Annotated in this window: 53 protein-coding genes and 2 pseudogenes (1 of these 55 cut by a window edge); 43 read left to right on the top strand and 12 right to left on the bottom strand. The window is 48.3% G+C overall.

All coding sequences use genetic code 11. From position 1 onward, the window contains the following. Window positions 1-275: pseudogene (locus EGV91_RS12660) on the top strand (hypothetical protein); the annotation flags it as partial. Here the strand turns inward: EGV91_RS12660 and EGV91_RS12655 are convergent. Next, the gene (locus EGV91_RS12655) at window positions 264-485 is read right to left on the bottom strand and encodes a transcriptional regulator (RefSeq protein WP_135504286.1); all 222 of its coding nucleotides are present in this window, start codon (window positions 483-485) and stop codon (window positions 264-266) included. The pseudogene EGV91_RS12660 and the gene EGV91_RS12655 overlap by 12 nt on opposite strands. A gap of 129 nt (window positions 486-614) precedes the next feature. On the opposite strand from EGV91_RS12655, the gene EGV91_RS12650 reads away from it, so the two are divergent. From EGV91_RS12650 to EGV91_RS12635, 4 genes are all read left to right on the top strand, one after another. Further along, window positions 615-1,781: an exonuclease SbcCD subunit D gene (locus EGV91_RS12650; RefSeq protein WP_135504285.1), complete on the top strand. Its 1,167-nt coding sequence runs from the start codon at window positions 615-617 to the stop codon at window positions 1,779-1,781. Continuing rightward, the gene (locus EGV91_RS12645; RefSeq protein ID WP_135504283.1) at window positions 1,778-4,870 is read left to right on the top strand and encodes an AAA family ATPase; all 3,093 of its coding nucleotides are present in this window, start codon (window positions 1,778-1,780) and stop codon (window positions 4,868-4,870) included. The genes EGV91_RS12650 and EGV91_RS12645 overlap by 4 nt, the downstream gene beginning before the upstream one ends. Before the next feature lie 30 nt (window positions 4,871-4,900). After that, window positions 4,901-5,104, top strand: coding sequence for a hypothetical protein (locus tag EGV91_RS12640; protein WP_135504281.1), 204 nt, complete (start codon window positions 4,901-4,903; stop codon window positions 5,102-5,104). A gap of 70 nt (window positions 5,105-5,174) precedes the next feature. Beyond that, window positions 5,175-6,443 (top strand): acetyl-CoA hydrolase/transferase family protein, encoded by a 1,269-nt coding sequence (locus tag EGV91_RS12635; protein ID WP_135504279.1) that lies wholly within the window; start codon window positions 5,175-5,177, stop codon window positions 6,441-6,443. A 78-nt stretch (window positions 6,444-6,521) separates the two neighbouring features. On the opposite strand, the gene EGV91_RS12630 is transcribed toward EGV91_RS12635, so the two are convergent. Together EGV91_RS12630 and trhA are read right to left on the bottom strand one after the other, a co-directional pair. Next, window positions 6,522-7,301, bottom strand: a complete 780-nt coding sequence (locus tag EGV91_RS12630) for a 2-keto-4-pentenoate hydratase (RefSeq protein WP_135504277.1) — start codon at window positions 7,299-7,301, stop codon at window positions 6,522-6,524. Between the two features lie 122 nt (window positions 7,302-7,423). Further along, window positions 7,424-8,071: a PAQR family membrane homeostasis protein TrhA gene (trhA, locus tag EGV91_RS12625; RefSeq protein WP_135504275.1), complete on the bottom strand. Its 648-nt coding sequence runs from the start codon at window positions 8,069-8,071 to the stop codon at window positions 7,424-7,426. Window positions 8,072-8,210: 139 nt separating this feature from the next. Here trhA and EGV91_RS12620 point away from each other — a divergent pair, with 139 nt between their 5' ends. Both EGV91_RS12620 and EGV91_RS12615 read left to right on the top strand, forming a co-directional pair. After that, on the top strand, window positions 8,211-8,786 hold the full coding sequence (locus EGV91_RS12620; protein ID WP_135504273.1) for a DUF1836 domain-containing protein: 576 nt from the start codon (window positions 8,211-8,213) through the stop codon (window positions 8,784-8,786). Beyond that, the gene (locus EGV91_RS12615) at window positions 8,783-9,229 is read left to right on the top strand and encodes a YaiI/YqxD family protein (RefSeq protein WP_135504271.1); all 447 of its coding nucleotides are present in this window, start codon (window positions 8,783-8,785) and stop codon (window positions 9,227-9,229) included. The genes EGV91_RS12620 and EGV91_RS12615 overlap by 4 nt, the downstream gene beginning before the upstream one ends. 44 nt (window positions 9,230-9,273) lie before the next feature. Here EGV91_RS12615 and EGV91_RS12610 read toward each other — a convergent pair whose 3' ends face one another. Further along, the gene (locus EGV91_RS12610) at window positions 9,274-10,380 is read right to left on the bottom strand and encodes an S-layer homology domain-containing protein (RefSeq protein ID WP_135504269.1); all 1,107 of its coding nucleotides are present in this window, start codon (window positions 10,378-10,380) and stop codon (window positions 9,274-9,276) included. Window positions 10,381-10,592: 212 nt separating this feature from the next. Beyond that, the gene (locus EGV91_RS12605) at window positions 10,593-11,453 is read right to left on the bottom strand and encodes a glycerophosphodiester phosphodiesterase family protein (protein WP_135504267.1); all 861 of its coding nucleotides are present in this window, start codon (window positions 11,451-11,453) and stop codon (window positions 10,593-10,595) included. A gap of 170 nt (window positions 11,454-11,623) precedes the next feature. Here EGV91_RS12605 and EGV91_RS12600 point away from each other — a divergent pair, with 170 nt between their 5' ends. The 6 genes from EGV91_RS12600 (at window position 11,624) to EGV91_RS12575 (ending at window position 16,684) form a co-directional block, all read left to right on the top strand. Continuing rightward, window positions 11,624-11,905 carry a hypothetical protein gene (locus EGV91_RS12600; RefSeq protein ID WP_135504265.1) on the top strand — a complete coding sequence of 94 codons (282 nt, stop codon included), beginning with the start codon at window positions 11,624-11,626 and terminating at the stop codon, window positions 11,903-11,905. A gap of 164 nt (window positions 11,906-12,069) precedes the next feature. After that, window positions 12,070-13,170, top strand: coding sequence for an AI-2E family transporter (locus EGV91_RS12595; RefSeq protein WP_135504263.1), 1,101 nt, complete (start codon window positions 12,070-12,072; stop codon window positions 13,168-13,170). Between the two features lie 108 nt (window positions 13,171-13,278). After that, a complete protein-coding gene (locus EGV91_RS12590; protein WP_135504261.1) occupies window positions 13,279-14,064 on the top strand; it encodes a transporter substrate-binding domain-containing protein in 786 nt (261 codons plus the stop codon). 188 nt (window positions 14,065-14,252) lie between these two features. Next, entirely contained in the window at window positions 14,253-14,897 is a 645-nt protein-coding gene (locus EGV91_RS12585) for an amino acid ABC transporter permease (RefSeq protein ID WP_135504260.1), read from the top strand. Next, window positions 14,894-15,622, top strand: coding sequence for an amino acid ABC transporter ATP-binding protein (locus EGV91_RS12580; protein ID WP_135504258.1), 729 nt, complete (start codon window positions 14,894-14,896; stop codon window positions 15,620-15,622). Before EGV91_RS12585 ends, EGV91_RS12580 begins: the two co-directional genes overlap by 4 nt. A gap of 252 nt (window positions 15,623-15,874) precedes the next feature. After that, window positions 15,875-16,684 (top strand): transporter substrate-binding domain-containing protein, encoded by an 810-nt coding sequence (locus EGV91_RS12575; RefSeq protein WP_135504257.1) that lies wholly within the window; start codon window positions 15,875-15,877, stop codon window positions 16,682-16,684. 52 nt (window positions 16,685-16,736) lie between these two features. Here EGV91_RS12575 and EGV91_RS12570 read toward each other — a convergent pair whose 3' ends face one another. Continuing rightward, window positions 16,737-17,177, bottom strand: a complete 441-nt coding sequence (locus EGV91_RS12570) for a peptidylprolyl isomerase (RefSeq protein ID WP_135504255.1) — start codon at window positions 17,175-17,177, stop codon at window positions 16,737-16,739. Between the two features lie 394 nt (window positions 17,178-17,571). Here EGV91_RS12570 and EGV91_RS12565 point away from each other — a divergent pair, with 394 nt between their 5' ends. After that, on the top strand, window positions 17,572-18,561 hold the full coding sequence (locus tag EGV91_RS12565) for an NAD(P)/FAD-dependent oxidoreductase (RefSeq protein ID WP_135504253.1): 990 nt from the start codon (window positions 17,572-17,574) through the stop codon (window positions 18,559-18,561). 32 nt (window positions 18,562-18,593) lie between these two features. Here EGV91_RS12565 and EGV91_RS12560 read toward each other — a convergent pair whose 3' ends face one another. Beyond that, window positions 18,594-20,093 carry a BCCT family transporter gene (locus EGV91_RS12560; protein WP_135504251.1) on the bottom strand — a complete coding sequence of 500 codons (1,500 nt, stop codon included), beginning with the start codon at window positions 20,091-20,093 and terminating at the stop codon, window positions 18,594-18,596. Between the two features lie 387 nt (window positions 20,094-20,480). Here EGV91_RS12560 and EGV91_RS12555 point away from each other — a divergent pair, with 387 nt between their 5' ends. The 9 genes from EGV91_RS12555 to EGV91_RS12520 all read left to right on the top strand — a co-directional run bounded on the left by EGV91_RS12555 (window position 20,481) and on the right by EGV91_RS12520 (window position 27,322). After that, window positions 20,481-21,104: a 3D domain-containing protein gene (locus tag EGV91_RS12555; protein WP_135504250.1), complete on the top strand. Its 624-nt coding sequence runs from the start codon at window positions 20,481-20,483 to the stop codon at window positions 21,102-21,104. 239 nt (window positions 21,105-21,343) lie between these two features. Then, on the top strand, window positions 21,344-22,090 hold the full coding sequence (locus tag EGV91_RS12550; protein WP_135504248.1) for a gluconate 2-dehydrogenase subunit 3 family protein: 747 nt from the start codon (window positions 21,344-21,346) through the stop codon (window positions 22,088-22,090). Window positions 22,091-22,108: 18 nt separating this feature from the next. Then, window positions 22,109-23,818, top strand: a complete 1,710-nt coding sequence (locus EGV91_RS12545; RefSeq protein ID WP_135504246.1) for a GMC family oxidoreductase — start codon at window positions 22,109-22,111, stop codon at window positions 23,816-23,818. A gap of 17 nt (window positions 23,819-23,835) precedes the next feature. Beyond that, window positions 23,836-24,045 carry a twin-arginine translocase TatA/TatE family subunit gene (gene tatA, locus EGV91_RS12540; protein ID WP_135504244.1) on the top strand — a complete coding sequence of 70 codons (210 nt, stop codon included), beginning with the start codon at window positions 23,836-23,838 and terminating at the stop codon, window positions 24,043-24,045. Between the two features lie 10 nt (window positions 24,046-24,055). Continuing rightward, a complete protein-coding gene (gene tatC, locus EGV91_RS12535) occupies window positions 24,056-24,922 on the top strand; it encodes a twin-arginine translocase subunit TatC (protein ID WP_135504242.1) in 867 nt (288 codons plus the stop codon). A 161-nt stretch (window positions 24,923-25,083) separates the two neighbouring features. Next, window positions 25,084-25,557, top strand: a complete 474-nt coding sequence (locus EGV91_RS12530) for a GNAT family N-acetyltransferase (protein WP_135504240.1) — start codon at window positions 25,084-25,086, stop codon at window positions 25,555-25,557. Between the two features lie 97 nt (window positions 25,558-25,654). Next, complete coding sequence (locus tag EGV91_RS12525; protein ID WP_135504238.1) at window positions 25,655-26,071, top strand: NUDIX hydrolase; 417 nt, start codon at window positions 25,655-25,657, stop codon at window positions 26,069-26,071. A 61-nt stretch (window positions 26,072-26,132) separates the two neighbouring features. Then, entirely contained in the window at window positions 26,133-26,300 is a 168-nt protein-coding gene (locus tag EGV91_RS17230; protein WP_175580313.1) for a hypothetical protein, read from the top strand. Between the two features lie 68 nt (window positions 26,301-26,368). After that, window positions 26,369-27,322, top strand: a complete 954-nt coding sequence (locus EGV91_RS12520) for a magnesium transporter CorA family protein (protein WP_135504236.1) — start codon at window positions 26,369-26,371, stop codon at window positions 27,320-27,322. 7 nt (window positions 27,323-27,329) lie between these two features. Here EGV91_RS12520 and EGV91_RS12515 read toward each other — a convergent pair whose 3' ends face one another. Continuing rightward, window positions 27,330-27,638: a hypothetical protein gene (locus tag EGV91_RS12515; RefSeq protein WP_221300997.1), complete on the bottom strand. Its 309-nt coding sequence runs from the start codon at window positions 27,636-27,638 to the stop codon at window positions 27,330-27,332. A gap of 444 nt (window positions 27,639-28,082) precedes the next feature. Between EGV91_RS12515 and abc-f the strand changes: the two genes are divergently transcribed. Further along, window positions 28,083-29,717 (top strand): ribosomal protection-like ABC-F family protein, encoded by a 1,635-nt coding sequence (gene abc-f, locus EGV91_RS12510; protein WP_135504233.1) that lies wholly within the window; start codon window positions 28,083-28,085, stop codon window positions 29,715-29,717. 155 nt (window positions 29,718-29,872) lie between these two features. After that, window positions 29,873-30,565, top strand: coding sequence for an STAS domain-containing protein (locus EGV91_RS12505; protein WP_241666182.1), 693 nt, complete (start codon window positions 29,873-29,875; stop codon window positions 30,563-30,565). A gap of 511 nt (window positions 30,566-31,076) precedes the next feature. On the opposite strand, the gene EGV91_RS12500 is transcribed toward EGV91_RS12505, so the two are convergent. After that, complete coding sequence (locus EGV91_RS12500; protein WP_135504229.1) at window positions 31,077-31,400, bottom strand: winged helix-turn-helix transcriptional regulator; 324 nt, start codon at window positions 31,398-31,400, stop codon at window positions 31,077-31,079. Between the two features lie 145 nt (window positions 31,401-31,545). Here EGV91_RS12500 and EGV91_RS12495 point away from each other — a divergent pair, with 145 nt between their 5' ends. Then, the gene (locus tag EGV91_RS12495) at window positions 31,546-32,376 is read left to right on the top strand and encodes a VOC family protein (protein WP_277751546.1); all 831 of its coding nucleotides are present in this window, start codon (window positions 31,546-31,548) and stop codon (window positions 32,374-32,376) included. A gap of 16 nt (window positions 32,377-32,392) precedes the next feature. On the opposite strand, the gene EGV91_RS12490 is transcribed toward EGV91_RS12495, so the two are convergent. Further along, window positions 32,393-32,677: a hypothetical protein gene (locus EGV91_RS12490; RefSeq protein WP_135504225.1), complete on the bottom strand. Its 285-nt coding sequence runs from the start codon at window positions 32,675-32,677 to the stop codon at window positions 32,393-32,395. Window positions 32,678-32,874: 197 nt separating this feature from the next. On the opposite strand from EGV91_RS12490, the gene EGV91_RS12485 reads away from it, so the two are divergent. Both EGV91_RS12485 and EGV91_RS12480 read left to right on the top strand, forming a co-directional pair. Beyond that, entirely contained in the window at window positions 32,875-33,702 is an 828-nt protein-coding gene (locus tag EGV91_RS12485; RefSeq protein ID WP_135504223.1) for a DUF368 domain-containing protein, read from the top strand. 131 nt (window positions 33,703-33,833) lie between these two features. Beyond that, window positions 33,834-34,961, top strand: coding sequence for a CAP domain-containing protein (locus tag EGV91_RS12480; protein WP_135504221.1), 1,128 nt, complete (start codon window positions 33,834-33,836; stop codon window positions 34,959-34,961). Window positions 34,962-35,007: 46 nt separating this feature from the next. On the opposite strand, the gene EGV91_RS12475 is transcribed toward EGV91_RS12480, so the two are convergent. After that, the gene (locus EGV91_RS12475) at window positions 35,008-35,838 is read right to left on the bottom strand and encodes an undecaprenyl-diphosphate phosphatase (RefSeq protein WP_135504220.1); all 831 of its coding nucleotides are present in this window, start codon (window positions 35,836-35,838) and stop codon (window positions 35,008-35,010) included. Between the two features lie 139 nt (window positions 35,839-35,977). On the opposite strand from EGV91_RS12475, the gene EGV91_RS12470 reads away from it, so the two are divergent. The 7 genes from EGV91_RS12470 to EGV91_RS12440 all read left to right on the top strand — a co-directional run bounded on the left by EGV91_RS12470 (window position 35,978) and on the right by EGV91_RS12440 (window position 44,335). Beyond that, the gene (locus tag EGV91_RS12470; protein WP_135504218.1) at window positions 35,978-37,057 is read left to right on the top strand and encodes an AI-2E family transporter; all 1,080 of its coding nucleotides are present in this window, start codon (window positions 35,978-35,980) and stop codon (window positions 37,055-37,057) included. Between the two features lie 215 nt (window positions 37,058-37,272). Beyond that, entirely contained in the window at window positions 37,273-37,716 is a 444-nt protein-coding gene (locus EGV91_RS12465; protein ID WP_135504216.1) for a MarR family winged helix-turn-helix transcriptional regulator, read from the top strand. A gap of 3 nt (window positions 37,717-37,719) precedes the next feature. Next, a complete protein-coding gene (locus EGV91_RS12460; protein WP_135504214.1) occupies window positions 37,720-40,347 on the top strand; it encodes an MMPL family transporter in 2,628 nt (875 codons plus the stop codon). Between the two features lie 102 nt (window positions 40,348-40,449). Then, on the top strand, window positions 40,450-40,902 hold the full coding sequence (locus EGV91_RS12455) for a hypothetical protein (RefSeq protein WP_135504212.1): 453 nt from the start codon (window positions 40,450-40,452) through the stop codon (window positions 40,900-40,902). Beyond that, a complete protein-coding gene (locus EGV91_RS12450; protein ID WP_135504211.1) occupies window positions 40,902-41,357 on the top strand; it encodes a GNAT family N-acetyltransferase in 456 nt (151 codons plus the stop codon). The genes EGV91_RS12455 and EGV91_RS12450 overlap by 1 nt, the downstream gene beginning before the upstream one ends. Before the next feature lie 167 nt (window positions 41,358-41,524). Further along, window positions 41,525-42,562 carry a F0F1 ATP synthase subunit beta gene (locus EGV91_RS12445; RefSeq protein ID WP_135504209.1) on the top strand — a complete coding sequence of 346 codons (1,038 nt, stop codon included), beginning with the start codon at window positions 41,525-41,527 and terminating at the stop codon, window positions 42,560-42,562. 129 nt (window positions 42,563-42,691) lie between these two features. Next, window positions 42,692-44,335, top strand: a complete 1,644-nt coding sequence (locus EGV91_RS12440; protein ID WP_135504208.1) for a serine hydrolase — start codon at window positions 42,692-42,694, stop codon at window positions 44,333-44,335. A 226-nt stretch (window positions 44,336-44,561) separates the two neighbouring features. Here the strand turns inward: EGV91_RS12440 and EGV91_RS12435 are convergent, their stop codons facing one another. Beyond that, window positions 44,562-44,762 (bottom strand): cold-shock protein, encoded by a 201-nt coding sequence (locus EGV91_RS12435; RefSeq protein WP_006830093.1) that lies wholly within the window; start codon window positions 44,760-44,762, stop codon window positions 44,562-44,564. 239 nt (window positions 44,763-45,001) lie between these two features. Here EGV91_RS12435 and EGV91_RS12430 point away from each other — a divergent pair, with 239 nt between their 5' ends. The 8 genes and pseudogenes from EGV91_RS12430 to EGV91_RS17540 form a co-directional block, all read left to right on the top strand. Further along, window positions 45,002-45,535 (top strand): P-loop NTPase family protein, encoded by a 534-nt coding sequence (locus EGV91_RS12430; protein WP_135504206.1) that lies wholly within the window; start codon window positions 45,002-45,004, stop codon window positions 45,533-45,535. A gap of 71 nt (window positions 45,536-45,606) precedes the next feature. Further along, a complete protein-coding gene (locus EGV91_RS12425) occupies window positions 45,607-46,320 on the top strand; it encodes a hypothetical protein (RefSeq protein WP_135504205.1) in 714 nt (237 codons plus the stop codon). 221 nt (window positions 46,321-46,541) lie between these two features. Next, window positions 46,542-48,032 (top strand): UDP-N-acetylmuramoyl-L-alanyl-D-glutamate--2,6-diaminopimelate ligase, encoded by a 1,491-nt coding sequence (locus tag EGV91_RS12420; RefSeq protein ID WP_135504204.1) that lies wholly within the window; start codon window positions 46,542-46,544, stop codon window positions 48,030-48,032. Between the two features lie 95 nt (window positions 48,033-48,127). After that, entirely contained in the window at window positions 48,128-49,510 is a 1,383-nt protein-coding gene (gene fumC / locus EGV91_RS12415) for a class II fumarate hydratase (protein WP_135504203.1), read from the top strand. 583 nt (window positions 49,511-50,093) lie between these two features. Beyond that, window positions 50,094-50,756 carry a Dph6-related ATP pyrophosphatase gene (locus tag EGV91_RS12410; protein WP_135504201.1) on the top strand — a complete coding sequence of 221 codons (663 nt, stop codon included), beginning with the start codon at window positions 50,094-50,096 and terminating at the stop codon, window positions 50,754-50,756. 5 nt (window positions 50,757-50,761) lie between these two features. Next, window positions 50,762-51,757 (top strand): GNAT family N-acetyltransferase, encoded by a 996-nt coding sequence (locus EGV91_RS12405; protein ID WP_135504199.1) that lies wholly within the window; start codon window positions 50,762-50,764, stop codon window positions 51,755-51,757. 63 nt (window positions 51,758-51,820) lie between these two features. Continuing rightward, entirely contained in the window at window positions 51,821-52,318 is a 498-nt protein-coding gene (locus EGV91_RS12400) for a DUF2243 domain-containing protein (protein WP_135504197.1), read from the top strand. A 94-nt stretch (window positions 52,319-52,412) separates the two neighbouring features. Further along, a pseudogene (locus EGV91_RS17540) lies at window positions 52,413-52,887 on the top strand (cytochrome c oxidase assembly protein); it runs 229 nt beyond the window's last position.

Genomic DNA, 52,887 nt, shown 5'->3' with positions numbered 1-52,887 from the left:
TGGATAAGCCATCCGGAAATTGCGCAATGATGTTCAGCACTTTGCCGGTGATGATCGAGCTGCATGAAATGCTGTGGTATTTAATGGAGGCCAGGGAAATGCCGGGGCGTATTTTAAGGTTTGTAGAGCGTATTTCGCCCGTTGCAGAGCGTATTTCATCATTAATGGAGCGTATTCTCCGAAATCACAGAAAAACCCCCGGCCATCTCAGGGTGGCCGGGGATTACGAGTTGGAAACAGGCGCAATGGCGCGCTGGCATCCATCAGATGATTAAGCGTTCCTTGCGCGTTACCGGAATCAGCGACAAGACGTTGTCTATTTTGAACGTCCGTTTTTCATTCCGCAGGAAGCAATAAGCTTGAAACGATTCACCGCTGACTTTCAACACTTTGATCCGTCGTTTGCTGATGGTTCCGTCGTTGGCCATGTACATGATGTCTGCAAGCTGCTGATGTTTGAATGCCTTTAAAATCTGCGCACGCATTGGATTTCACCCCTTAATAGAACGTTTGTTCTTATTATAGAACATAAATGCGGTGCAAACAAGCAAATTGATTTCGTGTATAATGGAACGAACATATATTCTTTTCGGCACAAAGAGAGGAGCTTGAACATGAAATTTTTCCACACTGCCGACTGGCATCTCGGCAAGCTGGTCCAAGGGGTTTACATGACAGAAGACCAGCGTTTTATCTTGGAGCAATTTATCGCCGCGGTTGAAGAACAGCGGCCGGATTGCGTCATCATCGCAGGTGATTTATACGACCGGGCGGTGCCACCGACTGAAGCGGTCAACCTGCTCGACGAAACGCTTGCGAAAATTGTCCTCGAATTGGACACGCCGGTCTTTGCAGTCGCCGGAAACCACGACAGCCCGGGGCGCCTGAATTTCGGCAGCCGCGTCTTTCGCAAAAATGGCATCCATATCGCGGGCCATGTGGCAAAAGACCATTCGCCGGCCGTGATCGAAGATGAGTTCGGTGAAGTCCATATTCATTTATTGCCATATGCTGATCCGTCCCAAGTGCGCTACGCATTGGAAAATCCGGACATCCGTTCACACAACGATGCGGCGGAAGCGTTGACACAGAACATCGCACAATCGCTTGATCCCACTGCGCGCCACATTGCGGTCGGCCACGCCTTCGTGACGCCGCATGGCGAGGAGCAGGAAAATACCAGCGATTCAGAACGGCCTTTATCGATCGGCGGAGCGGAGCATATCGAAGCCCGCCATTTCGCGGCATTCCACTACACCGCGCTCGGCCATCTGCATCAGGCGCATCATGTGCTGAATGAAACAATCCGCTACGCGGGATCTCCGCTGAAATATTCGATCTCGGAAGAACGCCACCAAAAAGGCTTCCTCGTGGTCGACATCGACGGCGACGGAAATGTCACTACTGAAAAACACTTGCTGCTGCCGAAGCGCGACATGCGCACGGTCGAAGCCTTTATGGAAGATTTGCTGCGCCATGACGTCAACGAAGATTATGTCTTCGTCAAGCTGCTGGATGAAACGCCGATCCTTTACCCGATGGAAAAAATCCGTTCGGTCTACCCGAATGCGATGCATGTCGAACGGAAGCTGGCCGGGGGCGCAGGGTGCCAAAGCGACAGCGGTTCGCGCCGTGAGATGGATCCGCTGAAATTGTTCCATGCTTTTTACGAAGAAGTGAAAGGTGAAACGGCAGCCGAAGCGACGGAAGCGATTTTCAAAGAAGTGCTCGAAGAATTTCTTCACGAAGAAGACGGCGTCAAAGCGGAGGTGAAAAAATGAAGCCCTTAAAATTGAAAATGACCGCATTCGGCCCTTATAAAGGGAGCGAAACGATTGATTTTGCCGATTTGAAGGGCAATCAGCTATTCGTCATTTCCGGCAGTACCGGCTCCGGCAAGACGACGATTTTCGATGCCATCAGTTTCGCGCTTTACGGTTCCGCGAGCGGTTCCGACCGCGCTGAACCGCGCAATTTACGCAGTGATTTCGCTGACGGCAACACCCACACGAGCGTGGAAATGGAGTTTGAGATACACCGGAAAACGTATCGCATCCTGCGCCAGATGAGCCATGTCAAAGCGGGCAATAAAAGCGCAACTGGCGACCGCTATGAATTCTTTGAAATCACTGAGAGCGGGGAAGTTCCATGTGTCGAGCGGCAAATCGTCTCTGAAATCGACCGCAAAGTGGAAGAACTCCTGGGTCTGACGCAAAATCAGTTCAGCCAAATTGTCATGCTGCCGCAAGGGGAATTCAGGAAGCTTTTGACTTCGGAAACGGACAATAAAGAAGAAATCCTGCGCAAAATTTTCAAGACCGAGCCGTATAAGATGATCAGCGAACGATTGAAAAGGAAAAAAGACGCAGCGGCAGAAGCTTATGGCGTCGAAGAGCGGATGCTCAAAAACCATATCAGCGGCATCGCTTCTGTGCTGCCGGTTCGGGAAAGCGACTTGTTCGAGCTGATTCAGCGCGATCACATCAACATCCATCAAGTGCTGGATGCGCTGGACAGCGAAACGGTTTATTACAGCGAAAAAGAACTTCTGGATGAGCAGCGCTACGGAGCGGTGTTTAAGCAGCATGGCGAAAAACATTCCACTTATTACGAAGCGAAAAAGTGGAATGACCGGATTGGCGAGCTGGAAGAGAAAGAACGGCGCTTCGGGCAGCTGAATGGACAGCTCTCTTCTATTGAAGAACAAGAGCGCGCTGTGCAAAAAGCGGAGCGCGCCAGCCTGATCGAAGGGCTGGAAAATCAGTTCAAAGAGCTGCAGCAAAGCGAAAGCGAAAAAAACAGGTTATTCACCGATGCGCAAAAAGCGGAACAGCAGGCAGCGAATGCTTTGGCATCAGCAGAAACGGCATTTGCGCAGGAGCTGGAGCAGGAAGGCACGCGCAATGAAGTGCGGCGCCAGCTCATGCAGCTGGAGAGTTTATTGCCGGCGGTTCAGGAGCTGGCATCCAAGCAAAAGGAACTGGCGGAAATGGAAGGCGCTGCCAAAAAGTCAGCGGTGGATGAGAAATCAGCCGAAGCAGCATGGCTCGCCGAAAGGGAAGCGTGCAAAGAATTGGCAACGGAAATCGCCTTGCTTGAAGCGAAGCTTGAAACTTTCGATGATAAGCAAACTGCGCTTTCTGTACTGAATGAGCAATGCCGTGTATTGATGGAGTTGACGGCGCTCGAAAAAATGCAGCTGCGCCACATCACGGAAAACAATGGGAAACAAGCTGCTTACAATGCGGCTTTGGAAGAATATAAAGCGCTTGAAGCGAGCTGGTTCGGCAATCAGGCACAAGTGCTGGCGGCTGCTCTGCATGACGGAGAAGCCTGTCCGGTATGCGGCAGCACCGAACATCCTGCCAAAGAAAACGGCGGACACCACGAAGAAGTTCCGAAAGCCCGTTTGGACGGAGCGAAGGCGAAGCTGGATGTGGTGGACGGGCAATACCGCGATGCCTTGGCGAAAATGAATGCCACAGAAGAGCAAATGGTTCAAAAACGCACGGCAGTAAAGGAGCTGGGATTGGCAGCTGAACGAGCGCAAGAGCTGCACACCGAACTGGAACAAAAGCGGCGTGAATTGGACAGCGAAGTCAAAAGGCTGCTTTTGGATAAACAGCAGCTGCGGACGCTGAAAGAGCGGCTGGCAGTGAAGACCCAAAAAGTGGATGGCTTGGAAACGGCCAAAACAGTGCTGTCACAGAAGGCGCAGCTGCAGGCTTCCGCTTTTGAAACAGCTCAGGCGGTCTTTGAACAGCGCCTCTTATCGATTCCGGAGGAAGTCCGGACGATGGCGGTATTGAACGAGAAGATCAGACGCATGAAAGATCGGAAAGAACAGCTTGAGCGCATTTGGGAAGATGCGCAAAAAGGCTTGCAGCTTGCGAAAGAACGGATTGCCGCTGCTGCTGTTGCGGTTGTCCATAGAAGCGAAGCGGCAGCAGAGGCTGTTGCCAAAAAAGATAAGGCATTGGAGCAATACCGCGGCGCCCTGCAAAAATCCGAGTTTGAGTCTGAAGAAGCTTATCAACGGGCGAGAATGCCGGAAGCGGCCCGCGGGGAATTGCAGCGTTCGACCCAGCAATTCAGGCAGGCGCTCCATACTGCTAAACAGCAGGCCGAAGAGCTGCGGGAAGAACTTTCAGGCAAGGCTAAATCAGATCTCAGCCTTTTGGAACTTGAAATTGGCCAATTACAAGCGGAATACGAAGCGGCGCTTGGCGAATGGAACCAAACCAAAGACTTGAAAGCGGCAGCGAGCGGATTAACTGCGAAAATCATTCAGGCTTCTGGCCAAGCGGCAGAGCTGGAGCAGCAATTGAACCGCATCACCGACCTGCATGATATGATCCGCGGCCAGAACAGCCTGAAAATCTCATTTGAACGCTATTTGCAGATTGAGTATCTGGAGCAGATCATCCAATCTGCAAACGAGCGTTTGAAAAACCTGTCGAACGGCCAGTTTTACCTGATGCGCAGCGACCGGCAGGAGGCGCGCGGCAAACAAAGCGGCCTTGGCCTGGATGTTTACGATGCGTATACGGGCCAGACTCGGGACGTCAAAACCTTGTCAGGTGGCGAGAAGTTTAACGCATCGTTATGCTTGGCGCTCGGCATGGCAGACGTCATTCAGAGTTTCCAGGGCAATGTCTCGATTGACACGATGTTCATCGATGAAGGATTCGGGTCGCTCGATGAAGAATCTTTGAATAAAGCCATCGACACATTGATCGACCTCCAGAAATCTGGCCGCATCATCGGCGTTATTTCACACGTTCAGGAACTGAAAGCTGCAATCCCGGCGATTTTGGAAGTGCATAAATCGAAAGAAGGCTTCAGCCGGACAAACTTTGTCATCAAATAACAGCATCCATGAATGGAAGGGGCGAGCGATATGAAAAAATGGAGTTTGAAAGCGCGGTTGATTTATTTCGGCGTGATTGCGTTGGTCAGCGCCGCTTTTTTTGCTCTGCAATTTTATGCTTATCAAAACGGCGGGCAAAGCACTTGGGAAGCGATGCTTCTTATTGTATGGGGCATCCTGGCAGCATTCGGCATTGGCGGATTCGTCTACAGCATCGCGAGAAAAGGCCGCTAAAGTTTCATGGGCAACGCTGGGAAGCTGTGGTAAAGTGAAAAGATATCTGTAAAAGCAGGAGTGAAAAGCCATGACAAAAAAATTAACCCACGAAGAACTGATCCGTTTGATCGAACCGGGCGCAGATATCATCGTGCCGATTGCCAACGGCGAACCGGTCCGCCTGCTCGACATTTTGGAGGACCACGCAACCGAATTACAAGGCGTGAAAATCCATCAGATGCTGGCTTTGCGCAGCCGCCGCTATATCAACGGTGAGTTTGAACAATTGAAGCATGTGTCGTATTTCCTGAGCGGCGCTACCCGGAAAGTGTACCAGCAGGCGAAAATGGAGCTGGTGCCGAATAATTTCCACGAAGTTCCGCGCATGCTGCAAAAAGTGACGAAAATGTCGATGATCATGACAGTGGCATCGCCTATGGATGAACACGGCTACTTCACGTTCGGTACGCAGGCAGACTACGTTGCTGAATTTGTCGGCAAAGTGCCGTTTGTTTTGGAAGTCAATGAGCACATGCCGAGAACTTACGGGCGCAACCAGATTCATATCAGCCAAATTGCCGGTTTCATTGAACACAACGAACCGCTGGCTGAAGAAAATACGCCTGCGGTCGGCGACAAAGACTTGCTGATTGCGGCATCAGTTATTGAAGACATCCAGAATGGCGATACGCTGCAGATCGGCATCGGTTCGGTGCCGAATGCGGTCATCAGCATGCTGAAAGACCATCGCCATCTGGGCATCCATACGGAAATGCTGCCCGACGGCATCGTCGATCTCGTTAAATCAGGGGCGGTCGACGGCACGCGGAAATTTACCCATACCGGCAAAATTGTTGCTACTTTCGCATACGGCTCGAAAAAATTATACGATTTCATCGATGACAACCCGGTTGTGGAGTTTTTGCCGGTCAGTGTTGTCAACGATCCGCGGGAAATCGCAAAAGAGAAGAACATCGTTTCCATCAATGCGACAACCGAAGTGGACCTTTTCGGGCAATGTGCCTCGGAAACGGTCGGCGGCAAGTATTATTCGTCAAGCGGCGGCCAAATCGATTTTGCCCGCGGCGTGCGTTTTGCGGAAAATGGCAAAGGCTATATCTGCATGCAGTCGACGGCCAAGAACAATACCATTTCCCGCATCAAGCTTCAGCTGGCGCCAGGCTCAGTCGTGACGACCGGGAAAAATGATGTTGATAATATCGTGACCGAACACGGCATCGCACGCCTGCACGGTGTATCGATTTCCGAACGGGCGAAACGCCTGATCAGCATTGCGCATCCGGATTTTCGCGATGAACTTACATTTGACGCCAAAAAGCAGGGCATCCTTATTTAAAGAAACAACCCCCTTTTCCTCGCTGAGGAAAAGGGGGTTTTAAAGTTGATCTTCAAACGGCCACCACACACTTGCTTATCAAATAACCTCCAAAGCCACTTCGCCGATGCCTTCATAGCTTGCGGTATAATAGCCTCTTTCCAATTTTCTTGGGGAGACGAAAGTTCCGGACGACACGTACATCCCTTTTTTTAGTGTATGGCCGTGCTGAGCCAGCTCATCAACAAGCCATTTCAATGCCAACGCGGGATGCCCCAGTACAGCAGTTGAGCTATTGGACGCAATTTCCTCGCCGTTGAAACGGAGCACGCCTTGGATATCTTCCAACCTCTCATAACTGACAGAAGAGACCGGCGCACCGGATACGATTTTTCCGGCGACAGCACTGTCCGCAATCACTTGGCCAAGCGTGATTTTGGGAAACCAGTCATCGAAACGTGAATCCGGCACTTCGATTCCAGGAGAGACAATGGTCTTTTGAAGAATGTCAGCGATGCTGTCGGCGGGGGAGAGATCTTCCTGGGCGATGAAAATCAATTCAATTTCAATTAAGGGTGAAGACATCCCTGCCAATTCGATAATGCCGTCTGACAATGCAGAAGACATCAACGCACCATAAAGCGGTGTGGTCGAATTGAACAGCTTTTGTGTTTCAGGGCTGGTCAAACTCACTTTATAGCCTTTCAGCTCTTCTCCGGCGGTATGGATTTTCTTCGCCGTCAGCGCACGCTGGATGCCGTATGCCTGCTGTTTGTCCAACGACGCAGGAATTTGCTCTTTATCGATTTGCTGCTTATGTACGTAAGCTTGAAATAATTTCTCTGCAGTTTTTTCATCTGCTGCTGATAAGTCTGTCATCGTGATTGCCCCTTCCGAAACGTTTGAATTATCATAACACTGAATTTATTATCGTGTAACTGCCTTCTGGAATTCGACAAAAAAAGCCCCTGTTCCAGAACTCGGAACAGGGGCGGGAATGATTAAAGTACATAAAAATAAACGGCAAGGAAATGGCACAAGCTGCCCGCTAAAATGAATAAGTGGAAGATTTCATGAAAGCCGAGGCGCATATGTGAAAACATTTCCGGCTTCAGCGCATAGATGACGCCGCCGATTGTATAAAGGACGCCGCCGGCTACCAGCAGCAGCAAGCCGATAAGCGACAATTGGCCAGCCAATGGCACGACTGCGAACACGATGATCCAACCCATGGCGATGTAGAGGACGGTTGAAAGCCAGCGCGGGGAATGGAACCACACCATTTTAAAGAAAATGCCGCTCAAGCCGATAATCGCGACCAATGCGAATAATACAGTGCCAAGCGTACCTTCTAAAGCGATGAGGCAAAACGGCGCATATGACCCTGCAATCAAGGCGTAAATCATTGAATGATCCAGCTTTCTCAAAAACGCGATGAATCGCGGACTTGCCTTGACGCTATGGTAAATGGCGGATGCCGAGTAAAGGCAGATCAGGCTGATGCCGAAAATCATCACTGCGGCCAAGTGGATGGGAGGAGCTTGGTTATAAGAAGCTTTTACGACCATCATCAATAAAGCGATAAAAGATAGTACAGCTCCTGCTAAATGGGATAAGGCGTTGAATGGTTCACGGATATAAGTATGCATTTAAATATACACCTCTTTTTAAGTAGTTATCGAAACTACTTATAATGATACATCTATTTATTTATGAGGTCAAGTTTGGAGAATTTGAAATGATAGGGTAAAATGACGGTATCAAATAAAGCGGCGAAGGTGAATGCGGATGAAGGAAAATGGAGAATGGCTGGACAGCCTGGCTTTGGAAAAGCAGGTGTCGGCCGGCGATATACCGAAAATCGAATTATACATTGATCAAGTGATCGAGCTTTTTGAAGAAATTTTCGCAGATGCCAAACGGAATAGCGAAGAAAAAATCTTAACCAAAACGATGATCAATAACTACGCCAAAGGGAAATTATTTTATCCGATCCAAAATAAAAAATATTCACGTAACCATATTATGTTAATCAGCTTGATTTACCAGATGAAAAGCGTATTATCCATCAGCGATGTTAAGAAAGTGTTGGATGGCGTCAATGAAAAAGCCATGCAGCATGAATGGGATTTGGAAAGCTTTTATGCGAGCTTCCTGGAGCTTCAGCAAAGCAATGTGGAGATTTTCAAAGGTATTTTCCACAAACAATCGGAAGAAGCGGAACGCCAAGCCGAAGGGCTGGAGGATGCGGATGAGCTGAAAGAAGTATTGCTTATTGCATCGCTTGTCCATACCAGCAATCTTTACCGCCGGGCAGCTGAAAAAATGGTCGATGAATTGGCGGAGCGGAGGAAAGGCAAATGACAAAAGTGCTGATAGACGCTGACGGGTGCCCGGTCGTGGATTTGACAATAGCGGCAGCAAAGCGGTTCGGGCTTCCGGTTTTGTTGATTTGCGACACTGCGCATATCATGCAGCGGGAAGGCGCAGAAACGGTCACTGTTTCAAAAGGTGCCGATGCCGTGGATTTCGTTTTGGTCAATAAAGTCGACAAAGGCGATATCGTCGTGACACAGGATTATGGTTTAGCGGCGATGGTTCTTGCTAAAAGAGGGATACCAATCGACCAGAACGGCCGGATTTATTCCGATGAGAATATCGACCAACTTCTTCATGGGCGCCACATAGCCAAAAAAATCCGGCAGAGCGGCGGGCGCATGAAGGGGCCTAAAAAGCGCAGGCAGGAACATAATGATCATTTTGAACATGCATTGATCCAACTGCTCGAACAATCGGCTATTAAATGAAAAAAGGACACGGCGCATACCGCGCCGTGTCCTTTTTAGATTGGCTAAATGGTCCAACGGTTATTGACGATAGCGATCAAATGCCATTCACCGCTGCTGTCTTTGGCAAAGACCATATTGAGGTTCTGCCAATCCATGAAATCATATTGCTGGGTGCCTGGATAATAGAACTCGACGATGGTTGCATCAGGGAAACGTTCATGGATCTGTTCCATCGTCATTGGCTGTTCGGTGATGCCGTAGCGTTCTTTTTCATTGTAAACAGCATCCATCATGTACTCATCGTAGTATTGGGACGGCGTCAATTCAATCGGGAAGCCGCTTCCATCCTGGTAGCCCCATAAATACTCTTCGCTGTCTTCCATGAAATTTGCGGTTTCGGCTTTCGTGAAGGATACGCCGCTGTCGTCTCCCATGCAGCCGCCGCTATAAGGGCAAAAAACGATGCCTTCATCTGCGCTGACATAATCAGCCACGCTTTCAAAGTTTTTCGCCTTTAAATCCGCCAATATGTCATTGGCATCATTCAGCAATTCACGTTTTTCGGGAATGAAAGAAGGTTCGACGGTACGCGCTAAAAATGCAGCAAAGTGAACGCGGCTGACGTTCAGATCAGGTTTGAAAGTATTATCCGGATAGCCTTTCGCTACACCCGCATATGCCAAGCGGGAAATTGCATCAAAATAATACTGATCGCCATCGACGTCTGAAAAAGTATTATCCGGAGCATCTGCAAAGTAGAACGCCCGGTCTAAGATCACGGCAGTTTGGCCCCGCGTCACGGGATCTTCCGGTTTGAACGTCATGCCTGGGAAGCCTATGACGATTCCTTCAGCAGCTGCGGAAGCGATATAACCCGAAGCGAAACTCGATGGGCTGACATCTGAGAACGGAGTGGCTCTTTTGGTGCCGTCAAGCTTCAAAGCACGGCCGACCATTGTGATGGCTTCGGCGCGTGTGACAGGATTATTGGGACGGAACGTGCCATCAGGGTAGCCGGTGATGATTCCCAATTCGTGCAGATAGATGACTTCGAATGCAAATGGATCGGTGGCGAAAAAGTCGTCGAATGTTACAACCGCTTTGGCAGGAACCGAAAAAACACTGACTGCAAGGACGATAGCCGCTGCAAAAGACAGAATGCTTTTCATAAAAACCCCTCCCTTATTTAAGAAAATTGTAGCATAAAAAATGAAAAAATATAACAATAAACTGTATTTTCTGATAATTAATTAATCATTTGTTCACATCTTTAAGGGGAAAATACGCTTATAAGCGGATTGGTGCCAAAATAGAACTACTGGCCCATCGGTGGGGCTATTAGCCGGGCAAACGCTGAAAGAAAGAAAGGCAAAAGCTGGAATCAGCTTTTGCCGGCAAATCGATGCTGCGCATATGCGAGCGCTTTTTCAGGATAATCGGTCTGGATCATGTTAATGCCGCGGTCTAGATGCCATCCCCACCCGCGTTCGGGGTCTATCAATGACAAGGCGTCATTATGGCCGGCATTCTCGCCGTCGTCCAATGAGTTGACCCAGAGATTAGCACGGCTTCTCATTTTAGACAGAACAGGTTCAGAGAGAACCAGATCCGAATCTTTGTGAAAAAGGATTTCAATGGCCACAGGAGGAAAGCGTTCGAATAGCTCATCCAGCTGATCGAGGTTGTCATCGCTAATGATGTGCATATAATGGATCGCTTTTTCACGGGATTGGAAAAAATCAAGGACTTCATCGACAGGCTGCCTGCTTTTAAGGAGCACATGATCAAATGCATCCATTACTTCGAGGGCCTCGTAAAGCTCATAGCGGTCGTCCCAAGACTTGTCAGCGTTGATCATCGCTTTGCCTTTCACGAGCGAGAGCGCTTCAAAGATAGTCGGGATCCGGCATTCTGTGAGCGCCGCATGCTTGCCGCCGGCTCCTTCTTTCAAACGCAAATGGCGGGCTTCGGTTAAAGTCATGTCCGCAATCTTGCCGGTTCCATCTGTAGTGCGATCGACGGTGTCGTCATGCATAATAACCAAATGCCCATCTTTTGTCTGCTGCAGGTCCATTTCGATTAAATAGACGTGGTGCTTGATGCAGTTGGCGAAAGCAACTAATGAATTCTCTGGCGCTTTTCCCCACATGCCGCGGTGGGCGGCCGCAAAGAAAGGGTGATTTTTATGATAAAGTGCAGTAAGAAATTGATTGTAATCGGTAAATCTCAACGACTCGCTCACTCAATTCCCCTCCTATATTCTATTTAAAATCAGTATACCTCTTGCTTGCTGCTACGTCCGCTCGATTTGCCCATCGAAATTTTTCTTCAGCAAAAACAGTTAAAAAGTTGTTTTCAGGGTATACAAAAAAGAAGAAACGTTATTCAGCATTCTATTTGGAGGGATTTATTATGAGAAAATCAACATTGAATTCAGTTATTGGGAGTGCACTTGCGGCTGGAGCCGGCATTTTCGCTTTTAGAGCAATTCAGGAACGAAACAAATTGAATGTACCGAAAGACATCGATATGAGAAATAGTTCGGAAGTGGATAAGCGCGAAAGTGTCATCGCTGATACAGATCCGGCTGAAAAAGGGCTATCGCAATTGGATTCGGCATACCGTGAAGAATGGCAGGCAAATGCCTTCCCTCAAACCCACCGTGAAATGAAAGAGTTAGAAGAAGACAATTGACCACGCAAAGAGCGAAAGCGGAAACATGATGCTTCCGCTCTTTTTTTTATGGTCTTTTTTATTCGCTCGCCGAAGCTGCAGCAATGCTATTATGGAAAAGAAAGCATATTTGCCAATCCGCTGTACTGCGAAAAATCATTACTGGAGAGAGAGGAACAGAAAGCATGTGGATTAAGAAACCTTTTTTTGAATATGCCACCGGTACATTGCTGGTGGTCGTCATCCTTTTTTTCCTTGGAAAAATCGATTACGCTATTTGGCCATTCCAAGTGGTGCTTACCACTATTTTCGCCCCGATTCTGATCGCTGGGCTGCTGTATTACCTGATTCGCCCTTTTTTGCATTTGTTGATGCGTTTTATTCCTAAAATTGCAGCCATTATTACGGTCTTTTCGCTATTCATTTTAATCGCATCTGCCGTCTTGTATTTCTTTGGCCCGACTATCAAAGAACAAGTGGCAAGCCTGGCAGAGCTTGCACCGAAAACCGTTGAAGAAATGACGGAGGAATCCGACAACGCAGTATCCAACTTCAAATTTGCAGGATTTACAGGTTATGAGCTGAAAAGCAGCGTGCTCGGCTACGCTGAAAAGTATTCCGACAACTTAATGAAGAACGCTATGGATGTCCTGGCCATTTTGATGAATGCTGCGGTGGTCATGATCGTGGTGCCGTTCATCTTGTTCTTTCTTTTAAAAGACGACGACAAGCTTGTGCCGCATTTGATGAAATACGTGTCAGAAGACCACAAACCCGAAGGGCGCAAAGTGTTGAAAGATATGGATGAAACTTTGTCGAATTACATCGTCAGCCAGGCGATTGTCGCGGCGGCAGTCGGGACGCTCATGTACATCGGGTATTTGATCATCGGATTGGATTATGCGCTGCTGCTGGCGATTTTTGCAATGCTTTTGACGATTGTGCCGTTTTTGGGACCGATCATCGGGGTTGTGCCGGCACTGTTTGTCGCCTTGATGAGCGGAGATCCACTGATTGCCGCGTTCAAGGTGATCTTGGTCCTGCTCGCGGTGCAGCAGATTGAAGGGAACTTGATCACGCCGAATATCATGGGCAGCCGGCTGAACATTCACCCCCTGACCATCATTCTGTTGTTGCTGATTGCTGCGGCGCTATACGGCTTTATCGGAATCCTGATTGCGATTCCGCTGTACGCCGTTTTGAAAACACTTGTCCATAATTTCCGCCTGTTTAACCGTTTACGGAGAAAGCGTGTGATTTCGCAGAAGGCGACAAGCGGCGAATAGTCAGAGAAATAGCGCTGTTTAATTTCTTTGGAAGGTTCTGATAAGAAAGACTTTGTGATATACTACAACTAGTATTTTAATAAATGAAACAAAGGGGGCACCAACAACATGAAGAAGTTCAGTTTATTGCTTGTTCTTTTGGCAGCGATGCTGGTTATAGCAGCTTGTGGCTCAGACGATTCATCTGAAGGCTCAGGCAGCGGGGAAGGCTCAAGTGAAGAAAAGACTTATAAAGTAGGAATTGATACAACATATCCACCTTTTGAATTTGAGGAAGGCGGAGAATACACAGGGATTGATATTGATTTGATCAATGCCATCTCAGAAAGCCAAGGATTTGCGATCGAATTCGAACCAATGGATTTCGGCGGCATCATCCCGGCTCTTCAAGCGAACCAATTGGATGTCGCGATTGCCGGCATGAGCATCACGGATGAGCGCAAAAAAGTCGTGGATTTCTCGGATCCGTACTTTGACGCAGGCTTGTCATTGGTAGTCAGCAAAGACAACACTGACATTACGTCATTGGAAGATTTAGAAGGCAAAACAGTAGCGGTGAAGAGTGGTACGACAGGCTCGAAATTCGCTATGGACAATGAATCGAAATACGGCTACACTGTATCTCAATTCGAAGACAGCCCATCGATGTTCCAAGAAGTTTCAAACGGCAATGCCGATGTGCTTCTTGAAGATTACCCGGTTATCGCTTATGCGATTTCTGAAAGCGGCTTGGACCTTAAAACTGTCGGCGAACGTTTGACAGGCGATCAATACGGAATTGCTGTATTGAAAGGCGAAAACGCTGATTTGCTTGAAAAAATCAACACGGGTCTTCAAGAACTTCGCGATAGCGGAGAATACGATGAAATTCTTAATAAATACATCGCCGAATAAAAGGTTTACATGTGGCGCGCAGCAGCGCGCTGCATTTTTTTATCCGATTTTAACGGCGAAGCCCGCGTGGATTTTGAAAAGCGGTGTCGCTTCGCCGCCAAAATCCGATTGAAAATTGCTGGAAATCCGCTGAGGTGAGTCGACCCTCTACCGATTAAAGTTTTGCTGTATGCAAAGGAGACGTGGAAATGGATACGATTAGGAATGCCATGCCGTATTTGATGGAAGGATTGCAAGTTACGCTGTATATATTCATAATTGCAATCATTCTTGGATTTATTATTGGATTGATCGTGGCTTTGCTTCGCTTGGCCCCGTTCAAAATCCTCAACTGGATTGCGAAATTCTTCGTTGACGCGATACGCGGAACACCGTTTATCGTCCAGTTGTTCTTCATTTATTTCGGACTCAATTCACTCGGCTTTTTCTCCATGGACAATACGACGGCAGGGATTGTCACAGTGGCCATCAACGCCGGCGCTTATTTCTCGGAGATTATCCGTGCCGGCATCCAGTCGATTGACAGAGGACAGACAGAAGCAGCGCGTTCGCTTGGATTGAATGCCACCCAAAATATGCGTTACATCATCTTGCCGCAGGCTTTCCGCCGCATGCTGCCGACCATCACGAACCAGGCAATCATTTCATTGAAAGACACCTCGCTGCTGTCGGTTATCGGCATCGCCGATTTGACGCAGGAAGGGCGCATTCAAGCCAGCCAGACTTTTGAAGCCTTTACGATTTACTTGACCCTTGGAGTCATTTACTTCATTGTCATTTACTTGCTTTCAATGTTGGCGAGCTTTGTAGAAAGGAAGTTTGTATTGCGATGACTATGATCAGAGTGGAAAACCTCAAAAAGTCCTTCGGAAAAATTGAAGTGCTGAAAGATATGAGCACAGTGATTGAAGAAAAAGAAGTGGTCTGCGTCATCGGCCCTTCCGGCTCCGGAAAAAGTACGTTCCTCCGCTGTTTGAACCGCCTTGAAGAAATTACAGGCGGCCATGTCTACATCGAAGGAACCGATATCACCAATCCCAAAGTGGATATCAATAAAGTCCGCCAAGATGTCGGGATGGTATTCCAGCAATTCAATCTGTTCCCGCATAAAAGCGTATTGGAAAATATCACGCTGGCGCCGATGAAGCTGAAGAAAAGCGACAAGAAAGCTATCACCGAAAAAGCATACGAATTGCTTGATAAAGTCGGCTTGAGAGAAAAAGCGAATGCGTATCCTGGTGAATTGTCAGGGGGCCAAAAGCAGCGCGTCGCAATTGCCCGTGCGCTTGCGATGGACCCGAAAATCATGCTGTTTGACGAGCCGACGTCGGCGCTTGACCCGGAAATGGTCGGCGATGTCCTGGATGTTATGAAGCAGCTGGCGGTTGAAGGGATGACGATGGTCATTGTCACGCACGAAATGGGCTTTGCCCGTGAAGTGGGCGATCGCGTCATGTTCATTGACGGCGGCTATATCGTGGAAGAAAATGTGCCAGCTGAATTATTCGGCAACCCGCAGCACGAACGCACAAAAGCGTTCCTGAGCAAAGTATTGTAAAACACGCCCTTCGCGGGGCGTGTTTTTTTATTGGAGAAGCGCGAAGCGTATTTTCGCTGTTATGGGGCGTATTTTTACATCAATGGGGCGTATTTATCCCTTTACAGAGCGTATTTGGCCGCCAATAGAGCGTATAATGCGCAATGCTTCACAAGTATAAATTTTCAGGTAAATTAATCAAAAAAGTGTTAATTATCAGATAAATGTGTTAAATTTAGAGGGTACATAATGGTACGATGAGAGGTGAGAAAAATGAAAAAGTTCAGTTTTTTACTGCTTTTTTTTACACTGATCCTTATCGTAGGAGCGTGCGCTCAGCAGAACGGAGAATCTGAAGAAGAAGGAGGAGAAGGTGAGGGCGAAAGCGGAAGTGCAGAACAAGGAGTATACACGGTGGGCATTGATACCAGTTATCCGCCTTTCGAATTTCAAGTTGGCGGGGAATACCAAGGAATTGACGTTGAGCTGATTAAAGCGATTGCGGAAAGCCAAGGGTTTGAAATTCAATTCCGCCCAATGGATTTTGTGGGGATTATTCCGGCATTGGAAGAAGGCACGATTGATTTGGCTATTGCAGGAATGAGCATTACGGATGAACGAAAAGAGATTCTGGATTTCTCAGAGCCTTATTTTGATGCAGGATTGACATTGGTTACGTCGCAGGACAATAGTGAAATTGAAACATTGGAAGATTTGGATGGGAAAATCATCGCCGTTAAGAGCGGGACGACGGGTTCGAAATTTGCCGGTGAAAACCGTGAGAAGTACGGTTATCGAGTCGCTTATTTTGAGGATAGCCCTTCGATGTTCCTGGAATTGGCAAACGGGCACGCAGATGCTTTTATCGAAGATTACCCTGTGATTGCTTACGCAATTTCCAAACGGGACCTTGAACTGAAAACGGTTGGCGAACGCTTGAACGATGAAAAATACGGCATTGCAGTCTTAAAAGGGCAAAATGATGAATTGCTGGGCCAGATTAATGAAGGGCTGCAGCTATTGCGGGATGACGGCACGTACGACGAGATTGTGAATAAATACATCAAGAACCAAGGGAAGTGAAGAGCAATCAAAAAACCCGGTTTGGATTCATATCCAAACCGGGTTTCCTGTTTTATTCTTCGTCGAAGACGTGGACTTTCGTCATTTTCGCGCCGTTTTTCATTGCTTTTGCTGTTTCAAGACCTGAAGTCACTTGGCCGAAAACAGTATGGACGCCGTCCAAATGCGGCTGTGGTGCATGGACGATGAAGAATTGGCTAGAACCTGTATCTTTGCCGGCATGCGCCATTGAAAGGCTGCCTGCCTGGTGCTTATGCGGGTTTCCTTCAGTTTCACATTTGATGTTCTTGCCGCTGCCGCCTGCGCCAGTTCCAGTAGGGTCTCCGCCTTGGGAAACAAAACCAGGAATTACGCGGTGGAACGTTACGTCGTTATAAAAACCAGAGTTTGCAAGATCCTCGAAGTTTTTAACTGTGTTTGGTGCTTCGTTCGGGAAAAGTTCGAATTCGATTACTTCGCCGTTTTCCATGTGGATATGTCCTTTTTTCGTCATTTACAACATCTCCTTTTCAATTTGTACATTCCTCAGTATATCGATTTTTCCTCGGTCTGTATAATCATATGGCTATTACAGAGATTTCAGCAAGTCGCCGCCATTCATGAGAGATTAGCCTGCCAGGCAAGTGGCTGCGAAAGCTGCCGAAAAACAATCGCTTTTGCAAATCCTTCCGTTTTCTCCCTTTACTTTATTCCGGCGTTTTACATGCGGATTGAGTTCTGTAATGTTCTCTCGGCAGAGCGGAATATGGGGCGGTTAAAGGTGAAAAGAGCCGGAGTGGTGGTGATAAAACACGCATTCCGGCATAATTTCAATCATTAGTCTGATTGCGTGAAATAGGGCATAATATGATAGGATATAATTATTGAGCAGATTAGGAGTGTTATACATGGAAGAACGCGAAATTTTTGATATTACGATTATCGGCGGCGGTCCGACCGGACTGTTTGCTTCCTTTTATGGCGGCATGCGCAAAATGAAAGTGAAAATCATTGACAGTTTACCTCAGCTTGGCGGGCAGCTGACAGAGCTGTATCCCGATAAATTCATTTATGATGTCGGCGGGTTCCCGAAAGTACTGGCCAAAGACCTTGTAGACAGCCTGGTGGTTCAAGCGAATTACGGCGATCCTGCTATTTGCTTGGAAGAAACCGTATCTACCGTGGAACGGCTCGAAGAAGATTATTTTGCGATTTCAACGGATAAAGAAGTCCATTACACGAAGGCCGTATTGCTGACTGCTGGAGTGGGCGCTTTCCAGCCCCGCAAAATCGGCGTTGACGGATCCGATCCGTTTGAAGGCAAAACTCTTCATTACGGTGTAAGAGACCTGACTTTATTCAGCGGCAAGAAGGTCGTTGTTTTGGGTGGGGGAGATTCTGCAGTCGACTGGGCAATGATGCTTGAAGATGTAGCGTCACACGTCACGTTAAGCCACCGTCGGGAAAAGATGACTGCCCATGAAGCGAATATCGATACATTGCTGGCTTCCAAAGTGGATGTCAAAAAACCGTACGGCGTAAAAGAACTCATCGGCGAAAACGGCGAGCTCCGTGAACTTGTCCTTGTTGACAAAGAAGGCAACGAAGAGCGCATCGAAGCTGACCATGTTATCGTCAACTACGGCAATATTACATCGCTCGGCCCAATCAAGGAATGGGGCCTGGAGATGGAGAAGAACTCAGTCGTGGTGAACTCGAAAATGGAAACAAGCATCCCGGGAATTTATGCAGCCGGCGATATTGCCACGTATGAAGGCAAAGTGAAATTGATCGCCGTAGGGTTCGGCGAAGCACCGACAGCGATCAACAACGCAAAAGCTTACCTGGATCCGAAATCGAAAATTCAGCCGCTCCACAGCACAAGCGTATTTAAATAAAAAAGAATCAGCCGCGATGGCTGATTCTTTTTTTATGTCCGGTTGCGCTTTTTGATGAGCGGATCCTGTTGTATCACTTTAAAGAACGAAGCGCCCATAAGCAGGATGACAACCGAGAAGGGCAGCGCCGCGATAATGAGCGCGTTCTGCAGCCCTTGGGTGCCGCCTGTGTAAAGGACGATTGCTGCAACCGCAGATTGGATGAATCCCCAGGTGATCTTCACAAGGTTAGGCGGATTCAGCATGCCTCCGGTTGTCTGCATGCCAAGCACGAATGTTGCTGAATCGGCAGATGTAATGAAAAAGATGGCGATGACGAATAATGTGATGAACGCCATCAAAGTGCCGAGCGGGTAATGCTGCAGCATGCCGAACGTGGCCGTCTCCAGGCTATATTCGGAAATCTTGGCAATGTTATTCTGCTCAAGGTTCAAGGCCGATGCACCGAACACAGCGAAAAAGATAAAGCAGACCAACGAGGGCACGAATAATACGCCGACTATGAATTCCTTGATGGTCCGGCCTCTTGAAATGCGGGCGATGAAAATGCCGACAAACGGCGCCCATGAAATCCACCAAGCCCAATAAAACACCGTCCAGGCGTTGAGCCAGCCGCGCCGTTCTTCGTTATTCGGCTGCAGATTGAAACTCATGTCGAAGAAATTGGTCATGTAGCCGCCGATTCCTGCGGTGAATGAGTTGAGAATGTACAGCGTCGGCCCTGCAAACAGCATCATCAGCAGCAAGATGACGGCGAGCACCATATTGATGTTGCTCAAGTATTTAATGCCGCGCCCGATTCCGGACCACGCGGATCCGATGAAGAGGATTGTTGAAATTCCGAGGATCAGGAGCTGGAATGCGAACGTATTCGGTGTGCCGAATAGGAACGACAGCCCTTCATTCAATTGGGCTGTCCCGAATCCCAGCGTCGAAGCGACACCGATGACGGTGGCGAAAACAGCCAAGATGTCAACCAGTTTGCCGGGGATTCCGGCCATCGCCTTATGCCCGAACAACGGCGTCAACGTCGCGCTGATCAGGCCTGGCGCGCCGTTATGGAATTTGAAATAGGCCAGCACCAATGCCACGATGCCATAAACGGCCCAGGCGTGGATGCCCCAATGGAAGAAAGAGAACTGAAGCGCATCTGAAACGGCTTCAGGTGAGCCGACTTCAGCGCGCGGTGCGCTGATGAACGCGTGGGATATCGGCTCCGCAGTCGTCCAGAACACCAACCCCATCCCCATTCCTGCGCTGAACAGCATGGCAAACCACGATGGCAATGAAAACTCAGGCTCCTCGTCCGGCTTGCCGAGCTTGATGTTTGCGTAGCGGGAAAAAATCATATAAATGCAGAACGCCAATATCAAGAACACGGTGACCAGGTAATACCAGCCGAATGTTTCGGAAATAGCGGCTGTCAGGTTTCCGGTTGTTTCATTGAAGCCCTCGGGAGCTATATAACCCCAAAAGACAAAGCTTAGACAAAGCGCAAGGGAAACCCAGAAAACGATTGTCACTTTTTTCATATTTCTTCCCCCTTTATATTTTATGTATATAAGTTGAACCAAAGATTTCGGTTATGGATACGGAGAAATAAACTAGCGGATACCAGGAAGCTTTTTTATTTCTCGAAGTGCTTATCCAGCGCAGCCATGCCCGAAGCATCCGACGTGGTGTTCGATAAGTTCCTTCTTTAGTTCAACTTATATAAAAACCTTAAACAGTTAATTGTTCCCTTTCATCCCTCCCCTAAACTATATTTTTCTGAAATGAATTTTCTGTTTCATTACAGACTGTAATATATATCACTTTTACGTAACGCAATTGATATTTTATATCCGATGTTCTGTCATCGTTCTGAAATGCGCAGGTGGTATGATGCTATTTGTTAGTGAAAAGGAGGAATTTCATTTATGAAAAAGCAAATCGTTACACTAACTGCTATTGCAGCATTAAGTGTAGGCGCAGCGAGCACAGCTAGCGCTCATTCATCGTATACAGTAGAATCAGGTGATACTCTTTGGGGTATCTCACAAAAAAATAACGTAACAGTTGATCAATTGATGGGTTGGAACGGACTTTCATCCGATTTAATCTTCCCAGGACAAGATTTCACATTGGAAGCTGGCAACGAAGCAGCTCCTAAACAAGCATCAGCACCAGCACCAGCTAAAACAGCAGCACCAGTACAAGCATCAGCACCTGCTCCAGCACAAGCAGCACCTGCTCCAGCAACTCAGCAAGCCGGCAAAGAAATGACAGTTTCAGCTACGGCTTACACTGCATATTGCGCAGGATGCTCAGGAACAACTGCTACAGGGCAAGACTTGCGTTCTAATCCGAACCAAAAAGTGATTGCCGTAGACCCTACTGTTATCCCATTAGGCTCTAAAGTTTGGGTTGAAGGATACGGAACTGCTATCGCAGGCGACACAGGCGGCGCGATTAAAGGCAACAAGATCGATGTATTCATTCCATCTCAAAGCGCAGCACTTGAGTGGGGCCGTAAAAACATCACAATCAAAGTTCTAGACTAATATTTATAGCAATACAGCCGAGGTGAACATTCCCTTGGCTTTTTTTATGCTTGAAATACCCCTTGCGAAATTCATCAGAGAGCAAAATGCCGTTCGGTTCTCCGAAATGCGATGCGCCAAGGGGTATTTTTTTAATAAAGTTATCAATTAATTTCCAGAAATTTTGGTTTAAGCTTTACATATAACGAGATAAGCAATATTCTGAATAGTATATCTATAATCGATAAGGAGGTCTGGAAATGGCGAAAGAACCAAAGAATTATTCTAGGCGAGACTTTTTGAAAACTTCTGGGGTTGCAGCCGGCGCCTTGATCGGCGGGGGCATTATCGGCGGGCTGATCGGCGCTAATGCCAACAACACTGCTGCTCCGGGAGAAGCTCCCGCTACAAGTGAAGGCGGGTCTGCAGGCGGCGTAAGGGGATTGATGTTCTTTAAAAACGATGCGGAATTCCAAATTCTTGCGCAAGCGACAGAACGTATTTTCCCGGAAGATGATTTAGGGCCGGGCGCCATCGGTTTAGGGGTTCCTTATTTTATCGATCGCCAGCTTGCCGGGGCGTATGGAGAAAACTCCAAGGAATACATGCAGGGGCCGTTTTTAGAAGGCGAAACAACACAAGGCTACCAAAGCCGGCTAAAGCGGAATGAAATGTTCCGCCAAGGCTTGCAAATTATGCAACAAGAGGCGCAATCACGCTTCAAAGCGAACTTCGTTGATCTTGAAGGAGGCCAGATGGATGAAATCCTGACGGCATTCCAGGAAGACGAAATTCAGATGAGCGGTGTCAACGCGCTATTCTTTTTCCGGCTCTTGCGGATGGCGACGCTTGAAGGGGCCTATGCAGACCCGATCTACGGCGGAAACCAGAACATGGAAGGCTGGAAGATGAAAGGTTTCCCAGGGCATCAAGCAGCTTATATCAATGATATTGAAAGCGAAGATTTTGTTGAAATCGAGCCCCATTCACTGGGGATGCAAAATTAAGGTAAAGGGGGGACTGCAATGGTCACAACGTTGGATAAAGTCGATGTCGTTACGGTTGGCGTGGGTTGGACAGGTGGCATTATCGCTGCAGAATGCGCCAAAGAAGGCTTGAAAGTAGTAGGTCTTGAACGGGGGAGAGAGCGCGGTACAGAAGATTTTTCAATTGTCCACGATGAGTACCGGTATGCGGTGCGCTATGAACTGATGCAGGATTTATCAAAAGAAACCGTTACGTTCCGCAATAACAGAAACCAGCGGGCGCTGCCGATGCGGCAGATGGGCTCTTTCCTGCTTGGCGAAGGGCTCGGCGGTTCTGGAACCCATTGGAATGGCCAAAACTGGCGCTTTCTGCCTTATGATTTTCAAATCAAGACAATGACCGAACAAAAATACGGCAATAAATTATCAGCTGATTACCTGTTGCAGGACTGGGGCATCACTTACGATGAATTGGAACCTTATTTCGATCGCTTCGAGAAAACAGCGGGCATCTCCGGTGAGGATAAAAATCCATTCTGGGGCAAACGCTCCAGCGATTATCCGACGCCGCCGATGAAGAAGACAGCGATTCTGAAGAAATTCGAGACCGCGACGAGCAATCTTGGCTACTCGCCATTCATGATGCCGTCGGCAAACCTTTCAGAGCCGTATGAAAATCCGGACGGCCAAAAAATCAATGCCTGCCAATACTGCGGATTCTGCGAACGCTTCGGCTGCGAATACGGCGCCAAGACCTCGCCTGAAATCACCGTAGTGCCTGCAGCACGGGCAACAGGGAATTATGAGATCAAGTTCAACGCAAATGTGGTGGAGATCATGAAAGAAGGCGATAAAGTCACCGGCGTCCGTTATATTGATACCGTCACTTTCGAAGAATTCATCCAGCCGGCGGAAGTCGTAGTCTTGACCAGCTATATTCTTAACAATGCGAAATTGCTGATGGTTTCGCAAATTGGCGAACAATACGATCCAAATACAGGCAGAGGCACGCTCGGCAAAAACTATGCATATCAGATCCTGCCTGGAGCAACGGGTTTCTTTGATGAACAGATGAACACATTCATGGGTGCCGGGGCTCTAGGCATGACGGTCGATGATTTCAACGGAGACAATTTCGATCACGCAGATCTGGAGTTTATCCATGGAGCCAGCCTGTCGATTACCCAGACTGGCAGCCGGCCGATCCTGTTCAATCCGCTTCCGCCGGACACCCCTTCATGGGGAGCGGAATTCAAAAAAGCATCCATTGAAAATTTCACGCGGACCTTGAACGTAGGTGGACAAGGTGCTTCGATGCCGCATAAAGAAAATTACTTGTCGCTCGATGGCACCTATAAAGATATCTATGGAGTCCCGTTGCTGCAGCTGACTTATAATTTTACCGATCAGGATCGCGCGCTGCATTCCTATTTATCGGAAAAAGCGGCTGGAATCATGCAGGAGATGGGCGCGAAAACGGTGGCCGGGGGCAATCCGATATCGGATTACGACATTGTTCCTTACCAGACTACGCACAATACCGGAGGCACGATTATGGGAGCCGACCCGGCGAACAGCGTCGTCAATAATTATTTACAGCACTGGGACATGGAGAATCTGTTTGTCGTCGGTGCAGGGAATTTTGCGCATAATGGCGGCTATAACCCGACAGGCACTGTCGGAGCGCTAGCATACCGTTGTGCAGAAGGTATCATCAATTACAGTAAAAACGGGGGATCCCTCGTTTAAATGAAGGAGGAAACAATATGGGAGGATTATCATCAATTGGCGTACCTGGATTGATCATTATTCTGGTCATTGTCCTTATTTTGTTCGGACCGAAAAAGCTGCCGGAAATCGGTGGTGCTGTGGGCAAGACTTTTTCAGAATTCAAGCGCTCTACTAAAGGGCTGATGGATGACGATGATGAAGAGCCGGCAGTGAAGAAAGAAGAGAAAAAATCCGAAAACATATGAAGGTGGTTAAATGGATCCGTATGGAGAACGCAAACTAATCAGTCCGTTGGCGAAAAAGAATGTGGAGCTTGAGAAGCCTCATGAACAAGAAGCGCCGGCCGTCGAGCAGCTTTCCGAAGAGCCTGCTAAGAAGCCGGCAGCTCCAGAACCGCCTCAACAAGATGACCGTGTGGAAACGCTGATTGACCATTTGGGTGATTTGCGCAAGCAGCTGATTAAAAGCCTATTGGTTTTCGGTTTGTTTCTGATCTTGGTTTTCTCGACATTGAATGTATGGTTTCCTTACGTAGTCAAAGGCCATGACCTGGTCATCCTGGGGCCGCTCGAAGTCATCAAATTTTACACGTCGATTTCTTTGACGCTGGCGCTCGGCTTGTCGCTGCCTTTCCTTTGCCATTTTCTGTGGCAATTTGTAAAACCCGGGTTGAAGGAAGAGGAGTCCAAGTTCATCGGTCTGTATTCACCGGCCATGCTTTTGCTTTTTATACTCGGAGTTGGATTCGGCTATTTCATCGTCAACCCGTTGAGCTATCAATTTCTAGTAGGCCTGGGTGCAGCCAATTTTGCAGTGATGATATCAGCGAGCGAATATATCCATTTCCTGATTATGACAACCATTCCGTTAGGCCTGTTGTTTGAAATGCCGATTGTGGCGTTGTTCCTGTCAACAATTGGGCTGCTGACTTCAGAGTCGATGAAAAAAGTGCGCAGATGGTCGTATCTGGTCCTGGCGATCGTATCAGCGCTCATCACGCCGCCGGACTTTATCAGTCAGCTTCTGGTGCTCATTCCGATGGCGGTGCTGTATGAAGCGAGCATTTACATCGTCCGAAAAATGGAGGGGCGGAAGGCGGACGTGGAATCTTCCGCCGTTTAATGCACGATATGAATGGCGGCCTGCACAGAGAATTCTGTGCAGGCTTTTTGGTATGGAATAAAATAAAGAAAATTCTGACTTTGTAGTGGCGTCCATGGATTATTTTCTATACACTGAAAGAGGAACGGCAGCAAGCATAGACCAGGATGAGGAGGAGCGGCATGAAACTTGAACTGAAAGAAGTCACAGATTTGAAATCAGTCGATGTCTCAAAATTGGTGGAAGAAAGCGAAGCGGAAGGGTATCGCTTTTTACGGCGGCTTGTCGACCAATATGAAGATGGCACAAATACATTCGATAAAGAAGGCGAAATTTTATACGGTGCATGGGATCAGCATGGCCACTTAGTGGCAATTGGCGGCATAAACCGGGATCCTTATTCAGATAAACACGGTGTTGGCCGGCTGCGGCGATTTTACATTTCACCCGGAGCGCGCAGGCAAGGGATTGGAACAAAGCTCTTGAAAAAAATCGTCGATCACGCGCGCGGCCATTTCAAGGAAATTGTTGTGAGGACAGATTCAGCAAACGCGGACGCTTTCTACCGGGCTAATGGCTTTTCGGGCGATCTTGGCCTTCCGGATGCAACTCATGGCCTCACATTGGATAGCCAATATTCGAAAACAATGCAATGATATGAAAAGCGGCTTGCTAGTAGGAGCCGCTTTTTAGTATGTTAAAGAGAAAAGAAGATGTTCTCTAAACCGACAAACAAGCAACGGAGGAATTACGATGGAAATGTCCAATTGGCAAGGCGCAGCTGGAATATGCGTCAATGATAAAAACGAGGTGCTGCTCGTACAGCAGAATATGCCCGAAGACGATGACAAGAAATGGGCCGTCCCTGCAAGCGGAGCAGAACCAGGGGAAAGCCTGCGCGCTTGCTGTGAGCGGGAGTTTTTTGAAGAGACGGGTTTGATTGTCGAAGCGAAAGAGGAATTGACGGTAAAAAAAGGGGAATACGAGGATTCAGCTATATCGTTCGAAGTGCATTATTTCCGTGTGGAAGTGAAGGGCGGAGAAATCAATGCCGAAGATCCGTTCGGATTGATTTTGGACGTCGCTTGGAAACCGATCAGCGATCTGGCCGATCTGAATCTGGCATATCCGGATGACCGCGCTTTGATCGAAGCATTGATGAAAAACTGAAAGGGTTAAAAATGGGCGGAAAGGGTAGTTTATAGCTAAGCAAAAGTTGAGGAGGGAGCATATGAAAAAAGGCAAGGAAGAGCAAGAAGGGGAACAATTGATTCCAGAAGTCGAACCGCGCCGTGATATGCCGGAAAAGAAAGAAATAGATCCCATGCCCGACCGTGATTTGGAATACAAAGAGAATTCAAATGAAAAATATAGAGATCAACAGCCTCGAAAAGAATAAAACAAGCCGTTTTCGGCTTGTTTTTTTCGATAAGAATGGAATTTTGGAGCGCAAAAGGGGGTAAGGGTATGCCGCAATACAAATTCATGCATGTGGCATGGCAGGAAGAAGGGTCAATTGGCGATGAAGATTTCCTGAAATTTTTGCCGGACCATTACAAGATGCATTCATGGATCAAGGATTCCCAAGATTTAGAGGTGAATATTCTCCATAACGACACAGTTGAACCGGGAGGAGAAGGGATTTGGGGATCGCTTATCTACCGTCAAAGCCAGCACGATAAGAATGAGCTGGATGTATTCCACTTCTACTTGTCGCGGGATATTCTGGTGACGAACGAATTGGATTTCGATAAAGATGCCGATCTGGACAAAGACACCCTCTTGAAGCAGATGGAGGGGGCAGCGACAACTGTCGAGCTGATGATGGTGTTCCTGGGGCATATGGTCAGTTCCATTCTCCATAAGATCGACAAGTTCGAAGAGCGCTTGCGCAACCTGTTGTGGGAAATCAGTGAAAACAATGAAAGCAAGACCTTGGATAAAATAGCGGATCTGCGGCATGAAATCTTATTGTGGAAGCACCTGATCCAAGGCTTTGCTGAGATCCAAATGGCCATTCCGGAAACCTTCGGGCCCGACGTCCGTGATGGCATCGAATTTTATCGCACGTCCCAACGGATTGAACGCTGTGTTATTCTGGTTGATTCCTACCAAGACGAGATCAAGAATATGGTGGACATGGAGAACGTAGTAGCGAATTACCGCGGGAACGAAATCATCAAAACGCTGACGGTTTTAACGACTCTTTTCACACCTGCGATGGCGTGGGGCGCAATATGGGGCATGAATTTCAAGCATATGCCCGAGCTCTATTGGACGTTCGGCTACTTGGTTTCGCTCGTCATCATTATTTTTTCAACAGGTGCACTTTATCTGTTCTTCAAAAGAAGAGGGTGGACAGGCGATATTTTAAAAGCGAAACATCCGGACTTGGAAAAGGCAAAAAAAAGCGGGGAATAGCTCCCCGCTAATAATGCGCTTTATCTTTTTCCAGTTCTTCCAGCAGCTCAGTATAGCGCTGGAGATCCTGATCTCCATGCTTTTCGATATAATCGGCCACTTGGTTCTTCAAGTCTTTCCGAAGGCGCTCAACAGCTACCAGCTTTTCCTTCATCGACTGGCGCTTCCACATCTCCGCGTCTTTCACGTCCTCCATTTTTTCCAATAAATCAATTTCCGCCAGCAAAACGAGAGCTTCCGTTTTCTTGTCTTCGTATTTCTTTAATGCTTTCTCCACTTTTCGAGTGTCGTTATCAAAAGCAATTCTTGAATACATAGACACGGTATCCGCCGCCTTCCTTTTTATTATGATTATTTCCCTTGTTGCCTTTATTTTAATCCTATATCCAGGGGCATTTGAAAAAGCTAGCTTAAAAACGGCTGAAAAGCTCTAATTATTCGGTTAAAAATAAAAATTCTGAATAATTGTTGACGCTCAAAAACCTTTCCCTTATGATTAAGGAAATGAAACGAGGAGGTGGGTATGATGATTCGAACTGGTAAGCGCATGACAGAATGTCAGGAATATCTTTACATTCTTCATGGCGTTACTTTCACTAAAAAACATGCACAGGATAAGTCTGTCCTTTTTCAGCTAACTGCATGGAGTGAAAATAACCAGTAAGAGACATCTGCCTGCAATCGGATTTAAGCAAAAGGCATGCGTCCCTGCATGCCTTTTTGTATTGCGCGTGTCTCTTCAACCGAAAGGAAGAGAACGATGATTATTAGCCAATTCCAACAAATCATGTGTCATTTTGCAAATCAAAAATTATTCAATCACATCAAAGGGGAAGTTGCCGAAGGGCAGCGAATCGGCCTCGTCGGGCGCAACGGTGAAGGCAAAACAACTTTGCTTAACGTGCTGGCAGGATCGCTTCAGCCCACAGAAGGTGCGGTCACTTGGAAGAAAGGCTGCAGCGTCGGCTTGTTAAAGCAATCGCCGGATGAAGAACCGGATTGGACGGTCGAGCAACTGCTGCAAACGGCATTTGCCGATTTATTGAAAATGCAGGATCGCTTGGCCGAAATGGAAAAAAGGATGGAAACTGCCGCGCCGAAGGAGATGGAGCGCATCTTAGAGAAGTACGGTGTATTGCAGGAAGAATTTATGCTGCGCGGCGGCTATGACATCGATATGCGGATTGACCAAGTACTGAACGGCCTCAAAATCAAACAATTGAAAAACGAATTATGGGGGCATCTGAGCGGCGGCGAACGGACCAAAGCGGCTTTGGCAAAACTGCTGCTGCAGGAACCGGACTTGCTGCTGCTTGATGAACCGACCAATCACTTGGACCTCGAAGCAATCGAATGGCTCGGCTCGTTCATCGCGCATTATAAAGGGACGATCGTCATGGTTTCCCATGACCGCTATTTCCTGGATGAAGCAGTGACGTGCATTTGGGAGCTGGACCAAGGCGACCTGATCCAGTACAAAGGCAATTACTCGGCATACGTCAAAGAACGGGAAGCCCGCCTGTTGATCGAGTTCCAGCAATACCAGGACCAGCAGAAGAAAATCAAACAAATGAAGGAAACCATCAAACGCTTGAAAGAGTGGGCAAACCGGGCCAATCCGCCGAATGCCGGCATGCACCGGCAGGCGAAAAGCATCGAGAAAGCGTTGGCGCGCATTGAGATGCTGGATCGCCCAGTGCTGTCGAAAAAACAGATGGCGCTTGATTTCCAGATGGCCGGACGGAGCGGCAAAGACGTCGTCCGCCTGGAAGGGGTTTGGAAAGAGTTCGGGGATCGGCTTTTGTTCCAGGAAGTTGGCATGCATGTGCGTTTCGGTGAACGCGCGGCGATAGTCGGCTCGAACGGCACCGGCAAAACGACGCTTTTGAATATGATCCTGGGCAGTGAAGAGGCTGATTGCGGTGAGGTCTTGCTCGGCAGCGGCCTATCAATCGGTTATCTGTCGCAGCATACGCTTGAAATGGACAATGACCGTACTGTCATCGAAGAATTCCGTGACGCCGTGGCAGTTTCCGAATATGATGCAAGGCCCATTCTCGCTAAATTCCTGTTTTTCGGCAATATGGTGTTTCAGCCCGTCCGCCAATTGAGCGGTGGGGAACGGATGCGTCTCCGTCTCGCGCAGCTCATGCACTTGAACCACAATCTGCTGATTTTGGATGAGCCGACGAACCACTTGGATCTGGAAGCGAAAGAAGTGATGGAAGAGGCGCTTAGTGGATTTCCAGGAACCATCATCGCTGTTTCGCATGATCGTTATTTCCTGGATAAATTATTCCCGGTCACGTACTGGCTGAGCAAACAATCGATTGAGCGTTTCGACGGCAATTATTCATTTGCTAAAGAAAAAAAGAATGCCGCATCAGTAACGTGAAACACCGCATAAAGTGGCGCATCTGCCGAATGGTATGGGATACTGAATAGAGATGGAAAAAGAGGAATAGGTAAGGTGAATATATGACCGCAATTGGCACAATACCAGATAATATATCTTTGATGCATGCATTGGACCATATTGGGGAAACGATTATGATTGCTGACAACACGTATACGATACGCTGGATGAATACGGAGGCGCATCGGCTGTTGTCAGGCGTCGCCCCTTTATATGGCATTGAGGATTGCCGAGACTTGATCGGCATGAATATGGATGATTTCCACTTGCAGCCTAGCCGCCAGCGAAAGTTGATGGAAGGGCTGACGGAAGGGCACCGTGCCCGCATCAACATCCGCAATGCCTTTGTAACGGACATCGTCATCACTCCGATTAAAGCTGATGACAAGATTGATGGCTACATCGTCATGCTGATGGACGTCACGACACAAGCAGAAGAACTGAAACGCAGCGAACAGTTGATCAAAGATTTGTCGATCCCGATTTTGAACATATGGGAGAAAACGATTGCATTGCCGCTTATCGGCGAGTTCGATAGAAACCGTTCTGATGAATTGCTTGCTACTGTACTTATGGAATGTTCGAAAAAAAATATTGAATACGTATTGCTCGATCTGAGCGGCATTACGGAATTCGAAAATGAAATCCGCTACCAGATTCAAATGATGACAGATAGTTTGAAACTGATCGGGACCCAATGCATCTTGGTGGGAATAAGCCCGAAACTCGCACTTTCCATTGTCTCACTGGAAAGCGGCACCCCGATTTTCAGCACCGCACACGCCGGTTTAAAGCACATCATGGAGCAACAGGCTCTACGGCTTTAAAGCCATCCAAAATGTCATAGGGCCGATTAATGGCCAAGAAAAAACAGCTTATCCTTTCAGCGGATAAGCTGTTTTAAGTTTGTTGAGAAAGATAAATCCTTTTTCTGATGGAGCCGATATTCCGCAAAACAGCTGCGCTTGCCGCGGGCGAGCGCCAAGCCTCCTCGGTCGCTACGCTTCCTGCGGGGTCTCGGCTGTCTCGTCGCTACGCTGCCCCGCAGGCGTCTCCGCTGTTTTGCTCCATATCTGGAGAACAGGAAAGAAAGTGCAGAAGTGTATCTTTAGTGTTCTTGAGTAAAAGAAATAACTCGCTAATAAGAAATACCTTTGAATGAAGCGGAAGGCGGCGACTCCAGCGGGACTAGCCTGAGCTGAAGGCCCCGCAGGAGCGCTAGCGACGAGGAGACTGAAGCCAGGCCCGCGGAACGCGTCCGCCTGAAGCGAAATGCATAAACCATTTAAGTTTCTCGACAGCGTGAAAACAGCTTATCCTTTTAACGGATAAGCTGTTTTATTTTGCGTTAACGGGTTCCACCCATTCTTGCGACCAATCCTGGATGGCATCCATGACCGGTTTTAAGGAGAATCCTTTTTCAGTTAACTCATATTCAATCCGGACAGGCGTTTCGGGATACACTTTCCGAGTAACAACACCGGCTGCTTCAAGGCTTTTCAAGCGCTCAGACAAAAGGCGTCCGCTTATGCCGATGACTTCGGTCAAGTGGCGGAATCTTTGTGGGCCATTTAATAGTTGGTATATGATCAAGCCTGTCCATCGTTGGCTGAGAAGTGAAATTGCAGTTTCAAAACGCGGGCAAATAATAGTTGTATCCATCGTCGTCACCCCTTTAGCTTATAATAACACAATTACCTTGTGCGTTAAAGGAATTTAGTTACTTGACACATTATAGTTCCTAAAATATAATTGGTTACATAAAGTAACTAAAGGGGCTGTCATATATGTATTTTCATGAAAACCGATCACTTATGTAGGTGAAGTCGGTCTGAAGGTTCTTGATTTAAAAGGAATGGTTGAATTTTACCGTGATATCATCGGATTTGAAGTGCTCGAACATTCCGCGGATTCAGCAGTTCTTGGAGCTGGAGGCAAAGGTTTATTAAGGCTTGAGGGAGTGGATGGGCTGCAAGAGAAAGACCAGCGCTACGCCGGACTTTATCATTTTGCCATCCTATTGCCAAGCCGTGAAGACTTGGGTAGAATACTGATCCATCTTCACAACAAAGGCGCGCGTTTAGGTTCATCGGACCATTTAGTAAGTGAAGCGTTATATTTAAGTGACCCGGAAGGCAACGGCATCGAAATTTACCGCGACCGTGAACCCGAAGAGTGGGACTGGCACGGCAGTGAGGTGGCGATGGCGGTTGATCCAATCGATGCGGCTGGTCTTGTCCAGGTTGCAGAAAGCGCAGGAACGGATTGGCAAGGCATGCCCACAGAGACGGTGATGGGCCATATCCACCTGCATGTAGCAGATTTGGCAAAAGCGAAAGATTTTTATGTCAATGCGCTTGAATTTGAAGTGGTGTCATCACTCGGTGGACAGGCGCTGTTCCTGGCCGACCACAAATACCACCACCACATCGGGCTGAATGTCTGGAACGGCACTGGCATCCCGGCGCTTCCGAAAGAAAAAGCCGGTTTAGGCTATTACACGCTGGTGCTGGCGGACGAAGAAAAGCGGCAGCGCATTGTGGAACGCCTTCGAGCTCTTGGAGCAAGTGTAGAGGAGCACGGCAGTTTTAGTGAAACTGCAGATCCATCGGGCAATATCATCCGATTGACGGTATAGGAAAAGGCTGGCTCTATCAATCAGAGCCAGCCTTTTTTTGCGTAAAAGCAGGATTTTCACAGCTTTGGCCGTTGTTCAGTGAGAAATCGAGTTCAAGCGTTTCCGGCTGTACGCTCGTTGAAGCTTGGTCCAGCAAACTAAGTGCCGGATCGGGTGAATGGTTTTGCCGCGTTTCCATATATGCGTACATTCTCTCTTGTTTTTTCAGTTCTTCGAGAGGGTTGTCTGAGAAAGATAAAAGGATTAACCCGAATGCCCCGACGATTAAAGTGATGCCCAGAAGTGAAAGGAAGCCCTTCATAAAGATAACCTCCGCCTTTTTAGAGTTGCTGATAGTAAGGACGCATCATCAGCCGCGAGGTTCCCTTTAGAGGCTGGAATTCCAGTTTTGGACATAGAGTGGAGAAAATTGGTCTCTCTGCTATTTTTAGGGTGAGTTTCTTTTCGACTAACGCTATAATCAAGGAAGGCAATTCTAATTATGAGGAGATTTGAACAATGGAATGGAAAAATATATACCGCGGCATCCTCATGGGAATCAGTGATTTGATTCCAGGTGTCAGTGGAGGCACAATCGCATTTATTTTAGGAATCTACGATCGGCTCTTGTCGTCAATCAGCGGATTTTTCAGCCGGGAATGGAAAAAGCAATTAGGTTTTCTTGTCCCTCTCGGCCTTGGAATCGTCATTACGCTGCTGGCGTTCAGCCGAGTCATCGAATATTTGCTTCATCAGCATTATGAAGCAACCCAGTTCTTTTTCATGGGACTGATCTTGGGTGTCATCCCATACATCATGAAACAGGCGGAAGTTAAAAAGAATTTCACCCGCCGCCATTTTTTCATTTTGATCGCGATCGGCGCTGCACTAGCAGCTACTGCTTATATCCAAACGAATGATAATGTCGAACCGATTACAAGCTTGAGCGTTCCAATATTCTTCATGCTGTTTTTCTCCGGCTGGCTTGCCAGCATGGCAATGCTGCTTCCAGGAATCAGCGGCTCGTTCATCCTGCTGCTGCTCGGCGTCTATTCGACCGCCATCAACGCGTTGTCGACGCTTAATATTCCAATCGCCATGGCAATTGGAGCGGGGGTCATCGCAGGCTTTATCGTCAGCAGTAAAGCGATTCAGTATTTGCTTGAGCATTTTACGTATGTCACCTATGCTGCCATCATCGGCTTGATAATAGGGTCATTGTTTGTTGTGTTCCCTGGCTTTTCAGCAGATCCTGGGACGCTTGCACTAAGCGCTGCCACTTTTGCAGCGGGCTTGGTCTTTACGCTGCTGTTCAGTTCGCCTAAAAAGACCACCATTACAGATTAATGAATTGCTGATAAAGTCCCTGGAAAATCCTTTTGCCGATAACGTAAAAGGGTTTTTCTGTATCGATAACAAGCTTTATGCTTTCTGGAAAACACGTTTCCATTTAAACTGAAGAAAAAGGAGGGATATGCTTGCGGAAATTATTTTGGCTGCTGATTCTGCTGGTGCTTGTTTTTATGGCACGGCCCATATGGGAAGACAAAGCAAGTGAATATGTAGACCTTGGTTTTTTGGCGCCGATTGACCGGGCCGTGGATCAGGTCACAGAGGGGCCGGCGATTGAAAACGCGTTAACTCAGGCTAAACAATTCACACTGCAAGTTGGCGGCCAGCTGAAGTCGTTTGTCGCAAGCAGTTCCGCGGAAATGCCCGTTGCGGTTTCCAAGCCGGCTCTTGATGAAACACAATCGCTGTTCGCAGTCCACAACGTTACGCTTGGCATGACAAAAGAAGAGGCGCAAGCGAAAGTGGGCCTGCCACTCCGATTGATGCGCAACGAATATGGAACCGATTGGCATAGCTACCACCAGGATTATCAAAACTATGTCTTGCTGTCATATGACCAGGAAGGCAAAGTGAATGGCATGTTCACGAACCAGGCGCTGATTTCCTCTACGAAAGGGATAACGATGCAGTCGAAACGGGCGGAGGTGCGGTCTGCGCTGGGCATACCGCTTAAGAGCCTGCAAAAAGGGAACGTCCAGTACATCCTGGATACACGTGAAGAATACGACGTTTTTAAAATCGACTCCATCTACATCACCGTATTCTATGATCTCCACGAGGAAAATACAGTGACGGCTATCCAAGTGATCGACGGCGGGCTTGAAGAAAATCGTCCAGAGATTTATGCGGAGCCGAACGATGAAGTGCGCGAAGGGTATGAATACCTGCTATTTGAATTGACCAACTCTGCGCGCATCCAGCGGGAGCTTCCGCTTTTGAAATGGGACGAGGCAACGAAAGAGACCGCGCGCAAACATAGTGAAGACATGGCCGACAATAAATACTTCAGCCACACGAATTTGGAAGGGAAATCGCCATTCGATCGCATGGGAGATGATGGCATCACATTCTTTGTCGCAGGAGAAAACTTGGCTTACGGCCAGTACAGCAGCATCTTTGCCCACGAAGGCCTGATGAATTCGCTGGGCCACCGCGAAAACATCGTCAAACGGGATTTCGGCTATCTCGGAGTCGGAGCAGCATTCAACTCAGACAACCAGCCCTATTTCACCGCCAACTTCTTCAATAGATAAAAAAAGCACGGCCATCATCGAGATGGCCGTGCTTTAATTTTTTGATTCAGTTCAACACAAGCCAGGCCAGAATCACAAGCGGTCCGACGATGAAGCAATAGAGGGCGAAATACTTCAATTGCCCTTTGGCCATGACGTTCATGAACCACTTCAACGAAAAATAGGAAGCAACGAGCGATCCTAAAAATGCCATTATGTAAGGGATGGCCATCTGGCTGAGGTTGGAATCGTTGACGATGTCGCTGATGCTCAGGACAGCGCCCCCCAGGCTGATCGGGATGAACAGCAAAAACGAGAAGCGTAATGCGGTTTCCTGGTTGATGCCGCGGGCCATGGCCGCAACGATCGTCGCGCCGCTGCGGCTGATGCCGGGGATCAGCGCAACAGCCTGTGCACAGCCGATGATCAGCGCGTCTTTCACAGACAGGCTGCCGTCTTTCCGCTGGCCCCGCATATTGCGGATCAGCCAGAGCCCGATGCCGGTGACGACTAACGTGGCGCCGACCGTAACGATCGATGACAACAATTCGTCGATTGCGTCCTGAAACAGCACTCCGATGATTGCAGCAGGGATGGTCGCGATGATCAAGTAAAGTAGAAATAGGAAGTCTCTTTTGTTTTCTTCATTTTTAACGGTAAGATACATAAAGCCGTTGGCGATGAGACGCCGGATATCAGTGCGGTAAATGATCAGCACAGCGATAAGTGATGCGCTGTTGACAAGCAGCGCGAATGTCGACTTGCTGCCTTCGATTTCCACGCCTAAAAAATATTGTGCAATGAGCAGATGTCCGCTAGAGGAAATCGGAATGGGTTCCGTCAATCCTTGGAATAAACCCAGCAGCAAAAATTTGATTGTCAGCCATAATTGATCCATTGAATGCCTCCTCCTGTACAGTGAATTTGGAGCCGACTATTATAGACGTCCTTGCGCCAAAAAAGTTCGCTGGCTAAAAAAGGATGTATTTCATGATATATTGGGTATACTCAAATGTAGGAAAGGGAGTGAGCTTTTTTTGACTAGTAAACTTTGGTTTCAAGTAGGGATTGGAATTATTCTTGCTTTAGTTATTATTCGATTATTCATAGAAGTCCAAGACATATTTGATCCATTATTCATCATTGCACAAACAATCTTTATTCCGCTGCTTTTGGGAGGCGTGCTGTTTTACTTGAGCCGCCCGCTTCTCCGCTTATTGGAGAAAAAGAAATTTCCGCGCTGGTCAGGAGTTTTGATCATTCTTTTGCTGATCATCCTGGTGTTCTACCTGCTTTATGCTATGGTAGGTCCGATGGTTTCCAAACAGGTCAACTCCCTGGTCGACAATGCTCCTGGCATTGCTGCAGATGTTGAAGAATACGGCATGTACTGGTTTAACCAGCGGGATCGCCTGCCGGATTCAATTGAAGAGCAGATCAACGGCATGCAAGGCAAGGTCGGAGACTGGGCCGGCAATGTAGGTTCGTGGGTTCTGGCATTCCTGGGCAGTGTTGTTTCGGGAGTGATTACTCTCGTGCTGGTGCCGTTCTTCTTGATTTACCTGCTGCTCGACCACGATAAATTCGCGCCGTTTATAGCCGGATTTTTCAAAGGGGAACGCAAAACATGGATCCGCAAGACCTTGAGCGATATCGACGAGACGCTGCAAGCTTATATCCAAGGGCAGCTCTTCGTCAGTTTCCTGGTTGGCATCATGCTGTTGATCGGCTACCTGATCATCGGCTTGGAATATGCGCTGCTGCTCGCAATCATCGGTATGGCGACAAACGTCATCCCGTTCCTGGGACCATATATTGCAGTTATTCCAGCTATTCTTATTGCGCTGGTGCAGGATCCGATCATGGCTGTTTATGTGGCGATCATCATGCTGATTGCGCAGCAGGTCGAGAGCAACCTCATTACGCCGAACGTGATGGGCAACGCGCTTGATGTCCATCCTTTGACGGTCATTACCTTGATTTTGGCTGCAGGGAATATTGCCGGCTTGTGGGGAATCATTCTGGCGATCCCGGTTTATGCTGTGTTGAAAACGATTGCCAAGAACGTCTATGCACGCCGAAAAGACATTAGGCAAACCGCTACGAAAGAAGTGTAGCAACGTGGGAATCAAGATTGTCCCATTGTGAATAAAATAAGAGGGGAAATTTTTCCTTTCCAGCCGCCGAAACCTTTTCGGCGGCTTTTTTATGCGTTCATAGCGAAAGAAAGCTGAAATACGGGGCCTGTAAATTTCTGACGCTCTCTTCCTTATATCTTGACGTAAAATAGTTTACCCCCTAAACTGTTATTTAGTTGAGGGGGTAAACTATTATGGATGCACGAATTAAAGAAGCGGTGGATTTATTCACGGAAGTAATGGTTTATGGCACAGAGCGTGTCATCAAGTCGATCGATGATCCGTTATGGAAAGAGTACTCGCCTGAACAGATGCAAATGCTTAAACTGATCAGCAAAGAGCAGCGCATTACCTCGGGCCGGCTGGCAGTGCTTCAAGCCGTACATAAAAGCGCCATTTCAAGCCGCATCAAAAAGATGCTGGAAAAAGAGCTGATCCGAATAGTCGAAACGCCGAACCGCAGGGAAAAGGTGCTCGAACTGACCCCGAAAGGCGAAGAGGTTCTGCTGGCATCGGACACGGTGCTGACGAATTATATTGAGAAACTATTCAGCCAGCAAATCGGCGATGCGGAAATTGACCAGTTCCTGGCGACGTTCCGCAAACTGAAAGACATTATCACAACGGATGGAGTGTAAAAGATGCATACAGTATTGAAATTGAAATGGCCGATCATGATCGGGTTGATCGTCTTGACGATCGCGTTGTTCTTATTGGCGCCAAATTTAACGGAACAGGCGGAACAAGCAGGATCGTTCCAGCTTTCAGAACAAGCTTCTTCCCAACAGGCAGCCACTATTTTAGCGGAAGCAGGGGCTTCGGCACAGACGATTTCCCTGGTCATGCCGCTTGAAAACGAATTGGATGACGCCATGCGCAAAACGTTGTCAGAGATGGCGGCAGAAATCGAAGCGCTTGGAGATCCAGTCGCAAGCGTGCTGAATCCGGTTGAAAGTCCGGAACTCGAAGGGCAATTGGTATCGGAAGACGGCAAGACGGTCTTGATGCCGGTAACGGTCGATGGCTCGGACGAAGAAGTCAATGCCGTTGCTGCCGACATCCGGGAATCGGTCGTTCCGGAAGGCATGACCGCGTATGTAACCGGTGAAGCCATCATCAACAACGACGTCAACATCAGTGCGCAGGAAGGCTTGAAGCGCACCGAAATCATCACAGTAGTGTTGATCTTCGGTTTATTGCTGGCAGTATTCCGTTCGATCGTCACACCGTTTATCCCGCTCGTTGCGGTTGGCATCACGTATCTATTGAGCCAATCGCTTGTGGCGTTCTTCATTGACTGGTTCGGATTTCCGGTGTCGAATTATACACAGATTTTCCTGGTAGCAATCCTTTTCGGAATCGGGACGGATTATTGCATCCTCTTACTGAGCCGCTACAAAGAGGAATTATCAGCTGGCCATAGCGTGGAGACGTCGATTGTCAACACGTATAAAACGGCGGGCCGCACATTGTTGATCAGTGGAGCAGCCGTATTTATCGGATTCTTTGCCATCGGCTTCGCGGAATTTCCGATTTTCAAATCGGCTGTTGCCGTAGCGGTGGGCATTTTCGTGCTGCTCATTGTGCTGTTCACCGTGGTGCCGTTCTTCATGGCGCTATTGAAGCATAAATTGTTCTGGCCGGCGAAAAAATCGGCTTCACATAAAGACAGCAAGTTGTGGATCTGGATGGGCAAATTGTCGATCAACCGTCCGTTGCTGTCGATGCTGGTCGTAGCTGCGATCACAATCCCGTTGCTGTTCACTTACGACAACGCGCTGTCTTTCAATACAGTCGATGAAATCGGTTCGGAATATGAATCGGTCAAAGGGCTGCGCGCTATTGAAAACGGCTTCGGGAAAGGGGATTCGCTGCCGGTCGAAGTGATTATCGAGTCAGATGCATACTTGGCTGACGAAGCGGTTGTCCCGTATTTCGAGTCTGTAAGTTCAGAAATCGAAAAAATTGACGGCGTTGAAGCGGTTCGCGCAATCACACGCCCGACAGGCGAAGTGATTGACGACCTGTATGCCGACCGCCAAATCGGCTTGCTGGCGGAAGGGCTGGCAGAAGCGAGGGATGGTTTGGGCGATGTGCAAACGGGCCTCGCTGAAATCGAAACCAATTTGTCCGGCATCAGTGCGCAAGCAGGAGGCGCTGGCGGCTTAGGGGATGCTGCAGCGGGGCTTGGGGAGTTAAATGCCCAGCTCGGCCAAGTTTCACAAGGCCTTCAGCAGACAGGCAATATTCCGCAGACGGTTGGCGCGTTGACGCAAATCAGCGGCGGCCTGGCACAAGTCCAGCAAGGGCTTGCAGGTGCTGCAGCCCAAACAGGTGAACTCGGCTCGGGGCTGGGGCAGCTGGCAGAAGGCGTCGGTGCGTCGAATGACGGCTTGCTGCAAATCCAGGACGGCTTAACGGAAGCTGTGGCGATGATGGAGGACATGAGTGAAAGTGAATCTGTCCGCGCTACAGGGCTCTTTATTCCGGAAGGCACTTTGGACAGCCCTGATTTTGAGCAGGTGCTGGAACGCTACACATTTGCAGATGGCAATGGCGTGAAAATGGAGGTCATTTTAGCGGACGACCCTTATTCGCCTGAAGCGATTGACACAACGGCAGAAATCAAAGAAACTGTTGCGCGCAGTGTTGTCGATACGCCGCTTGAACAAGCGGATATCGCATACGGCGGCATTGCAAGCATCAACAGCGATTTGCAGGACGTCTCATCGAGCGACTTCAGCAAGACCGTCCTTATCATGCTGGTCAGCTTGTTCGTCGTCCTTGCATTGTTGTTCCGTTCGTTGATCATGCCGCTTTACATGATCGGCTCATTGCTTTTGACGTATTACACGTCGATTGCCATTGCCGAACTGATTTTCGTCAACGCCCTTGGCTATGACGGCATCAGCTGGGCTGTACCGTTCTTCGGCTTTGTGATGCTGGTGGCGCTCGGCGTCGACTATTCCATCTTCCTGCTCGACCGCTTCCGCGAAGAGTCGGAAAATGGCATCAGCGTCCGGGAGGCCATGCAGATTTCCATGGCGAAAATGGGAACGGTCATCATCACGGCTGCGATTATCCTTGCTGGAACTTTCGGCGCGATGATGCCTTCAGGCGTCCTCAGTTTGGTCCAGATTGCGACAATCGTCATCACGGGGCTGCTGTTGTATGGCTTGATCGTCTTGCCGCTCCTGATCCCGGCGATTTCCGTGTCATTCGACCGCGGCGTCTGGTGGCCGTTCGGCATGAAAAATCGGACAAAATAAGAGAGATGCTGCCTTCGGGCGGCATTTTTCTGTTTAATGGGGGAATGGGCCATGCCGTGGTATAATGAAAATATATTGACTAAATGAAACGGGGTTTCCAACGTGCTTACATTTGAAGAAAAACTGAAAATCATTGAATCGTTTCCGGACCTGACACGCAAAGACGTGTCGATGAAACGCGTGAACTTCCATTACGAAGATAGCCTGTACGACAAGAAAATCGTCGTCTACCATCTTCATCCAACTGGCAACGGCTTTGTTTATGTCGGCAACTTGCCGCAATACAAAGCGGACAACAAAGGGTTTGTCAACATCCGCGATTTCTCGGAAAAAGAGCTGCACAGCATTGTCGCCGACTCAATCGATTACCTGTCGCTTGAACCGGAGCCGCCTTACGACAAAACATGGACAAACCGGGACAATGAAAAATTGGACCTGGTCTACGAAGAACCGTTCTGGAATCTTTACACAGGCAAGAACCTCGAGGAAACCTTCGGCACGTTTAGCGATGCTGAAGATTACCTGCTTGAACAAGGGTTCAAAGAACCGAAATAATGGACATCCGGCTGCTCGGGAAAGAAGAACCGCTGCCGATGGAGCTATTGCTTGAAGCGGATCCTTCGGAAAAGATGGTTCATTCCTATTGCGCTGAAAGCCGGGTCTACGCTGTGAAAAATGGCGGTGGCACAATAGGTGTGCTCGTCCTTTTCCCGCTGGATGCGGCCGCTGCCGAGATCAAAAACATTGCAGTCGCTGAAAGTGTTCGCGGCAACGGGCTTGGGAAAAAAATGATCTCTCATGCCTTAGCGGAAGCCAGACGCTTGGGGTTCCGTAAAGTTTTGATCGGCACTGGCAATTCGAGCCTTGGCCAGCTGGCGTTATACCAAAAATGCGGATTTCGCATGGTGTCCATCGACCGCGGATTTTTTCTGAGGAATTATCCGGAGCCGATTGTCGAGAACGGCATCCCCTGCGAGGACATGGTCCGGCTTGAATACGAGTTGTTTTGAAACCCTTCCACATACGGAAGGGTTTTTTTATGCCCAAAATTAAAAAGGAGCAAGGTATTTAGGGCAATACTGCATCATTCCAAAAAGAAAATTTCGCTTTAGCGAAATAAGTGTTGCGCTTTAAAGTAATTTAAATTACTATTAAAAGTAATAAGAGGAGGGGTAATGTGGAGGAAATCAGATTGAATTGTGCTTTATTGAGAAAACGTGTCCCCAATTTAACAACGGCTGCAAAAGAGGCCGGCATCCGGCCTGCAACTGTATCGAACCTTTGCACAGGCAAAATCGACTTGGGGAAAGCGGAAGTCAAAACGCTGGTAGGCCTTGCAAAGTTAGCGAATTGCACAGTTGATGAATTGATCATTCGAGGGGAGAAGATGAAAATGATTGAAACGCAGATCAAAGCATTTGATTTTTTCGCACCGCTAGTCAAAGGCGGCACAACCGGGATTGTGGCAAGGCCTGGAATGGGCCAGCTCGTCATCATCGCCGAATTGCTGCATCGCTTTAAAGGGACAGAGCTTAAAACGGTGTATTTGATGCCTGAAAGCATCCATCCTGAACTTGAAGGCATCGTGGAGCTGGCAGACCATGCAAGCAGCTCGATCACAGAAACCTTGGAACTTTTAAAGCGATATGGAGACAATGCAGTGCTTGTCACCGATAAAGGGCGCATCGATTCAGGTCAATTATTCGAGTTGCAGGACGGGTTGCAAGGGCAAACCGCAACAACGCTTTTGGTCGATCTTTCCGGTGAAGTGGTCGACGATGATTTCCCATTCGGGCCGCTGGAAACGCTGTGGCAACTCGATGCGGATTTGGCGGCGCGGCATCAATATCCCGCTTTAAGCCCTTTGCATTCCGCTTCGTCAATTCTCGAAGAAGCAGAGGTGAGCGAACGGCATCTGCAGCTTCGCCAGCGTGTACAAAAAACTTTGCGCCGTTACCGTGAATTGCGGTCAATCGCAGTGGTCCATGGAATAGAGCGGATTCCACAACATGAAAGGGAAGTTTATCACAGAGGCGAACGGCTTGAAGCGTATTTCACCCAGCCTTTGTTTGTAGCGGAAGAGTTCAGTGGAAAAAAAGCGGCATCGGTTTCGCTGCAGGACACATTGGCTGGAGCAGAAGCGATTTTGGCTGGTGCGGCTGATGGCCGCGACTTGTCGGAGTTGCAATATACGGGAGCATTGAAAGGGGCATGATGCCTCTTTTTTTTATTGTCCAAAGAATCTTGCCGGCGCAAGTCCAACAGCCGGAAAGGCACAATAGTTTGATGTAAAAAGAGGAAAAATGGATGAACATTCGGTATGCTAATAGCAAGAGGTGATTTCATGTTCAAGAAAGTGACCTTATTTACAGATCGATTGGAAGAAATGAAAGGGTTTTACGAATACCAGATGGGCTTCCGCATTGTCGAAGAAGACAGTGGCAGCTTCACTCTGGCTATTGGGAGCTCCACCTTGATTTTTAAAGAATCAGAGCGGAAAGCTGTCTACCATTTTGCGTTCAATATTCCAGGCAACCAATTCACGTTAGCCAAAAGCTGGGCCGCTTCGCGGGTTTCGCTGAACAGGCAGGAAGGCATGGACGAAGTTTTCTACGCAAATTTCAATGCAGATGCATTCTACTTCCAGGATCCTGCAGGCAATGTCGTTGAATTTATCGGCCGCCGGAACGTCGACCGGATGGGGGACTTCACAATCGACTCCTTGCTCAACATCAGTGAAGTGAGCATCACGACGCCTTTCGTTGAAAGGGTCGGGGAGCAGTTGGAAGATATGGACATCCCAGTGCGCGGCAATAAAGGCATCGAAGCGAAGGCGTTGAATTTTCTCGGACAAGGCGATGCTTTTATCCTGCTTGTAGCTCCAAAGCGCGTGTGGTATTTCTCAAAGCAAAAAAGCGAGGTTCATCCGTTGGCGATCGAGCTGGTGGATGGGCGCCAGATTGAAATTGACGAGGAAGGGCATTTTTTGGAGACGCGCCCGTCCAAGCCTGTTGAAGAAGGGCTTGAGAACATGGGGTTTTCGGGTGTCGTTCTACTGAAGAAAGAACAACTTTGGACGATTGCCAAAGGTTTTGCGGATCGCGCAAATGAAAGGCCGAATTCGCTGGGCACCCGTTTCGCCATTGCATCTGGCTGCAAAATCTTCACGGCAGTGGCGATATGCCAATTGGTTGAAGAAGGAAAGCTGAGTTTTGAAGACCGTCTGTCGTCTTTGCTGCCGGAATCGTTTCCTCATTTCGATGTGACGCTGCATCATTTGCTGACACATACATCTGGAATTCCGGATTATTTCGATGAAGAGCAAAACGCCAGCTTTGAAGAGCTTTGGAAAACACATCCGATGTATTTGATGAAATCTGCGTCGGATTTCATCCCTCTTTTCCATAAAAAAGAAATGCTTTTTCAACCGGGTGAAAAGTTCCAGTATAATAACGCCGGATTTATCGCTCTAGGACTGGTAGTTGAGAAAATAACAGGACAGCCGTTTACGGAGTTTGTGGAACAACGGATTTTTGCGCCGGCAGGCATGGTGAACTCGGGGTATTTCAGCCTTGACCAATTGCCTTCCGAAACCGCTTATGGCTATATCTCCGAAGGCGATTCATGGCGGACGAACCAGTACGCGGTTCCAATCAAAGGCGGACCGGATGGCGGTGCTTTCGCAACAGCGGGGGACATGGTCTTGTTCTGGGAGCATTTAATGGATGGGTCGCTGGTGTCCAAGGAGATGCTTGCCAGGATGCTGAAGCCGCATGCGTCGAGCCGCTACAATGATTATGGCTACGGTGTTTGGATGTCACGCGGCGGCGAACAAAAATACTTTGTCACTGGATGGGATCCGGGCGTCAGCTTCCAATCGGCCTATTATGCTGATAAGGGAGCTATCCTTGCTGTGTTAGCCAATCATAGCGAAAGCGCATATGAAGCGATGAAACTTGTTGAACGGTCATTAATTGAACAGAAATGACACTGGTTATCTAATCTAAAACGGGGTGAAGGCATGGAAGGGAAAAAAATAGCGATTTTTATCGTTGGTGGAACGCTGCTGGCGATTATTCTGATTTTTTTAGGGTTCCAATGGTATTTTCAAATGAATCCAACGCAATAAAAAAAGCGCAGCCGCGGGGCTGCGCTTTTTATTGAACCAAAAAACAGGCTCTTCCGAAGAAGAGCCTGAAATAGGTAGCTTAGAATTAAGCTTTTTGTACGTTAGTAGCTTGAAGACCGCGTTGGCCTTGCTCGATGTCGAAAGTTACTTCTTGACCTTCGTCAAGAGATTTAAATCCTTCGCTTTGGATAGCTGAGAAATGTACGAATACATCGTCGCCGCCTTCGCGTTCGATGAAGCCAAATCCTTTTTCTGAGTTAAACCATTTTACTTTACCTTGTTCCATGTGTGTTTCCTCCTCGTATGCGTAAGCATACATTGTATTACTATCCTTGCTCAAATCTTGCAGATGGACATCTGACACTTTGTAAAAAGTTATCCGAACAAAAATAATTCTTCCTAAGAATAACACGGGTTTTTACATATTGCAAGCCAAATGATGAAATTGTATAATCTACTCCTTGGACATTGTACGGAAAACTGCGCAGAACGTAGGGTTAAGCGCGAAAAGGGGGCATTTATTAGATGAGAAAAATAATGGTTGTGGGTGTATCTGCAGGAGTCGGGAAGTCGACTTTTGCAGCAAATCTTGGAGGAATACTGGATCTGCCAGTCCACCATCTTGATTCCTACCATTGGAAGCCGGGCTGGCAAGAAGCTGAAAAGGAAGAGTTCGAATCAGTCCAGTACAATATCGTCAAAAGGGACCGTTGGATCATTGAAGGCAATTATTCTTCAACTTTCGATATCCGCACGGCTCAGGCAGATACGTTCATTTATTTGGAGCTGCCGCTTCGTGTCTGCCTGTACCGTGTCTTAAAGCGCTGGCTGTCGAATATCGGAAAGACCCGCCCCGATATGGGTGAAGGGTGCCCGGAAAAGATGGAATGGGAATTTCTCAAGTTTATCGTGACGACCTATGCAGCGCGCAAAGTGAAGATGCGCAGCAGAATGCGCAGTTTCCTGGAAGCGCGTGATGGCAATAAAGTGATCTTGTTATCTGGAAAAAAAGAGATAGCGGGTTTTCTGGAAACAGTGGATAAAGAGCGGATTGCTTGAAAAAAAGGCAAGATGATTTTTCGGGGACGTGCTATTCTTAAGGTATAAATTAGACGATTAGGAGAATGGCCATGACGCATCTATATGAAGGGACCATCGTAAACCAGCAATTGCATGAAAAGCAGCCAATGCATATGAAGCGGCTGTACTTGGAAGACTTGCCGATTATTGAACAAGTCCAGCAGAAGGTCATCGACTCATTGCCCGATAAAACGGTCCTGCAGCCCTTGACCACAGAAGAATTCCTGTTCATATTGAATGAACGCGGATTGCTGGTCGGTGCATTCGCCGAAGGGCAATTGATCGGCTTCAGGGCGCTGCTCATTCCGGAGATTGACGAAGAGCATCTGGGCTATGATCTCGGGCTGCCGGCGGAAGAGCTGCCGCATGTCATTTATCAGGAAATTTCAGTGGTGCTGCCTGAGTACCGCGGCAATAGGCTGCAACAGAAATTGGCGGAAGTCATCATGGAAGAATTGCCGAAGATGGAAGAACAGTTCCGTTATGTTTGCTGTACTGTGGCCCCGATGAACATCCCGAGCTTGAAGGATAAGTTTTCCCAACATATGCATATCGGTGCCTTTAAAGAAAAATATGAAGGAATGCAGCGTTACATCCTGGTCAAGGACCTGAAAAACCCTGCTCCTAAATACACGGACCACACGGCAGCCAAGATTGATGATTTGGAGGCGCAGAAGTCCTTGCTTGAAGAAGGATATGAAGGAATCGGCTTCTTGGTCACCAAAGGGTATTATGAAATTCAATTTGCAAAACCAGTTCTTTAATATAAAGCCGGCAAAAAGCGATAATGCTTTTTTGTCGGCTTTTTAATGGGTATTTTTGTAAGTTTGTCTGAATAAAATTGATTAAGACTATGGAATCACAAATAATTATAGAACTAAGGAAGAAACGGTTTGCGGTAGGGTAGGGAAATGATAGAATAATGTCATGACTATATTGGAGGGAATTTCAAAAAACGCATTAATTCTATACTAAGAGGTGTCCAATGAATATACAATTCGACCATATTCCGGAGTTTTCAATCATTGATCAGTTTGGACCTGAAAATCAGGAGATCAGTTCGATTGTATACAATTCCGCAGACTCGGCAGAACGCGCTGCGTTCTTCTGCGTAACTGGAGAAAATACAGACGGCCATCTTTATATTCCAGAAGCGTTGGAAAAAGGGGCATCAGCGATTATCGGCTCCGATTTAGCGGCGTTGACAAAATACGTACCGCTTTATCCGGATGTTTCGTTTGTCGCAGTAGCAGATGTGCGCCATGCGCTTGCACATGCTTCAATCCTTTTTCACGGCAGATCCCAAGACCGGCTGATCAAAGTCGGGGTCACTGGGACTAATGGAAAAACCACGACAGCCACATATGTTTATAACCTATTTAATTTGCTCGGGATCGCTTGCGGGTTCATCGGCACGACAGGCATCTTTAATTCCGATGGGAAATTCCCGTATAAAAAAAGCACCCCTACAACACCGATTTCTTCAGATATCCATCAAATTTTTTCACAATTGGCGGCTCACGGCGACCAGGCGGTTTCGATGGAAGTTTCGTCGATTGCACTGGACCAAAAGCGTGTGGAAGGCATTAATTTTGATGTCGCCATCCATACCAATATTTCCGAAGAGCACCTGGAATACCACAAAACATTCGAACATTACCTGAAAAGTAAATTACTGTTGTTTAGCCAGGCGAAACACGCTGTCATCAATTTGGATGATAAAGGAATGGCACAGGAGATTTTAGCCGTCGTCAATTATCCAGGCCTGACTTACAGCCATTTTGAAGATTCCGGTGCAGATTTGATCTGGACGAGGCTGGAAGGTGCAGGGATGGGCATGCGCTTCGACCTTCATTATAAAGGACAGGTTTTTGACGTCCAAGTGCCGCTGTTCGGCGAATACAATGCGGCCAATTTAACGGCTGCTATCGGAGCAGCTTTATTGTCCGGCGCATCAATGGAGCAGATTATCTCAGTGCTGCCAAGAATGCCGCAGGTGGAAGGCCGTTTCCAGATGATTGCAGGCCCGGAAGGCCGGAAAATCATTTTGGACTATGCGCATACGCCGGTTGCGCTCGACTTGGTCATGCGTGAAGTGAAGAAGCTGCCCCATAAGCGTTTGATCACGCTTATTGCAGGCATCGGCATCCGTGATTTCGGGAAAATGCCGAAAATGGCAAAAGCGGCTGAAGGCAAGGCGGATGTCATCATTGTCACTGTTGACCATCCCGACTTCAACAACCCGGACGACGTCGTCAATGAAGTGCTCAAAGGGTTTACGGTCCCTTACAAACAGCAAGTCGTGCCAGTTCCCACCCGCCGTGAAGCGGTAATGGCCGCATTGCGTGAAAGCGGTCCGGATGACATTATCCTCTTGTCGAGCGGCTGCATTAATGGAGCCCAGAAGATACGCGGGGAATTTGTGCCGCATTCGGATGAAGAGATTATCGAAAGCTATTTCGAAGGATTAAAATAGCGTATTTCACTGCGGAAAATCCCTTTTTCCTGCCATCTTGTGTTTATAATATAGAAGAGAAGCTTTATAAACGACTTTGAATTGGAGTGAATGGAATGCAATATCGTACAGAGAAAGACACGATCGGCGAAATTCAAGTAGAAGCGGACAAAATGTGGGGAGCCCAGACTCAGCGCAGCGTCCAAAACTTTGCAATCGGCACAGAACGTATGCCGCATGAAGTCGTTATGGCCTTCGCGGAATTGAAAAAAGCGGCTGCCAAAGCGAACCATAAATTAGGCAAGCTTTCTGAAGCGAAAATGCAAGCGATCAGCGCAGCGGCGGATGAAGTGATTGCAGGTAAATGGGACGACCATTTCCCGCTTGTCGTATGGCAGACAGGAAGCGGTACGCAATCCAATATGAACATGAACGAAGTATTGGCGCGCCGTGGAAACGAAATCCTGGCGGAGCAATCGTCAGAGGAAAAACTCCATCCCAACGATGACGTGAACATGTCACAGAGCTCGAATGATACATACCCGACAGCAATGCACGTGGCGGGTGTTTTAGCGGTAACAGAAAACCTGATCCCGGCTATCCAAAAATTGAAGGCGACGCTTGATGAGAAGGCGCAGAAATTCAATGACGTCATCAAAATCGGCCGTACGCATCTGCAGGATGCTACGCCATTGACATTGGGGCAGGAGATCAGCGGCTGGAGACATATGCTTGAAAAGAGCGAACGCATGGTGCGTGAAAGCGTCGAATATATGCGCGAACTTGCTATCGGCGGAACTGCTGTCGGAACCGGCATCAATGCGGATCCGACATTCGGTCCATCGGTTGCTGACTTCATCAGTGAATCTGTCGGCACGAAATTCGTTTCAGCAGAAAACAAATTCCATGCATTGACGAGCCACGATGAAATGGTTTACACGCACGGCGCGATCAAAGCGCTTGCAGCCGACGCCATGAAAATCGCAAACGATGTCCGTTGGCTTGCCAGCGGACCACGCAGCGGCATCGGCGAAATCACGATTCCGGCAAACGAGCCAGGAAGCTCGATCATGCCTGGGAAAGTCAACCCGACGCAAAGCGAAGCATTGACGATGGTAGCTGCTCAAGTAATGGGCAACGACGCGGCAATCGGCTTCTCAGCAAGCCAAGGGAATTTCGAATTGAACGTTTTCAAACCAGTTATCGCCTATAACTTCCTGCAGTCTGTACGCTTGTTGACAGACAGCTTGGTCAGCTTCAACGATCATTGCGCAGTCGGCATCGAGGCGAACCTGGATGTCATCCAGAACCACGTAAGCAATTCATTGATGCTGGTAACGGCTTTGAATCCACATATCGGGTATGAGAAAGCAGCGGCAATCGCGAAGCAAGCTCATAACGATGGCTCGACGTTAAAAGAATCCGCAGTGAAAAGCGGCCATTTGACGGCTGACCAATTCGACGAATGGGTCCGTCCGGAGAACATGGTTGGAAACTGAATAGAAGAGAAAGGGCTGTCGAGATATCTTCGATAGCCTTTTTCATTTGTTAAGGTGATTTGGGTGACGATATTCCGCAAAACAGCTACGCTTGCCGCGGGCGAGCGCCAAGCCTCCTCAGCTCGCTATCGCGTGCTTGCGGGGTCTCGGCTGTCTCGCTTTCCCGCAGGCAAGACTTACCCGAAGCTTGCGAAGGCAAGTCTTTGCGACGAAGTGCGTAGCACTGCAGGAGCAGTAAGGTTTTCTCCGCTGTTTTGCTCCATATCTGGAGATTTTAAACAAAGTACAGAAACTTCTACCTTTCATGTTCTTTAATAAGAGAAATGACTCGCTATTAAGAAAAACCTTTGAATGAAGCGGAAGGCGGCGACTCCAGCGGGCAAAGCCTGAGCTGAGGGCCCCGCAGGAGCGTAGCGACGAGGAGACTGAAGCCAGGCCCGCGGAAAGCGTCCGCCTGAAGCGCAGTGAAAAGGAAATAAGTAGCATCTTAATAGTCTCAAAGCAGAGCTTCCTGCGAAGGGTTTTATTCGGCGGGCGTCGAAGTAGGTAGCGGAAAGAACAATCAGAACAAAAGAGGTGCATGATGCAGAAAACATTTATGATGTCATGGAGCGGAGGAAAAGATTCGGCTTTGGCGTATTACCGGGCAGTGATGGGCGGCAATGTGCCGGTGGTGCTGTTTACGATGTTTGAACCGGATGGGGTGCGGTCGCGGTCTCATGGCCTGCCGCTTGAAGTCATGGAAGCGCAGGCGGAACGGATGGGCTTGCCGCTTGTCATCGGCAAAGCGGATTGGGCAGGGTACGAAGAAGAATTCATTCGCCAGCTGAAAAGCTTTAAGGCCCAAGGGATTGAAATGGGCGTCTATGGCGATATCGATTTGGACGATCATTTGCAATGGGTGCTGAAAGTGAGTGCTGAAGCGGATATGGAAGCGAGCCATCCGCTGTGGCAGGAGCCCCGCAAAGATTTGCTGCTGGAATTGGTAAGAGCGGGTTTTAAAGCGGTCATTACGGTAGTGGATGCGACGCGGATGGATGCGGCGTTTCTCGGCAGGGAATTCACGGAAGGGCTGATCGGAGAGCTTGAAGCGATCGGCATCGATCCTTGCGGCGAAGAAGGCGAATTTCATACGGTGGTTATCGATGGGCCGATTTTTGTTGAGGCGGTGCCGGTGGAATTCGGCGATAAAGTGATAAACGGAAATTACCATATGCTTGATGTGAAACTTCAAACCAAGGAGTGAGGGCGATGATTCAGTTTATGGGAATGGAAGAAAAGCATATTCGCCAAATGGCTGTGCTGCTGGCGAAAAGGCAGGAACGCGAACGTAAGGCTTTCCCTTATTTGCCTGCGCGTTTTGAAGAAATCGATGAAGCGGAAGGCGTGATCCGCAAAATGCTGGAACGCCCTTATGTCGGGGGAATTGTCGCAGTCCGCGGCATCGACGTGATCGGCTATTTGCTTTACGAGTTCAAGGAAAGCGCTGAACGCGGGCGCTATGTCTGGATGGGCTACGAATCGATTGCGGTCAGTGAACATGAGCATCCCCGGCTGGTGAGGCTGCTTTACGCTGACGCCGGAGCGGAATGGGTGAAAAATGGCTATTTCCATCATGCATTGATGGTGCCGCTTGCTGAACAAAAATTATTGAATGAATGGCTCGACCAGTCGTTTTATTTTGAACAAAAATACGCGCTGCTGCCGTTGGAAAAATACGAGCCAAAAAACGTATCGCCACAGCCGCCGCTGAAGATTCGCCGAGGCACCCCGGAGGACGTGCAGCTGTATAAGAAGATGGCCTTGTGGAACAGCATCCACCAAACGGCTGCGCCGTCGTGGAACCCCATCACGAAAGAAACGATGGAAGAAGTGAAAAAGGGCTATGAGGAACTGTCGGAAGAAGAGAATTCCTATGTCTGGATTGCTGAACAAGGTGAACAAGTAGCGGGATTCCATGTTTATTACAAAGACGGCGATCCATACAATCTGGTCATTCCGGAGAAATGCATCGAGCTGCCCGCAGCATCGACCAACCCGGATCTTCGGGGGCGGGGAGTAGGCAGGACGATGGCTGACCATTGTTTTGCGGAATTGCAGAAAGACGGCTTCGAGTATATTTTCGCTGACTGGCGCACTGCCAATCACTTGGCTTCTTACTTCTGGCCACGGTTGGGATTCGAGCCGGTCATGGTGCGGATGTCGCGCCAAATTGACCCGCGCATTGCCTGGGCGCATGGCCGTTGAATGGGTTTGAAGATTTTCCGGAAGGGTATTTTTTTAGAAACCTAAAGGAAAGAAGGAGATTCGATGGAGGTCCAGTCGGAGCGAGTAGAGGCGCATCATTCTGGAGATTTACGCAACGAATACGCTTCGCGTAATCTATGGTCAGGGCTCCTGTTCGGGATCGGTGGAATGGCGTTCGTGGATGAAGTGATTTTCCACCAATTGCTGCAATGGCATCATTTCTATGATTTATCGACTCCGCGCGTCGGGATATTTGCTGACGGATTGTTGAATTCGTTTGCCTGGTTTGCCGCGATTGGCGGATTATTCCTGTTTGCGGATCTCAGAAGGCGCAGCGCAGTATGGATGAAAAGATGGGTGGCTGCGGTTTTCCTTGGATCAGGGGGGTTCCAGCTGTTCGATGGCATCATCGATCACAAAGTCCTGCAAACCCACCAAATTCGGTATGGCGTTGAGCAGCTGCCGTATGATCTGGCGTGGAACATTTCTGGAGCGGTTTTATTGGTTATCGGCATTGCCCTTTTGATGCAGCTGAAAAAATCCGCACCGAAAGAAGGATGATAGAGTGGCAGTACATGGGCATGCCGAGCAGGTTTTCGGAGGACTTGAAGCGGCGGCAGTTATTGTGCTTGCCGCGCTTTTTGTTTTGTATCCAATGGCGGCTTTGGTGACAGGCAGGACATACAGGAAATGGCCGCTCCACCGGTATGTTTTCTGGGGCGGTGGGCTAGCGGCAATTGCAGCGGTGTTTTCAGGGCCGCTGGCTGAGCTGGCGCATTCGAACTTCAGAGCGCATATGGCGTCGCATTTATTGCTTGGAATGTTGGCGCCGCTGCTGCTGCTTTACGCAAAACCGGTAACATTATTATTGAGGACATTGAGCATTCCTGCAGCTAGAAAGCTGTCCCGGGCCTTGAAAAGCCGGTCCATAAAGCTTGTCAGCCATCCGGTGGCCGCGGCCTTCTTGAACATCGGAGGGTTATACGTACTTTACTTGACGGGTCTTTTCGAAGCGATGCACCGGTCGGAATGGCTGTATGCATTTATCCATCTCCACGTTTTTTAGCAGGCTACCTGTTCACGATGTCCATCATTTATATCGATGTAAGCTCGCACCGCTACGGCTTCAT

This window comes from Planococcus koreensis (assembly GCF_004761975.1).
GTDB classification, from domain to species: domain Bacteria; phylum Bacillota; class Bacilli; order Bacillales_A; family Planococcaceae; genus Planococcus; species Planococcus koreensis.
Note: the sequence above shows the minus strand (reverse complement) of the source record. Positions and strands in the feature narration are given on the sequence as shown.

Excerpts from the sequence above, each read along its gene's own strand:
- EGV91_RS12655 (WP_135504286.1), bottom strand. The coding sequence starts at position 485 with ATGCGTGCGCAGATTTTAAAGGCATTCAAACATCAGCAGCTTGCAGAC.
- EGV91_RS12650 (WP_135504285.1), top strand. The coding sequence starts at position 615 with ATGAAATTTTTCCACACTGCCGACTGGCATCTCGGCAAGCTGGTCCAA.
- EGV91_RS12645 (WP_135504283.1), top strand. The coding sequence starts at position 1,778 with ATGAAGCCCTTAAAATTGAAAATGACCGCATTCGGCCCTTATAAAGGG.
- EGV91_RS12640 (WP_135504281.1), top strand. The coding sequence starts at position 4,901 with ATGAAAAAATGGAGTTTGAAAGCGCGGTTGATTTATTTCGGCGTGATT.
- EGV91_RS12635 (WP_135504279.1), top strand. The coding sequence starts at position 5,175 with ATGACAAAAAAATTAACCCACGAAGAACTGATCCGTTTGATCGAACCG.
- EGV91_RS12630 (WP_135504277.1), bottom strand. The coding sequence starts at position 7,301 with ATGACAGACTTATCAGCAGCAGATGAAAAAACTGCAGAGAAATTATTT.
- trhA (WP_135504275.1), bottom strand. The coding sequence starts at position 8,071 with ATGCATACTTATATCCGTGAACCATTCAACGCCTTATCCCATTTAGCA.
- EGV91_RS12620 (WP_135504273.1), top strand. The coding sequence starts at position 8,211 with ATGAAGGAAAATGGAGAATGGCTGGACAGCCTGGCTTTGGAAAAGCAG.
- EGV91_RS12615 (WP_135504271.1), top strand. The coding sequence starts at position 8,783 with ATGACAAAAGTGCTGATAGACGCTGACGGGTGCCCGGTCGTGGATTTG.
- EGV91_RS12610 (WP_135504269.1), bottom strand. The coding sequence starts at position 10,380 with ATGAAAAGCATTCTGTCTTTTGCAGCGGCTATCGTCCTTGCAGTCAGT.
- EGV91_RS12600 (WP_135504265.1), top strand. The coding sequence starts at position 11,624 with ATGAGAAAATCAACATTGAATTCAGTTATTGGGAGTGCACTTGCGGCT.
- EGV91_RS12595 (WP_135504263.1), top strand. The coding sequence starts at position 12,070 with ATGTGGATTAAGAAACCTTTTTTTGAATATGCCACCGGTACATTGCTG.
- EGV91_RS12590 (WP_135504261.1), top strand. The coding sequence starts at position 13,279 with ATGAAGAAGTTCAGTTTATTGCTTGTTCTTTTGGCAGCGATGCTGGTT.
- EGV91_RS12585 (WP_135504260.1), top strand. The coding sequence starts at position 14,253 with ATGGATACGATTAGGAATGCCATGCCGTATTTGATGGAAGGATTGCAA.
- EGV91_RS12580 (WP_135504258.1), top strand. The coding sequence starts at position 14,894 with ATGACTATGATCAGAGTGGAAAACCTCAAAAAGTCCTTCGGAAAAATT.
- EGV91_RS12575 (WP_135504257.1), top strand. The coding sequence starts at position 15,875 with ATGAAAAAGTTCAGTTTTTTACTGCTTTTTTTTACACTGATCCTTATC.
- EGV91_RS12570 (WP_135504255.1), bottom strand. The coding sequence starts at position 17,177 with ATGACGAAAAAAGGACATATCCACATGGAAAACGGCGAAGTAATCGAA.
- EGV91_RS12565 (WP_135504253.1), top strand. The coding sequence starts at position 17,572 with ATGGAAGAACGCGAAATTTTTGATATTACGATTATCGGCGGCGGTCCG.
- EGV91_RS12560 (WP_135504251.1), bottom strand. The coding sequence starts at position 20,093 with ATGAAAAAAGTGACAATCGTTTTCTGGGTTTCCCTTGCGCTTTGTCTA.
- EGV91_RS12555 (WP_135504250.1), top strand. The coding sequence starts at position 20,481 with ATGAAAAAGCAAATCGTTACACTAACTGCTATTGCAGCATTAAGTGTA.
- EGV91_RS12550 (WP_135504248.1), top strand. The coding sequence starts at position 21,344 with ATGGCGAAAGAACCAAAGAATTATTCTAGGCGAGACTTTTTGAAAACT.
- EGV91_RS12545 (WP_135504246.1), top strand. The coding sequence starts at position 22,109 with ATGGTCACAACGTTGGATAAAGTCGATGTCGTTACGGTTGGCGTGGGT.
- tatA (WP_135504244.1), top strand. The coding sequence starts at position 23,836 with ATGGGAGGATTATCATCAATTGGCGTACCTGGATTGATCATTATTCTG.
- tatC (WP_135504242.1), top strand. The coding sequence starts at position 24,056 with ATGGATCCGTATGGAGAACGCAAACTAATCAGTCCGTTGGCGAAAAAG.
- EGV91_RS12530 (WP_135504240.1), top strand. The coding sequence starts at position 25,084 with ATGAAACTTGAACTGAAAGAAGTCACAGATTTGAAATCAGTCGATGTC.
- EGV91_RS12525 (WP_135504238.1), top strand. The coding sequence starts at position 25,655 with ATGGAAATGTCCAATTGGCAAGGCGCAGCTGGAATATGCGTCAATGAT.
- EGV91_RS17230 (WP_175580313.1), top strand. The coding sequence starts at position 26,133 with ATGAAAAAAGGCAAGGAAGAGCAAGAAGGGGAACAATTGATTCCAGAA.
- EGV91_RS12520 (WP_135504236.1), top strand. The coding sequence starts at position 26,369 with ATGCCGCAATACAAATTCATGCATGTGGCATGGCAGGAAGAAGGGTCA.
- EGV91_RS12515 (WP_221300997.1), bottom strand. The coding sequence starts at position 27,638 with ATGTATTCAAGAATTGCTTTTGATAACGACACTCGAAAAGTGGAGAAA.
- abc-f (WP_135504233.1), top strand. The coding sequence starts at position 28,083 with ATGATTATTAGCCAATTCCAACAAATCATGTGTCATTTTGCAAATCAA.
- EGV91_RS12505 (WP_241666182.1), top strand. The coding sequence starts at position 29,873 with ATGATTGCTGACAACACGTATACGATACGCTGGATGAATACGGAGGCG.
- EGV91_RS12500 (WP_135504229.1), bottom strand. The coding sequence starts at position 31,400 with ATGGATACAACTATTATTTGCCCGCGTTTTGAAACTGCAATTTCACTT.
- EGV91_RS12490 (WP_135504225.1), bottom strand. The coding sequence starts at position 32,677 with ATGAAGGGCTTCCTTTCACTTCTGGGCATCACTTTAATCGTCGGGGCA.
- EGV91_RS12485 (WP_135504223.1), top strand. The coding sequence starts at position 32,875 with ATGGAATGGAAAAATATATACCGCGGCATCCTCATGGGAATCAGTGAT.
- EGV91_RS12475 (WP_135504220.1), bottom strand. The coding sequence starts at position 35,838 with ATGGATCAATTATGGCTGACAATCAAATTTTTGCTGCTGGGTTTATTC.
- EGV91_RS12465 (WP_135504216.1), top strand. The coding sequence starts at position 37,273 with ATGGATGCACGAATTAAAGAAGCGGTGGATTTATTCACGGAAGTAATG.
- EGV91_RS12460 (WP_135504214.1), top strand. The coding sequence starts at position 37,720 with ATGCATACAGTATTGAAATTGAAATGGCCGATCATGATCGGGTTGATC.
- EGV91_RS12450 (WP_135504211.1), top strand. The coding sequence starts at position 40,902 with ATGGACATCCGGCTGCTCGGGAAAGAAGAACCGCTGCCGATGGAGCTA.
- EGV91_RS12440 (WP_135504208.1), top strand. The coding sequence starts at position 42,692 with ATGTTCAAGAAAGTGACCTTATTTACAGATCGATTGGAAGAAATGAAA.
- EGV91_RS12435 (WP_006830093.1), bottom strand. The coding sequence starts at position 44,762 with ATGGAACAAGGTAAAGTAAAATGGTTTAACTCAGAAAAAGGATTTGGC.
- EGV91_RS12430 (WP_135504206.1), top strand. The coding sequence starts at position 45,002 with ATGAGAAAAATAATGGTTGTGGGTGTATCTGCAGGAGTCGGGAAGTCG.
- EGV91_RS12425 (WP_135504205.1), top strand. The coding sequence starts at position 45,607 with ATGACGCATCTATATGAAGGGACCATCGTAAACCAGCAATTGCATGAA.
- EGV91_RS12420 (WP_135504204.1), top strand. The coding sequence starts at position 46,542 with ATGAATATACAATTCGACCATATTCCGGAGTTTTCAATCATTGATCAG.
- fumC (WP_135504203.1), top strand. The coding sequence starts at position 48,128 with ATGCAATATCGTACAGAGAAAGACACGATCGGCGAAATTCAAGTAGAA.
- EGV91_RS12410 (WP_135504201.1), top strand. The coding sequence starts at position 50,094 with ATGCAGAAAACATTTATGATGTCATGGAGCGGAGGAAAAGATTCGGCT.
- EGV91_RS12405 (WP_135504199.1), top strand. The coding sequence starts at position 50,762 with ATGATTCAGTTTATGGGAATGGAAGAAAAGCATATTCGCCAAATGGCT.
- EGV91_RS12400 (WP_135504197.1), top strand. The coding sequence starts at position 51,821 with ATGGAGGTCCAGTCGGAGCGAGTAGAGGCGCATCATTCTGGAGATTTA.